Below are 55345 nucleotides of genomic sequence, written 5' to 3'. Positions count from 1 at the left end.
GGAACTCGCGCAGACCTTCGACGCGCAATTCGGGGGCTTCGGCGACGCACCCAAGTTCCCGCACCCGGCCAGCCTCGAGTGGCTGGCCTGGCATGCGGCGCGCCACAAGGATGCCGAGGCCGACCGCATGCTCGAGCGGACGCTCGTGGCGATGGCCGCCGGCGGGATCTTCGACCAGGTCGGCGGCGGCTTTTGCCGCTACTCGGTGGATGCGCGCTGGATGATCCCGCACTTCGAGAAGATGCTCTACGACAACGGGCCTTTGCTGGGCCTGTATGCCGAGCGCGCGGCCGCCGGTGACGACCTCGCGCGGCATGTGGCCGAGCAGACGGTCGCCTGGCTGGAGCGCGAGATGCGCGATCCCTCCGGCGCGTTCTACTCCAGTCTCGATGCCGATTCGGAAGGGGAGGAAGGCCGCTTCTACGTTTGGGATCCGGAGACGGTCGAGGGCCTGCTGGCGGAGGACGAATGGGCGGTCGCCAGTCGGGTCTGGGGACTGAACGGCCCGGCGAACTTCGAGGGTCGCTGGCACCTGCACGAGGTGGTCCCGATCGCGACCGTGGCCGATGCCCTGGGCATCGACGAGCCCGAGGCGAACGCGCGCCTCGGCCGCGCCCGCGAGCGCCTGCTGGCCGCGCGGGAGCAGCGCGTGCGGCCGCATCGCGACGACAAGATCCTGGGCGCCTGGAACGCGCTGATGATTACCGGGCTCGCCCGCGCCGCGCGTGCGATGGAGCGGCCCGACTGGCTGGGACTCGCCCGCGCGGCGATGGATGCGGTGCGCGAACGGCTCTGGCGCGATGGCCGGCTGTTTGCCAGCTACCGCGAAGGGGCGACCGGCGAGCTGCCACGGGCCTATCTGGACGACCACGCCCTGCTGCTGGAGGCCACGCTGGCGCTGCTGGAAGCCGAATGGGACAGCGACCTGCTGGGCTGGGCTACGACCCTGGCGGAGGCCCTGCTGGACGACTTCGAGGATACCGAGCACGGCGGCTTCTTCTACACCGCGCGCGATCACGAGGCGCTGATCCAGCGGCCCAAGGTCTACGCCGACGACGCGATGGCCGCCGGCAATGGCATCGCCGCGCAGGCCATGCAGAAACTCGGCTTCCTGCTGGCCGAGCCGCGCTACCTGGAGGCCGCCGAACGCACGCTGGCCAACGCCGGGCCGATGATCGAGCAGGCCCCGCTGGGCCATATGAGCCTGCTGATTGCGCTGGATATGCACCAGCAGCCGCCGCCGCTCGTCGTGCTGCGCGGCGCGGCGGACGAGCTGCCGGCCTGGCAGCAGCGCCTGCGGTCACAGGGCCATCCGGCATGGGGCTTCGCCATCGCGGGCGAGGTCGACGACCTGCCGGCGGCCCTGGCGGAGAAGGCGCCGCCGGAGTCTGGCGTGCGCGCCTATCTCTGCCGCGGCCTGCACTGCGAGGCGCCGGTAACCGACCCCGCGGCGCTGGACAACGCGCTCTCACCGGGTTGAAACGCCTGGTCGCGCACCCACAGTAGAATGGGTCAGCCCCGCAAGCAGGCTCCCACAAAAACATCCAGATCATTGCAAAAGGGAAGGTTCGAATGAGCGAGAAGAAGCTGATGGATTTCGTCGCCGAGGCGCGCCAGAACGTCGAGGAGATCTCCCCCGAGGACCTCTCCGAAAAGATGGAGGCCGGCGAGGACTGGCTGCTGGTGGACGTGCGCGAGCCGTATGAATACGAAAAGATCCATGTGCCGAATTCGCTGCTGATCCCGCGCGGCCTGCTCGAAGGCGCGGCGGATCCGAACACCCCGCATCGCATCGATGCGCTGGTCAACGCCCGCGAGAAGCCGGTGGCCGTGATGTGCGCCACGGGCGGACGTGCCGCGATGTCGGTGCAGCGCCTGCGCGAGATGGGCTTTGGCCAGGTCGTGAACGTGGCCGGCGGCATAAAGGGCTGGGAGGCCGAGGACCTGCCGGTGGAATCCGGCGCCTATACCGGTCAGCTGCCGTAGAAAACCCTCCCTGCTGACACCCGTGGCGTGTTCACGGGAACGTCACGCGGGTTACACGAGGCCGTCAAATCGCGGGCGTAGTCTCCGGGACAGTTCAACCGGAGGTGGCGCCCATGTCCGCACCGCAGATCATCCCGCCCGTAAAGGCGGCTCACGCCGAGACGGGCTTTCGCGTTCATCTGGCCGCCGGACCGGGCGATCTGGAGGCCGCTCAGCGCCTGCGCTACTCCGTGTTCGCGGAGGAGATGGGCGCGCGGATCCCCGACGCCGAACGCGAACTGGGTGCCGATTATCTGGACCCCCACTGCCATCACCTCCTGGTACGCGAGCCCCGCACCGGGGAGCTGGTCGCCTGCACACGCATCCTGACCGAGGAGAGCGCGGCCATTGCCGGTGGCTTCTACTCACTGGCCGAGTTCGAGCTGGGTCCGTTGATGAATCTGCCCGGCAAGACGCTGGAGATCGGGCGCACCTGTGTGCGCGCGGATCAGCGCCAGGGTGCGGCGATCAACGCGCTGTGGTCCGGTCTCGCCCGCTTTATGACCGCGAGGCAGTATCAGTATCTGATGGGCTGCGCCAGTCTGCCGCTGACCGAACAGACCCCGGCTCAGCTCTCGTGGCTGCGCCTGTTCCACCGCGGCCCGTCGCGCCTCCGAGTCACGCCGCGCCGCCCGCTGCCCAATTCCCTGAGCATCTGGCACGGCACGCCGTCGCGTGCCGGTCTGCCGCCCCTGCTCAAGGCCTACCTGCGCCTGGGCGCCCGTATCTGTGGCGAGGCCTGTCACGATCCCGACTTCAACGTCGCCGACCTGCTGGTCCTGCTGGATGTCAGGGACCTTCCGGATCGCTACCATCGGCATTTCCTGGGCGCGACCGCGCCCGCAAGCCGAGGGTTGCACCATGACGGGAAGCCTGCGGGCATCGGGTAGGCTGATGCGCATTCTCCTGCACCTGCTGAAAGGCGTCTGGCTGACCTGGCGCATGTCGCGCCGGGGTGATGACTTCGAGACGCGCAGCCGCATCCGCCGCGACTGGTACGATCGCGCGCTGTGGCTGGCGGGTGTGCGCTTTCGCCTGACCGGTACACGGCCTCAACAGGCCTCGCTGGTGGTCGCCAACCACGTCTCCTGGCTGGACATTCCGCTGATCGGCGCGGCCGTGGACCCGTGCTTTCTGTCCAAGGACGAAATCGCCCGCTGGCCGGTGATCGGCTGGCTGGCACGCCAGCACGACACGCGTTTCATCCGCCGTGGCGCGGGCGAGGCAAACGCCCACATCGAGGCCATGCGCGAGGGCCTCGACGAGGGCCGGCACTTCGTCGTGTTCCCGGAAGGGACGACCAGCCGCGGGCAGGGCGTGCGCCGCTTTCATCCGCGCCTGTTTGCCGCGGTGGCCGAGAACGGCCATCCGGTGCAGCCGGTGGCGCTGGACTACGAGCGCCCCGAGGGCGGCCCGGTCCCCGTCGCCTATACCGACGACGACCGCCTGCTGGTGAATGCCTGGCAGCTGCTGTGCCGCCGCGAGACCCGCGTGCAGGTGCATTTCCTCGCGCCGCTGCAAACCGCCGAAGAGGATCGCCGTTCGCTGGCCGAGGCCTCGCGGGACGCGATCGTCGAGCGACTGGGGCTGCCCGCCGAGCCCCTGGACCCGCCCGCCACGAAGCGACGAAAGGCGCGCTGACCATGGAGGCCGCGACGATGCCAGCCCCGTTTCCCCTTGCATCGCGTGGCCCGAATCCAGGTCGTTTGAACGTGGCCCTCGTGACCGAGACCTGGCCACCCGAGGTCAATGGTGTGGCGCATACCCTCGAACGGCTGACCGAGGGGCTGCGGGAACGGGGCCATCGGGTCCAGGTGATTCGCCCGCGGCAGGCGCTGGATCAGCCCGTCGCGGGTCCCCGGCATGTTTCGAGCCCCGAGGATGTCACGCTGCCCGGTTTGGCGATCCCCGGCTACCGGGGGCTGCGGATGGGTTTGCCCTCCACGCGCCGCTTGCGCCGCCTGTGGCGGCACTCACCCCCGGATGTCGCGTACATCGCCACCGAAGGACCCCTCGGGCATGCCGCGCTGGCGGTGGCCCGGCAGCTGGGTATCCCGGTGGCCTCGGGTTTTCACACGCGCTTCGATGGCTATGCCCGCCACTACGGGCTGGGACTGCTGACGCTCCCGGTGCGGCGTCTACTGCGCCGGTTTCACAACCGCTGTGGCGCCACTCTGGCACCCACCCGTGCGCTGGCCGAGGAACTGCGGGATCAGGGGTTTCAACGAGTAGGTGTCCTGGCGCGGGGGGTGGATACCCGGCGTTTCACCCCCGCGCGTCGTTCCCGGACCCTGAGGGGGCAGTGGGGTGCGAGTGGCCCGGTGCCGGTCGTGATTCATGTCGGACGCCTGGCCGCGGAGAAGAATCTGGATCTGGTGATCGCCGCCTTCCGCGCGATCCAGACGATTCGTTCCGATGCGCGGCTCGTGCTGGTGGGGGATGGCCCTCAGCGCGAGCGTCTGGCGCGTACGCATCCGGATGTCATTCTCGCCGGGCAGCAGACCGGACAGGCCCTCGCGCAGCACTACGCCAGTGGGGACCTGTTCCTGTTCCCGTCGACCTCGGAGACCTTCGGCAATGTGGTGATCGAGGCCATGGCCAGCGGCCTTCCGGTGCTCGCTTTCGATACGGCCGCCGCTCACGAGCACCTGGCCGATGGCGTATCGGGTGTCCGCGTTTCGCTGACCGGCAGTCGCCGGGTCGACGAGCAGGCCTTCGTGCGCGCGGCACGCGAGCTCGCCGGCCATCCCGAGCAGTGGCCGCTGCTCGGCGCGCGTGCGCGGGAGCATGCGTCCACGCTGGACTGGTCCGAAGTGATCGGCGGCTTCGAGTCGGTCCTGGTGCAACTGGTGCAGACGGAGGCCCGTGATGCGCATGCCTCGGCGCATGGATGAGGCGGAGCTGGCGATCTGCCAGCTGTGCAATCAGGTCAATCGTCAGTGGGCGATCAGCCGCTTCTTCGGACTGATCAGCCGGCTGGGGGACGGGGTGTTCTGGTACGGGCTGATGCTCCTGCTGCCGCTGTTCCACGGTCCGCAGGCCGCCTGGGTCAGCCTGCAGATGGCCGTGGTGGGGCTGGCGTCGTTACCGCTGTACAAGTGGCTCAAGCGTCGCACCAGCCGACCGCGACCGTGCAATCGAGGCCGTCCGTTCACCCGCACGGTGGACCCGCTGGACAAGTTCAGCTTTCCCTCCGGCCACACCATGCATGCGGTGGGATTCACGGTCGTGCTGGTGGCATGGTTCCCCGTCTGGGCCTGGCTGGTGGTGCCGTTCGCCGCCCTGGTCGCCGCTTCGCGCCTGGTGCTGGCGCTGCACTATCCCAGCGACGTCGCGATGGGGGCGCTGATCGGGGCCAGCATGGCCGGAGCGGTGCTGGCACTGGCCGGTCTGGTTTGAATGGGCCCGATGGTGCGGTTGCGACCTGTCGTCCAGGAAGTGTTCCGTCGTGCCGGCCGCCGCCAGTGCACGCGAGGTCCCGGATAACCGCCATGCGGTTTCCGGGACGGCGGGGGATGGGGGTCAGCCGCGTGAGGAGAGGGCCTCGTCGTTGTAGGCGGCGTCGATGGTGACGATGGTCTTTTCGACCAGGCGGAAGCCCTCGACCGGGGCGTCGTCGGCCATGTATTTCAGGCGTACCGGGCCGATGGCCTTGACCGCCTCGGCGCGCTCCAGGGTGGCATCCGGACGATCGGCGCCGGCACCGTCCATCAACGCCACCAGCACCTCGGCGGCGATTGGGTTGCGGTGCGAGCCTTCGCGTGCCTTGTCCAGCGTGGCGGCTGGGTCGCCGTCCAGGAAGACCCCGTCCATATTTTCGTCCAGGTACTGCAGCAGTTCGGATAGCGTCATGTTGCGTCTCCCGCAGGTTTCGTTATTGGCTCGGGTGGTCCAGCGCTACGCTTGCTTGTAGCTCGCGCGGGCGGCGGCCAGGGCCTGGCCCGGCTTCACTGCGCCCATGTCGGCCAGTACCGCCTCCAGCGCGGACAGGCACAGCGACACGTTGCGCTCGTTGGCGCCATGGCCCATCAGGCCGATGCGCCAGACCTTGCCGGCATAGGGGCCGAGCCCGGCGCCGATCTCGAGGTTGTAGCGCTCCAGCAGCTCCGCACGCACGGCGGCCTCGTCCACGCCTTCGGGGACGTGTACGGCGTTGAGTTGCGGCAGTCGGTGGGCCTCGTCGACCAGGAACGTCAGGCCCATGGCCTCGAGGCCCGCGCGCAGGGCTGCGTGGTGGCGGGCGTGGCGGGTCCAGCTGTTCTCCAGGCCTTCCTCGGCGAGGATGACCAGCGACTCGTGCAGCGCATACAGGGCGTTGATCGGTGCGGTGTGGTGGTAGGCGCGCTTGCCGCCGCCGCCCCAGTAGCCCATCACCAGGTTCAGGTCGAGGAACCAGCTCTGCACCTTGTGGCTGCGCGCCTGGATACGCTCCACCGCACGCTGGCTGAAGCTGACCGGCGAAAGACCCGGGGTGCAGGACAGGCATTTCTGCGAGCCGGAGTAGATCGCATCCACGCCCCAGTCGTCGACCTTCAGCGGGCTGCCGCCCAGGCTGGTGACCGCGTCCACGATGGTCAGGCAGTCGTGTTCGCGGGCCATCCGGCACAGGGTCTCGACGTCGGAGCAGGCGCCGGTGGAGGTCTCGGCATGCACGAAGGCGAGGATCTTCGCGTCCGGGTTGCCCTTCAGTGCGTCCTCGACCTTGCCCGGGGAGACCGGGGCGCCCCAGTCATCCTCGACCACCACCGCCGTGCCGCCGCAGCGCTCGACGTTCTCCTTCATGCGCGTGCCGAACACGCCGTTGATGCAGACGATCACCTTGTCGCCCGGCTCCACCAGGTTGGCAAAGCAGGTCTCCATGCCGGCAGAGCCGGGAGCGGAGACCGGCAGGGTCAGCGCGTTCTCGGTCTGGAACGCGTACTGCAGCAGGCCTTTCATCTCCTCCATCATGCCGACGAACACCGGATCCAGGTGACCGATGATCGGGCGGCTCATCGCGCTCAGCACGCGCGGATTCACGTCGGAGGGGCCGGGGCCCATCAGGGTGCGCTGCGGGGGGAGGAAGGATTTTGCCTGCATGGATGCGTCTACCGGATTGGAAAAGGGGGAATCTAGTGTGCCGTACCGGTCCGGGCAAGCGCCCCTACGCACCGGCGGGAGTTGCCGGGCAATGGCGTTCGAGCAGCGTCAGCCAGTGCTCGACCGGGGTGTCGGTCCCGGACTGGAGATGCGTCTGGCAACCGACGTTGGCCGTCACGATGCGCGCGGGCGTGGCGGCCTCCAGGTTGTCCAGCTTGCGGGTACGCAGCCGGGCGGCCATCGCCGGCTGGGTGATCGAATAGGTCCCCGCCGAACCGCAGCACAGGTGTGGCTCCGCTGTGGGTACCAGTTCGAAGCCGGCCGTCTGCAGCAGCGGCTCTACGCGCCCGGCCAGGCGCTGGCCATGCTGCAGGGTGCAGGGGGCGTGCCAGGCGATCGGGTCGTGGCCTTGCGGCGCGCGGATGCCCAGCTTCTGTACGGCAGCGGGGGTGAACAGTTCCACCGGATCGCGTACGCGCTCGGCAACGGTGCGTGCGCGTTCCGCGTAGTCGGGGTCGCCGGCCAGCAGGTGGCCGTAGTCGCGCAGCATCACACCGCAGCCGCTGGCGGTGCTGACCACCGCGTCCACGCCCTGGTCGAGTACGCCTTTCCAGGCGTCGAGGTTGGCGCGCACCCGTTGCCGGGCGCGCTCCTCGAACGCCAGGTGATGTTCGACCGCGCCGCAGCAACGCGTTTCAGCGACTTCCACGACGTCGATGCCGAGGCGCCCCAGCAGGTTCTTCAGCGAGGCGTTGGTGCGTGCGTCAATCGCGTCATGTACGCAGCCAGCCAGCAGCAGGATGCGCCCGTGGGGGAAACCTTCCAGGGTTGGCGAAGGGGTCGGTTGTGTCGTTTCGTGGGCTTCCTGTCGCGCGGGTACCCGACGGCGCAGGGTCGCCGGCAGGACGGGGCGGACCAGGCGCCCCAGCCCCAGGGCCATTCGGAACGGCCAGCGTGCGGGCAGGGCGCGGGCCAGCAGGCTGCGCAGGCCCCGGTCACGCCAGTTTCGGTCGAGGTCGTGCTCGATCACCTCCCGGCCATAGGCGACCAGGTGGTTGTAATCCACGCCGGAGGGGCAGGTGGTCATGCAGTTGAGACAGGTCAGGCAGCGGTCCAGGTGGGTGCGCGCGGTCGGGTTGGCCTCGCCGGATTCGAGGATTTCCTTGATCTGGTAGATGCGGCCGCGCGGGCCGTCGACCTCGTCGCCTAGTTCCTGGTAGGTCGGGCAGGTCGCGTTGCAGAAGCCGCAGTGCACGCAGGCGCGCAGCGCATCCTCCGCAATGCGCGCGGCCGGGTCATCGGCGAAGCGTTTGTGCAGCCGGGTCTCCATGGCTCAGGTCGTGCGCGGCCGGCGGGAGCGCGGGTTCGGCAGCAGGGGGGCGAAGAAGACGCCATCCGGGTCCAGGGACTCGCGCAGGCGGCCTTCCAGGGCCTCCAGTGCCTTCCCGCGCGGGTGCAGGCGGGGCACGCCCGGGGCGTCGCCGAGCCACAGGCGGGCGTGCCCGCCGGCGTCGGTCACGACGCGGCGCACGGTCTCAGCGTGCTCCGTCGTGCGCAGCCAGCGCTCCGCGCCACCCCAGTTCATCAGCCATTCGCCGGAAAGCGCGAGCGGTTCCGTCGCCGGCGGCAGGCTGATCCGCCACAGCCGGGCCTCGGCGGCCAGCTCGTCCGTGAACAGGGGCAGGCTGCGGTCCCTCAGCGCGTCCCAGAAGCCCCGGGCCGGGTCGCCCGGTTCGGCGTCGATGCGCTGGATGGCCTCGTCGACCGCCTCCTCGCCGCCACCGAGCCGAATATGGGTGACGCCGTCGTGCCAGGCGATCCCCGAGAACGGCCACCCGGTGCGCCCCCAGGCGCTGCAGCGCGCGACGAACGACTCCGCATCATCCTCGCGTTGCAGGTAGCGCTCGCAGGGCGGTCTTGGCAGCAGCTTGAAGCTGGTCTCCAGGATCAGCCCGAGACCGCCCTGGCTGCCGCACATCAGACGGGAGACATCGAAGCCGGCGACGTTCTTCATGACCTGGCCGCCGAACTGCAGGATCTCGCCACGTCCGTTCACAACCCGGGTGCCCAGCACCGCATCGCGTAGCGCGGCGGCCCACGGGCGCCGCGGTCCCGACATCCCCAGCGCGATCATGCCGCCGACGGTGGCTTCGGGATTACCCAGCGCGGGCTCGAAGGGGAGCATCATGCCGACCTCGGCCAGCGCCTGGTCCAGCGTGACCACGGGCGTTCCGCTGCGCACGGTGACGACCAGCTCGCTCGGCTCCAGGGTCGCGATACCCCGGTGCTCGCGGGTCTCCAGCTGGAGTACACCGGAGGGGAGGCCGTCGGGGAAGCTCTGATCACCATGCTGGCGCCCGCCGCGCACGGCGATTCGGGTCCCCGCAACGCTGGCCTCGCGAATCGCCTCCGCGAGCGGCGCGGCATGGTCCTTGTTATCTCTCACCGGGTGGCAGGCTCACCGGCTTCCAGTGCCTGGCGGACCCGTTCGAAGCGTTCCCGGACATCGCTGGCAAGGGCCTCGACGCCCGGTTTGTCCACCAGGGCCATCACCGCTACCGGGTCCATGAAGCCGACGGTGCAGGTCCCGTCCTGGTTGTCCTGCACCAGGACGTTGCAGGGTAGTAGCAGCCCGATGTTGGGATCGGCCTCGATGGCATGACGCGCGAGATGCGGGTTGCAGGCGCCGAGGATGCGATAGGGGCGATGATCGAGATCCAGCTTCTTCTTGAAGGCGGCGGCTACATCGATCTCGCTGAGGATGCCGAAGCCCTCCTCGCCCAGTGCCGCCGTCGTGCGCTCGATGGCCGTATCCATCGGGACGCTCAGAATCACGTTAAAGCCGTACTTGGGTTGTTCCATGGTGCCGTCTTCCTGTCGCGTGGGTCGTCAGGCGCTGAGCGCCGGTGCCGTCGCGGTCGGCCCGGCGGGCGGTTCGCGACGGCGCTGGTTCCAGGCCACCAGCAGCGCCGGCAGCAGGCCCGGGAGGTACCACCAGTAGGGGCTCGGGCGGTCCGTATCCACGAGCACGCTGGTGATCGTCCAGCCTCCTTCCAAGCCTACTCGGCCGGCCGGGCTGCCAAAAGCAACCGTCTGGATGCGCGCTTTTTCCGTGTCCGTATCGAAGGTGACATCGAGTCCGGCATCGGACAGGCGCTCGCGCGGCTCCAGGCCCGGGTCGCCCAGCGGGAACATCACGGTGCGGGTGATCTCGCGGCCCTCCAGGTCGATGCCGGTGGCCTCGACCCGCAGCGATTCGCGATCCGGGACGGTCTCCACGACCTCGAACAGCTGTTCGGCCGGCACACGCTCGTAGGGCTCCGCCACGCGGTCCATCAGTACGGTCGGGGCCAGCAGCACGAACGCACTGACCAGCAGCAGTGCCGATTCCCAGCGCCGGCTGCGGGCCAGGAACCAGCCCTGGGTCGCCGCAGTGAACAGGAGGATGCCCGCCAGCGAGCCGAGGAAGACCAGCAGCAGCTGGAACACGTTATCCACGCCGATCAGCAGCAGCTGGCTGTTGAAGATGAAGAAGAACGGCAGCGCGATGGTGCGCAGGCTGTAGGCGAAGGCCTGTATGCCGGTGCGGATCGGGTCTGCCTTGGCGACGGCCGCCCCGGCGAACGAGGCCAGCCCCACGGGCGGCGTCACGTCCGCCATGATGCCGAAATAGAACACGAACAGATGCGCGGCGATCAGCGGGATCAGGATGTCGTTCTGCGCGCCCAGCTCCACGATCACCGGGGCCATCAGGGTCGCGACCACGATGTAGTTAGCGGTGGTCGGCAGCCCCAGGCCCAGCACCAGGCTGATCAGCGCGGTCAGCAAAAGCACCATCAGCAGGTTGCCGCCGGACAGGGTGTCGACCAGGTCGGTCAGCACCAGTCCGACCCCGGTCATCGCGACGGTGCCGACGATGATCCCGGCCGCCGCGGTCGCCACCCCGATGCCGATCATGTTGCGCGCGCCGGTCTCGAAGCCCTGGAACAGCTCCCACACCCCGACCCAGGTCGCCTGGGCGAGCCGGCCCTGGCGCCGGAACAGCGCCACCAGCGGCCGCTGGGTCAGCACGATGAAGATCATGAACGCCACGGCCCAGAAGGCGGAAAGCCCCGGCGACAGGCGCTCCACGACCAGGGCCCAGACGAGCACCACCAGCGGCAGCACGTAGTGCAGGCCGCCCAGCACTGTGGGCAGCACGCGCGGCAGGGGACGCTCGGTATCCAGCGGCTCCGCCTCCGGCTCGTGGGCGGCAATCCACAGCAGCACGATATAGGCGGTAAACAGCAAAGCGGCGATGATCCAGGCGGCGGCGTCGCCGGCCAGGTCCTTGATCCAGCCGAGCCCCCAGTACACCGCGGCGGCGAGGATGATCAGGCTGGAGACGGTAATCCCGAAGCTGATCAGGCGGCCGCGCCAGGTGGTGACGGTAGCGCGCTTGAGGCCCTCCATGCCGTTCTTGCAGGCCTCCAGGTGCACGATGTAGATCAGCGCGATATAGGCGATCAGGGCCGGCAGGATCGCGTGCTTGAGGACCTCGACATAGGGAATCCCGACGTACTCGACCATCAGGAACGCGGCCGCACCCATCACCGGCGGCATCAGCTGCCCGTTCACCGAGCTGGCGACCTCCACGGCCCCGGCCTTGTGCGGGCTGAAGCCGACCCGCTTCATCAGGGGCACGGTGAAGGTCCCGGTGGTGACGACATTGGCGATGGACGAGCCCGAGACCACGCCGGTCATCCCGGACGCCATCACCGCCGCCTTGGCCGGGCCACCGCGCATGTGCCCCAGCAGCGAGAACGCCACGCGAATGAAGTAGTCGCCGGCGCCGGCCCGTTCCAGTAGCGCGCCGAACAGCACGAACAGGAACACGAAGCTGGTCGAGACGCCGAGCGCGATCCCGAACACGCCTTCGTTGGACAGCCACTGCTGGGCCATCGCGCGCGGATAGCTGGCGCCGCGATGGGCAATGATGTCCGGCATGATCGGGCCGGCGAAGGTGTAGAACAAAAAGATCGCGGCAATGATCGTCAGCGCCGGGCCCAGTACCCGCCGGGTGGCCTCCAGCAGCAGGATCAGGCCGATCCCGGCGACGATCAGGTCGACGTCCGAGGGCGCCCCGGGACGGTCAGCCAGCTCGGCGTGGAACAGGTACAGATACAGCGCACTGAAGGCCGCGATTGCAGCGAACATCCAGTCGGTCAGCGGTATGTGGTGGATGGGGTCATGGCCGCGCAGCAGCGGCAATGCGACCACCAGAAGGGTCAGCCCGATGATCACGTAGACCTCGGCCAGGCGCTCCAGGCCCAGCAATTGCCAGATCCCGAACACCATCAGGACCAGCCCGCCCAGGGCATAGGTCACGCCAATGGCGCGTGGCCAGGACACGTGGCGTGTGCCCGGCCGGATCGCGGGAAACAGCAGATAGGCCAGGAAGACTGCAAAGGCCAGATGGATCGAGCGCGCCTCGGTGTCCGAGACGACAAAGAAATCCAGCCAGTCGCCCAGGGGCGAGGCGATCCAGATCTGGAACAGAGACCAGGCCACCGCCGTCAGCCAGATCAGGCTGCGCGTGCCGCGCCCCGGATGACGTGCGCCGGATTCCAGCTCCTGAGCAGTCTCGGCCGCGTTGTCGGCCGGTTCCGTGGCCCCCCCGGTGGTCCCCCTGGTATCGCTCATTCGATCAGCCCCGCTTCACGGAAATAGCGTTGGGCCCCCGGATGCAGGGGGGCCGACAGTCCTTCGTCCACCATCGTCTCGCGCTCCAGCGGGCCAAAGGCCGGATGCAGGCCGCGAAAGGTCTCGAAGTTCTCGAACACCGCGCGGGTGATCTCGTAGACCGCGCGTTCCGAGGTGCGGGTCGAGGTCACCAGCGTGGCGCCGACACCGTAGGTATGGATGTCGTCGTCCTGGCCCGGGTAGGTGCCGGCGGGGATCAGCGCGCGCAGGTAATAAGGGGTGTCCTCGACCAGTTGGTCGACGGTTGAACCCTCGATCGACACCAGTCGGGCGTTGCAGGTCGCGATGGGTTCCTGAATCGCGGCCGAGGGGTGGCCGACGGAAAATACAAAGGCGTCGATGCGGTTGTCGCAAAGCGCCTGGGCCTGCTCGCGCGAGGGCAGCTCACTCACCCGGCGAAAGGTGTCCTGGTCCCAGCCCAGCGCCCCCATCAGTTCTTCCATCAGGATGCGCTGGCCCGAGCCTGGGTTGCCGATGTTGACGCGCTTGCCGGGCAGGTCATCCAGCCCCTCGATGTCTGCGTCGGGGCGCACCACCAGGGTGAGGGGTTCGGCATGCAGGCTGAACGCCGCCCGGAGATGGGGAGCGGGCCCGAATTCCTCGAAACGCCCGGAGCCCCGATAGGCGTGGTACTGCAGGTCCGACTGCGCGACGCCGAAGTCCATGTCGCCCGAGCGGATCATGTTGAGATTGAAGACCGAGCCGCCGGTGCTCTCCGCTGTGCAGCGCATCCCGTGCTCGTCGCGACGGGTGTTGAACAGGCGGCACAGGTGCTGGCCCGCCGGGTAATACACGCCGGTGACCCCGCCTGTGCCGATATTGATGAAGCGCGATTCGGCCTGCGCGTTGGTGGCCAGTAGCAGGCTGACCAGGGTGAGCACTGGCAGCAGGCGTTGCAGCCATCGCCGGTCGGCCCTCGGCACACTGGATCGATTCATACGCCCTCCGGGGTCATGCCGGGAACGAATCGCGGCAGTGCCGAGGATTCTAGGGAGACGCCGATCAAATAGCACGTTCGCGTTCAGGTCGACTGTGCCTGCGGGCCGGGGGCGATGGGGATCGCCTCGCCTTCGGTCATCCGCGGTCCTGTGCAGGCCCCTCTTCAATCAGGGTAAAGGACACGCCCGACAGGCGTGCCCTTGATGGCGCGGCGACGGGCCGTTGGGCGTTCGCCTAGGCCGGAAAACGGGGCCCCTGGCGTCGGTTCCGGCGAAGCATCAGCCCGAGCAGGCCGAGCCCCAGTCCCATCAGCAGCATCGTCTTCGGTTCGGGGACGGTGCCGACCTCGCCCGAACGGTAATAGACGCTGATATGCGAGATGTTGCGTGTGGCCACACCCGGATAGCTGAAGGGCGGTTGGGTGAAGGGTGAGCTGTAATCGCCATTGATCCCGGTCATCAGGAAGCCGACCAGGTTGGTGCCGCTGCCATGACTGAACACGAACAGCAGGTCTCCATAGTCCCATTCGGAATCGAGGTTCCATTGCCCGCTGTGGCGATTGCCATCAAAGCTGGCGAGGGTCGAGCTGTTCGACCCGGGGGAGGTCCAGCGGCCGTCGAATAGCCAGTCGCTGATTCCGAAGAATCCGGTGTCGCCCGCGGTATTCACAAGCCAGCTGGAGGGATCGCCGGTGGTGGAGTCGGTGGCTGCGCCATCCAGTGGCGACAAAATCTGACAGCCGAGATTGTTGGTGACCTTGTCACCGACGTTGCCGGACAGGGCAGTGCAATCGAGCAGTGCGGCCTGGGTGGCCCCGGAGAGCGACAGGGTCAACAGGAACACCGTTCCGGCCAGGAACGAGAGCAATGGCTTGCATGACATCGAGCTTACCTCCATGGGACGAAAGTCCCTCCATGGTTTCTCATGAATGCGGCTGGGGCGCGGATCGCCTGAAAGTGCCATCACTCACAAGGCGGGAATGCAGCACGCTTCGTGCCATGTTCGACGAGATGGGGGATTCGGGCGATGAAACAATCGCTTGTGAGATTTGATGTGGAGAGGCGGTCGTGGGTTACGGCCGAGATGTAAAAGAACCGGACATGTTCGGTCGAGGCGAGCGAATCACTGTGGATCAGGAGGCATGAACGAAATGATGGCGCCACATGGGCGCCATCATGCCAAGTCGAGCAGGACGTGATCAGGCCGCCATCGTGTCCCTGCGTGCTTTGCGGCGGACGGCGATACCCAGCAAGCCCAGACCCAGACCCAGTAGCAACAGTGTGTGGGGCTCCGGTACCTGCCCGTTCGGACGGTAGTAGATGCTCACGTGGGAGATGTCTTTGGGGCTTGCACCCGGGAAGTCAAACGGCGGGTCAATGAATGGCGAGAGGTAGCTGCCGTTATAGCCAGTCATCAGGAACCCGGTCAGATTGGTGCCGCGGCCATCCTTGAACAGGAACAGCAGGTCGCCGTAGACAAAGCTCGGATCCAGTGTCCAGGTCCCGCCCTGGGAGGTTCCGTCCAGCGTGACCAGGTTGAGGGTCGGATCGGCCGGATCAAACTCCAGCGGATCGCCGTTGCTGTTCGGCGGATCTTCCCAGCGGCCATCGAACTGCCAGTCACTGATGCCGAAAAAGCCCGTGCCACCGGCCGTGTTGACGATCCAGTTGGAGGGGTCGCCTCCCACAGGGTCGTTTGCATGCCCATCCAGGGGTTCGAGGATCTGGCAGCCGATGTTGGCGGTGACGCGGTTTTCAACGCCGCCATCCAGGCTGGCGCAGCTGATCAACGAAGCCTGTGCGGCGCCGGAAAGGCCCAGGCCCAGCAACAGGGCGGCACTCGCGAAATAGGGTGTAATACGTTTGGGGTTCATTCGATGCACCTTCCCTGGGAATAGCCCCCTGGGTGGCTTGCGCGGATCCGGCCCATCCGGTCCTTGTGCACTCAGGGCTATGCAGAAACGGTGCCATTCCCATATGCGCGCTAATTCATTCGAAAAAACAGACCGATAGGAGGATGCGCCTTTTGCCGGATGGCAGCGGGACTGGACGGGCGTAAAAAAGTGTGACACCGACGACTACGCCGTTCGGGTGAGTGGCGCCCGGCGGGTACATTCTCAGTGCCGCGAGAGGGGTTTACCCGGCCAGGATTGGGTGTAAAGAAACGGGACACCAGGCCGTGCGCGCCGGAGGCCATGGCTACCCTGTCGAGCTTGCCCGGCAGCGCGCAATAGGCCGTATGTAGCTGAAAATACGGAAGGCTTTGGATTCTTGCGTTGTGCGCTACCTGGACGGTGGTCTGGCCATGGCGTGGCGGCCACCTGAAAAAAAGCCCCGCATCCCCTATCATTACGCGTCTTTGTTTCCCCCTTCCCAGGCCTGCGCCGGTGAGTCGGCGCGCCGGGAAACCGAATCCACGAAAGTAATGAAACGGGAGATCCGAATGTTTTCGATCGACATGAGTATCCACGGCTACGACGACGAACTCTGGGGCGCCATCAGCAAGGAGGCGCAGCGCCAGGAAGAGCATATCGAGCTGATCGCCTCCGAGAACTACACCAGCCCGCGCGTGATGGAGGCCCAGGGCTCCGTGCTGACCAACAAGTACGCCGAGGGCTATCCGGGCAAGCGCTACTACGGTGGCTGCGAGTATGTGGATATCGTCGAGCAGCTCGCGATCGATCGCCTCAAGCAGCTCTACGGCGCCGACTACGCGAACGTGCAGCCGCATTCCGGCTCGCAGGCCAACGCGGCCGTGTACATGGCCCTGCTGCAGCCGCATGACACCGTGCTGGGCATGAGCCTGGACGCCGGCGGTCACCTGACCCACGGCGCCAAGCCGAACTTCTCCGGCAAGATCTACAACGCGGTGCAGTACGGCATCACCGACGAGGGTCTGATCGACTACGACGAGGTCCAGCGCCTGGCCACCGAGCACCAGCCGAAGATGATCGTCGCCGGCTTCTCCGCCTATTCGCGCGTGGTCGACTGGAAGCGCTTCCGCGAGATCGCCGATTCCGTGGGCGCCTACCTGATGGTGGACATGGCCCACGTCTCCGGCCTGATCGCCGCCGGCGAATACCCGAACCCGATCGACCACGCCCACGTGGTCACCTCTACCACGCACAAGTCCCTGCGCGGGCCGCGTGGCGGCTTCATCATCACCAAGGGCCAGCCGGAGCTGAACAAGAAGTTCCAGTCGCTGATCTTCCCGGGTACCCAGGGCGGCCCGCTGATGCACGTGATCGCCGGCAAGGCGGTGGCCTTCAAGGAGGCCCTGGAGCCGGAATTCAAGACCTATCAGAAGCAGGTGATCGCCAACGCCCGCGCAATGGCCGAGGTCCTGGTCGAGCGTGGCTACGACATCGTCTCCGGCGGGACCGACAATCACCTGTTCCTGCTGAGCCTGGTGTCCAAGGGCATGACCGGCAAGGCCGCGGACGCCGCGCTGGGTCGCGCCAACATCACGGTCAACAAGAACGCCGTGCCCAACGATCCGGAATCCCCATTCGTGACCTCCGGCATCCGCATCGGCACCGCCGCTCTGACCACGCGTGGCTTCACCGAAGCGGAGTCGCGCGAGCTGGCCGGCTGGATCGCCGACGTGCTGGACGACCACGAGAACGAGCAGGTGATCGACGCGACCCGCGACAAGGTCGTCGAGATCTGCCGCCGCTTCCCGGTCTACGGCGCCCCCGAATAACGCGGCGTAGCGGCGGCCCGCCATGCGCTGCCCGGCCTGTGGCGCTCAGGACACCCGCGTGGTCGACTCGCGGGTGGCCGGTCCGGAGCAGGAGCAGATCCGGCGCCGGCGCGAGTGCCGCGAGTGCCGGGCGCGCTTTACCACCTTCGAGCGGGCGGAGTTCAGCCTGCCGCGGGTGGTCAAGCGCTCCGGCGAGCGCGTTGCCTTCGACGAAGACAAGTTGCGCAGTGGTCTGCGCCGGGCGTTGCACAAGCGCCCGGTGAAGACCGAGGATGTCGAGCGCGTGATCGACGACATCAAGCGCCAGCTCGCGTCCCTGGCGGCCCCCGAGGTCAAGTCCGACCGTATTGGCGAAATGGTCCTGGCAGCCTTGCATGCCCTGGACCATGTGGCCTATATCCGTTTTGCCTCCATCTATCTGAGCTTTGCCAGTGTGCAGTCCTTCCGCGAGGCCATCGAGCGGCTCGAGGATGACCTGACGCCGGAGATGCGCCGTTCACAGCTGCGTCTGATCGATGAGGGACTCGCCGACACGGATGCCGCCGCGCCGGGGGATTCGCAGGAGGGCAGTTGATGGCACAGCCGGGACACGAACAGGCGGTGGAGGATCGGCGTCACATGGCGCGGGCGCTGGAGCTGGCCGACTATGGCCGCTTCAGTGCCGATCCCAATCCTCGGGTGGGCTGTGTGCTGGTGCGCGATGGCGAGGTCGTCGGAGAGGGGCTGCACTGGTGTGCCGGCGAGCCGCACGCCGAGGTGAACGCCCTGCACGCGGCCGGCGAAGCCGCGCGCGGGGCCACTGTCTACGTGACGCTCGAGCCGTGCAGTCACCACGGTCGCACTCCTCCCTGTACCGAGGCGCTGATCCAGGCCGGCGTGGCCCGGGCCGTGATTGCGATGCAGGACCCGAACCCGCGGGTCTGTGGTGGCGGCATGGAGGCGCTGCGCGCGGCCGGGATCGAGGTCGAGACCGGCGTACTCGAGGCCGAGGCCCGGGCACTGAACCCGGGCTTTGTCCAGCGCATGGAGCAAGGACGTCCCTGGGTCCGGATCAAGCTCGCGGCGAGCCTGGACGGGCGCACGGCGATGGCCTCGGGCGAGTCCCGCTGGATTACCGGCGAGGCCGCGCGTCGCGACGTACAGCTGTGGCGGGCGCGCGCCGGGGCGATCCTGACCGGCAGCGGTACCGTGGTGGCCGACGACCCGCGCCTGACCGTGCGCATGAAACCGCATCAGCTGGCTGCCCAGGCCGGTTTTCCCGATGACCCGCACTACTCGGATCTGCCCACCCGGCAGCCGCTCAGGGTGATCCTGGATGCCCGGCTGCGCACGCCCCCCGGCGCCCAGATCCTGAAGAGCGGCCCTGTGTGGGTCCTGACCGGGCCGGATGCCGCGCGTTCGCCGGTCGCGGATACGTTGCGCGGGCATGGCGCGGATGTGCGGCCGATCGCGCTGGCCAGCGACTCGCCCGAGGGCGGACTGGACCTCGGCGAGGTGCTGGTGGAGCTGGCACGCGCCGAGGTCAACGAACTGCATGTCGAGTCCGGCCCCGGTCTGGCCGGCGCCCTGGCCCGCGGGGGCTGGGTGGACGAGTGGCTGTTGTACCAGGCGCCGTTGCTGCTGGGCTCGAGTGCCCGTCCGCTGGTGGAGTGGCCGCTGGCGCGCATGGACGAACGCGCGGAGCTGGAGATCCTCGAGAGCCGCTGGGTCGGTGACAGCCTGCGCCTGCGGGCCCGTCCGCGCTCCTGATGGTCCGATCGTCCTGCGCCTTGTCGGGTGCTAAATCCATACGTCCTCCATCGTGTGGTGCGAACGCCTTCGCGTTTCCCTAAGATGGGCGGCTCGCGGCGTCCCTTCCCGGGGCGGCCTGAAACCGATACAAGGCCCATGTTCACCGGAATCATCGAGACCCTTGGCAGCCTGGATCGCCTGACGCCCAGCGGCGGCGACGTGCGCCTGCATGTGAATGCACCTGGGATGGACCTGTCGGACACGCGCCTGGGCGACTCCATCGCGGTCAACGGCGTGTGTCTGACCGTGACCGACCTGACGGCCGCGGGCTTCGCCGCCGACGTATCGCGCGAGTCCCTGAACGTGACCACGCTGGGCGGGCTGGGGCCCGGCGACCGGGTCAACCTGGAGCGGGCACTGGCCCTGGGCGACCGCCTCGGCGGCCACATGGTCTCGGGCCATGTCGATGGCGTGGGCGAGGTGGTCGCGATGGAGCCGGACGCACGCTCGACCCTCGTGCGCTTTCGTGCCCCCGCCGCGCTGGCACGCTATATCGCGGCGAAAGGCTCGATCACCATCGATGGCACCAGCCTGACCGTGAACCGCGTCGACGGGGCCGAGTTCGAGGTCAACATCATCCCCCACACCTGGTCGCTGACCCGCTTCTCTGTCTACGCGGTGGGCACGCCGGTGAACCTGGAGGTGGACCTGATCGCGCGCTACCTCGAGCGCCTGATGCTGGGCGAGCGCGCGGCCGAGCCGGGCACGGATGCCGGCGATCTGTCCGAGGCCTGGCTGGCCGAACAGGGCTTCCCCAATCATTCCGGGCCGCGCGACTGAGCGCACGGCCCCCGACCGAAGGCACGCATGGAATTTTCCAATACCGAAACCATCCTCGAGGAACTGCAGGCCGGGCGCATGGTGGTCATCGTCGACGACGAGGACCGCGAGAACGAGGGCGATCTGCTGATGCTCGCCTCGCATGTGCGCCCCGAGGACATCAACTTCATGGCCAAGTACGGCCGCGGGCTGATCTGCCTGACGCTGACCCGCGAGCGCTGCAAGCAGCTCGCGCTGCCGCTGATGGTGACCGACACCAACGATGTGCACGGCACCAACTTCACGCTGTCCATCGAGGCCGCCGAGGGCGTGACTACGGGTATTTCCGCCTATGACCGCGCGCACACCATCCGCACGGCCGTGGCGCCCAACGCGCAGCCGGGTGACATCGTCCAGCCGGGACATGTCTTTCCGCTGATGGCGCAGCCGGGCGGGGTGATCGTGCGCGCCGGCCATACCGAGGCCGGTTGCGACCTCGCGCGCCTGGCCGGGGCCGAGCCGGCCGCGGTGATCGTGGAGATCCTCAACGAGGACGGTACGATGGCGCGGCGCCCGGACCTCGAGCGCTTCTGTGCCGAACACGACCTGAAGATGGGCACGATCGAGGACCTGATCCGCTACCGCATCGAGAACGAGAAGACCGTTCAGCGCGTCTCGGAGCGCCCGTTCCCGACCGCGCACGGCGAATTCCGCCTGCTGTCATTCCAGGACGAGGTCGACCACCAGCTACACTTTGCGCTGGTGCGCGGCGAGCCGAAGCCGGAGCAGGGCACCCTGGTGCGCGTGCACCTGGAAAACACGCTGCATGACACCCTGGGCTATGCCGGCCCGGATCGTGGCTGGCCGCTGGACGACGCTCTGCGCCGCATCGACGAGGCGGGCGAGGGCGTCGTGGTGGTGCTGCGCAAGCACGAGAGCGCCGAGGCCCTGGCGCAGCGCCTGGAACAGCTCGGGCAGCCGCCGCAGGAGGAGCGTGGCGGGCGCGAGAATTCGGCCGAGTGGCGCATGTACGGCATCGGCGCGCAGATCCTGGCGGACTGCGGCGTGGGCCGCATGAAGCTGATGTCCGCGCCCAAGCGCTTCCATGGCCTGGGCGGTTTCGGGCTCGAGGTCGTCGACTACATTCACGAATAGCCCGGGCCACGAATATCCCGGGGCCGCGAATAGCGCAGGGCGCTCCTCCTCGTGCTCGTCCGCGCTATATCACCCCGTCCAGGCGCAGGTAGCCGATCAGGAACAGCACGGCGAGGACCCCGGACAGTACGTACAGCCAATTGGACAGCGTCGGGTTGTTGGGGCGGCTGAAGAAGGCCGCCCACAGCGCGAGCAGGATCAGGACGAAGAAGAAGAACAGGAATCGCATGGCTCAGGCTCCTTCCGGTACCGCGTAGGGCAGGTCGACGACCTCCGCCCGAGGTCCATCCGGTGCCCCCCAGTGCAGCTCGCCTTCGGCGGCCGCCACCTGCACCACCGCCAGGGCCGAGTAGAGGCCGTCCGGGTGCAGTTCCGCGGCCACGATCTCGCCGTCCGACTGCTCCGGGTTGCCTCCGGCGCGAAATACCGGTGAGCCCGGCTGCGGCAGCTCCGAGGCGGGGATTGCCAGGCGGAACATGCGCCGCTTCAGCTTGCCGAGGTAGTGCATCCGGGCCACCACCTCCTGTCCCGGGTAGCAGCCCTTCTCGAAGTTGATCGCCCCCAGCGCGTGCAGGTTAAGCATCTGCGGCACGAACATCTCGCTGGTCGCCTCGACCACGGTCGGCATCCCGGCGAGGATGTCGAGCAGGGCCCACTCGCGCGGCCCCACCGGGCCCGAGCGCACGTTCAGCTTGTCCCAGGCGGTGCGCATCGGTTCGAGCTCGCCGAACAGCTCGTAACGCGGGTGCACCCCGGGCACGCGCACGATGGTCACGCCGTCTTTTTCGACCACGTCGTCCACGTTCGCGGGGCGGGCGCCCAGTGCGTTGTTCAGTTCGGTTTCGGCGTCAGGGCCGGAAAACCCGAAGTGGATGCGCGAGTCGTCGGCGCGCTCGATCACCACATGGGCCCGCAGCACGAACATCCGCAACCGCTTGGCGATGGCCTCGATGCGGTCAGCCGGCATCTCCAGGAGGTAGCTGTCCGCGGTGCGCAGCACGCGAAACACCGCGTAGGCGCGCCCTTTGGGGCTGGAGTAGCTGGAAATCTGGCTGTGGCTGGCATCGACCTGGGTGATGTCGTTGCCGAACTGGCCCTGCAGGAACTCGGTCGCGTCCTCGCCGCGGACCTCCAGCAGGCCCCGGTGGGACAGGTCGCAGATCACCTCGCCATTGATGGCCATGCGGCGTTCGCGTTCGGGGTTTCCGTAGTGCAGGAGGTCGTCGTCCTCGAACTCGGCCCCGGCGTCGATCAGGTGATTCTTCCAGTCTTCGCGCATCGAAAACTCTCCCGTGGCAGCGCGTCGTGTGTCCGTTCGGCTGGTGGCCTTGGGGACCCACGGCGGCGGATTGAGGTGGTAAGCTCAACACAGGTCGGGCGACCGGCTGAACCAAGCGGGTCGATAGTAGACGAACCTCTTGCAGGGTGTCAGCCCGACATTTTTCATCATCCGGTTTTGGGGGTGGCATGAGTTCTCCGGCACGGCCCGTTTTCCTGGATCTGCGCAAGATCCGCCTACCGCTGAATGCCGTAGTTTCCATCCTGCACCGTATTACCGGGATTCTCCTGATTCTCGCCATCCCCGTGCTGTTGTGGCTGCTGGATCGCTCGCTGGCGAGCCCGGAGGGCTTTGCGCAGGTGGCCGCGATCATCCGGCACCCGGTCGGGCTGGCGCTGCTGCTGATCGGCCTGTGGTGGCTGCTGCATCACCTGTTCGCGGGGATTCGTTATCTGCTGATGGAGTTCGGCATCGGGGAGGACCGGGCCGGCTCGCTGCGCACCGCGCGTGATGCCCTGTACGCCGCAATCTTCGCCACGCTCGCCGTCTGGCTGGGGCTGATCCTGTGAGGCTGCTGTCGGGGCAGGGCGCCTGGCTGCTGCAGCGGATCACCGCGGTCTACGTGGGGCTGTTCGTGATCGCAGCCCTGGGCTATTTCCTGATCGCCCCGCCGGCCGATCACGCGGCCTGGGTGGCGGTGATCGCGCACCCGGTGGTGGCGCTGGGCAGTGCACTGTTTGTCGTGCTCCTGCTGCTGCATGCGTGGATCGGGCTGCGCGATGTCGTACTCGACTACGTGAAGCCGCTGGCGCTGCGCCTGACCGTGCTGACCCTCGGCGCGGGCGCGCTCATTCTTCTGGGCCTGTGGGCCCTCTACCTCCTGATTCGAACGGGGCTTGCATGAATCTGACCCGGCGCAAATTCGACGCGCTGATCATCGGCGCCGGTGGCGCGGGCCTGCGCGCCGCGCTGCAGCTGTCCAACGGCGATGCCAAGGTCGCGGTGGTCTCCAAGGTGTTTCCCACGCGTTCGCACACGGTCGCCGCGCAGGGCGGGGTAAACGCCGCGCTGGCCAACGTGCTGCCGGACTCCTGGCACTGGCACATGTTCGACACCGTGAAGGGCTCGGACTACCTGGGCGACCAGGATGCGATCGAGTACATGTGCCGCGCGGCGCCCAAGGTGGTCTACGAGCTGGACCACTTCGGCGTGCCGTTCTCGCGTCTGGACAACGGCAACATCTACCAGCGCGCCTTCGGCGGGCAGAGCCAGAACTTCGGTCAGGACCAGGCGGCGCGTACCTGTGCGGCGGCCGACCGTACCGGGCACGCGATCCTGCACTCGCTGTACCAGCAGAACCTGCGCGCACGCACGCACTTTTTTGACGAGTACTTCGCGGTGGACCTGCTGCGCGACGAGCAGGGCTTCGTGCTCGGTGTGCTGGCCTTCGAGATCCTGACCGGCGAGCCGATCGTGATCGAGGCCAAGACCACGCTGATCGCCACCGGCGGGGCGGGGCAGCTGTTCCGCACCACCACCAACGCGCTGATCAACACCGGCGACGGCATGGCGATGGCGCTGCGCGCCGGGGTGCCGCTGGAGGACATGGAGTTCGTGCAGTTCCATCCGACCGGGATCGCCGGGCGCGGGATGCTGATTACCGAGGGCGCGCGCGGCGAGGGCGGGTTCCTGATCAACTCCGAGGGTGAGCGCTTCATGGAGCGCTATGCCCCGCGGGCGAAGGACCTGGCCTCGCGCGACGTGGTCAGCCGTTCCATCGCCACCGAGGTGCGCGAGGGCCGGGGCTGCGGGCGCAATGCCGACCATGTGCTGCTGGATCTGCGCCACCTGGGCGCGGACACGATCATGCAGCGTCTGCCGGGCATCCGCGAGACCAGCATGACCTTCCTCGGGGTGGACCCGATCGAGGCCCCGATCCCGGTGTTCCCCACCTGCCACTACAGCATGGGCGGGATCCCGACCAACCGCTTCGGCCAGGTGGTGGCGCCGGTCAAGGACACCCCGGAGGACCCGGTTCCGGGGTTGTACGCGGCCGGCGAGGCCGCCTGTGTCTCGGTGCACGGGGCCAACCGCCTGGGCGGCAACTCGCTGCTGGATATCCTCGTATTCGGGCGTGCGGCGGCCAATCACATCCTCGAGTACCTGGGCGAGAACCGCTATCACCGGCCGCTGGACGAGACGGCGGTGGAGCAGGCGATGGCGCGGCTCACGCGCTGGGACCGCAAGGACCCGGGCGACGGCTCCGCCGAGCAGGTCGAACCGCTCAAGCGCGAACTGCGCAAGGTGATGGAGGACCACTGCTCGGTGTTCCGCAGCGACGAGGTGATGCGCGAGGGGGTGGAGAAGGTCCGCGCGCTGCGCGAGCGCTTGAACCACGCGGTGATCGCGGACCACTCGGCCACCTTCAACACCGCGCGGGTGGAGGCGATGGAGCTGGAGAACCTGATGGACTGCGCGATCGCGACCATCCGCTCCGCGCTGGGACGCGAGGAGAGCCGCGGGGCGCATTCGCGCATTGACTTCCCCGAGCGCGACGACCAGCACTGGCTCAAGCACAGCCTGTACTCGCTGGCCGACGACAGCCTCGACTACAAGCCGGTGCGCACCCAGCCGAACACCGTGGCCTCGTTCCCGCCGAAGGAGCGGGTGTATTGACGGCCGGTGCTGCTTGCAGGGAAGCCTCGCAGGATGCGATGAGGGCCGTAGGATGCGATGAGCTTAGCGAATCGCATCAACAGGCGCCTGATCGGACCACGTTCGGTGCATTTCGCAGGGATTGACACATCCCGCGCACCACGGACCGTATGAGATCAGGAGGCGGCGATTTCAGGGGGCTGGATCGCAATAGACAACCTGTAGCAACGCTGACAGGAGAGACGATTGGAATTCTCGATCTACCGCTTCAACCCGGAGACGGACACGCTGCCGAAGATGCAGCGCTTCACCCTGCCCGACGACCAGATCGAGCCGGGGATGATGTTGCTGGATGCCCTGCTGTTGCTGAAGGAGCAGGATGACTCGCTGGGCTTTCGCCGCTCCTGCCAGCACGGGGTCTGCGGCTCCGACGGCATGAACATTAACGGCATGAACGGCCTGGCCTGCATCACGCCACTGGCGGATCTGGAGGGGCCGGTCACGCTGCGTCCGTTCCCGGGGATGCCGGTGATCCGCGACCTGATCGTGGACATGGGCAACTTCTGGGAGCAGTACCGAAGAGCCGAGCCCTGGCTGGTCAACGACAGCCCGGAGCCCGAAGTCGAGCGCAAGCAGAGCCCGGAGGATCGTGACCAGCTGGACGGCCTGTACGAGTGCATCCTGTGCGGCTGCTGTTCCGCCGCCTGCCCGTCGTACTGGTGGAACCCGGACAAGTTCCTCGGCCCGGCCGCACTGCTGCAGGCCGCGCGCTTCATCCAGGACAGCCGCGACGAGGCCACCGATCACCGCCTGGCTGAGCTGGACGATGCCTGGAAGCTCTACCGCTGCCACACCATCATGAACTGCACGCAGGTCTGCCCGAAGGGCCTGAACCCGAGCCGGGCGATCGGCGATATCCGCCGCACCATGCTCAAGAAGTCGCTGTGATGGAACCCGACAGCCGCACCCGCTGGCGTTGCCGCCGCGGCATGCTGGAGAACGACTGGCTGCTCGGGCAGTTTCTTGCGCAGGGATATGCGCAACTGGACCAGGAGGGTCGCGATGCCTTCGAGCGCCTGCTCGACTACCCCGACAATGTGCTACTGGATGTGGTCATGGGTCGCCAGACCACGGTGGATGACGGGATAGCGCGGCTTGTCCCGGCGATCCGCGCCGCCGCTGCGGCTGAGACTGCACCCTGACCCCGTCCTGCCGCGGCTCGCGCAGGCCGGGCAAATCCTGCTGGTCCTCGCCGTCTCCGGTTTTGTGCTGGTCTACAGCCCGTTGTGGATGCTGCTGCCCGTCTGGGGCCTGGCGGCCGTCGGCTGGTGGTGGCAGCGTCGCGATGCGGCACCGGACTGGGCCTGGCTGGGGCAGACGCCGGAGGGGGATACCTGGGTCGCGACCCGCGAGGGCCTTCGCCAGGAACAGGTAACCTGGGTGGAGTTGTTGCCCGACAGCCGGGTCCTGGCCGGGATGGTCCTGCTGGTGCTGCGCGAACGGGACGGGGGGCGCCTGTGGCGGCTCTGGCTGCATGCCGCGCGCTTGGATCCTGATGACCTGCGCCGGCTGCGGGTCCGCCTGCGCTGGCCGCCAGTCGCAACACCGGAATCCGGTTGGCGCGTGCGGCTTCGGGCCGGGTGGGCATGGGGCGTTGCTATACTGGCGCGAATGCGATCATGCGGAGGACCGACCATGGCGGGACCCGACAAGGCACAGGTGATGGTGGACGTCTCCCACCTGCTGAACGACGACCCGGATCATGTGTACAGTGAGGACGAACTGGACGCGATCGAGGAGCTTGATCCGGAACTGGCCCTGCGCCTGGACCGGGCACAGACCTTCGCCGAGCGCGAGGCGTCCGATGTCCCGGCGGACGGGCCGATCGACGAAGATGCGGTGCGCGCGGCGATCGAGGAGGCACGGCGCATCCTGATGCAGGACGGCGGCGATATCGAGTTCGTGGAGCTCGACGGGCGCACCGTACGGGTGCGCTTGAAGGGGGCCTGTGTAGGCTGCCCGCGTTCGACGCTGGATCTGAAGAACGTGGTCGAGCGCCTGGTGCGCTCGCGCGCGCCGGGGGTTGCCAGCGTCGCGAATACCTTTTGACTCGACGGGCGTTCGCTCGTCGAGCGCCGGCAGGGAGTGCATGATGCAGCGGGCGTTCCGGATCCAGACTGAACTGCGGGAGATCCCGCGCCTGGCCGAGCAGGTGGAGGCCTTCTGCGAGGAGGCCGGCGTCTCGATGTCCTCGGTCTACCCGATTAATCTGGTGCTGGACGAGTGGCTGACCAATCTAATCACCTACGCCTTCGATGATGGCGCGGAGCACACCATCGAGGTGGAGCTGCGCAAGGCGGATGACGGGCTGACGATTACGGTCACCGACGACGGCCAGGCCTTCAATCCGCTGACCGATGCCCCCGAGGCCCAGCTCGACGGTGATATCGAGTCGCGTCAGGTCGGCGGGCTGGGGATTCATTTCATGAAGACGCTGATGGACGAGATCGACTACCGATCCGCCGATGGCGTCAATCGTCTGACCCTGCGCAAGCAACCGGTCTGATTCCGGTCGCGTCCGCGCGGTGTAGCGCGTGTGGGCGGGGCCGCTATTCAACGCAAACGAAAAGGCAAGGCGCACCGATGCAAGTCAACGAAGAGACGATCGACGGCGTGCTGGTCGTCAGTCCGACCGGCCGTCTGGACAGCAATACCTCGCCCGAATTCGAGGCCCATCTGTTCCAGCGGATGGAAGATCACCCGTCGCTGGTCATCCGCTTTGGCGACGTCGACTACATCTCCAGCGCGGGCCTTCGCGTGATGCTGATGACCGCGAAGAAGGTCAAGCAGAACGGTGGGAGACTGGTGCTGTGCGAGATCGGGGATCCGATTCGCGAGGTGTTCGAGATCAGCGGGTTCCTGACCATCCTCGAGGTGTGTGACGATCCCCTGGGGGCCGTGGAACAGGTCAACGCCTGATGGGAAAACCCGGCCCGCTCGCGGGCCGGGTGGCAGATCGGATCATTAATCCGCCGGGGGCATGTACTCGTGCCGGATGTGATCGGGCTGCGCGGGCAGCTGGATCCCGGCCTCTTCGAGGGCTTCGGTCAGTTCCTCGCATTCGTCCAGTTCATCGGCGCGCTTTTTCAGCGTGGCCAGGGCATCGGAGGCCTCCGCCTCCGGCATCGTGATCAGCAGTTCGCCGTTCTCGGCCTTTTCCAGGTGCATAACGTCCTCCTTGCGGGTTCCGTGTGTATACGAGCGGGCTCGCGTCAGTCCTCGATCGATGGCTGCTTGGGCGCGTGCTCGTCGAAGGCATGTGGCGGCTGGCGGAATTCGTTCCCCAGCTCGTAGACGCCCTGCTGCAGTACGGAGCCGAGCGCGCGCGCCCCGTTGCTGATCTCGCCCTCAAGCTCGGTGATGTTCTCCGCGATGCTCTCGGCGGTCTTCTTGTCGATCTTCAGGGTTAGGGTCCCGTCCTTCAGTGTGGCCTCCATGTCGTGCTCCTTGTCGTCTGGCTTCGTGGGTCGCGTCCGCATTGCCCGCAGGGGCTGGAGCGCGTCTGAATCGCATTCCGTTGATCTGGGTCAATACCTTCCCGCGCCGGTGCCCGAATAATGGCCCCGCAGCCTCCGGGAACTCTCCGGGCGGCCTCTAATCACAAGCTTGTGCCGATTCACGCCAGGAGAATTGCAATGACCAGAACGCTTACAAAGATGACATCACGCGCCGGTGCCCGGTTCCTGCCGATTTTCGCGATGCTGTTCGCGGGTTTGCTGCTCGCCGGTGCCGCCCAGGCCGGCAGCCATGGCGGCGAGCAGCCGGACATGGTCAAGGTCACGCCCAGCCCGATGTCCTTCCCGGACACGGTCGAGGCCTTCGAGGCCCAGGTGAAAGACGCCGGCTGGAGCGTGCTGAACAAGAACTACATGTCCGGTGTGCTCTCGCAGCGTGGTTTCACACTGGATCCGGTAGTCATCATCGACGTCTGCAGCGGGGAGTACAGCGCCCGCATTCTCGAGGAAGACGCGTTTCGGCCGGTCTCGGCCTTCATGCCCTGCCGCGTCAGCATCTACCAGGACAGCCAGGGGGATGTCTTTATCTCGCGGATGAACGTCCCGGCCTTCCTGCCGATGATGCCGGACGAGATTGCGGAAGTGATGGAACTCTCCAGCAACGAGATCGAGGCCATCATCGAGCAGACTGTAGCGGAATAATCCGCCTCCAACTCGACCCGCGGACCCGGAATTCGGGGGCGCGGTTGATGAAGCAGCGAATGGGGCACGTCCGGGACGTGCCCCATTCGCTTTTGTGGGCATAATGCGCGAGCGGCATATCGCTTACCGATTATGTCGCCTGTCCGGAGTGCGGCATGGATCGACCATTGGGAGCGGCATGCGAGTGAGCAGGGTGGGGCCGGACGAAAGCTGGCGCAGGTCACGCGGTACGGCGTGGACGGGCGGTTGCGCGTGAATGAACGCGTACACAGCCCCCTGCGCCCTGCAGCCTGGATTGCCGGTACCTACACGGTGCTGGGTCTGCTGTGGATTGCATTGTCTGATGCGGTGGTGGCCTGGTGGTCGGGTGGGCAGGTCGGCGATGCGCTGACAGTAGCGAACCTCGGGAAGGGCTTCGGGTTCGTGATCGTCTCGGGTATGGCCCTGTTGCTGGCCATCCGCTGGGTCCTGGCGCGCCCTCCGGAGGGGGGGGCAGTCACCAGCCCGCTGCGCCCCGGGGGTTTCGGCTACGGGCCCTGGCTATTGCTCGTGCTGGTCGTGATTGTCTCGATCATCGGGGCCACCCTGGTGACCTACCATGTGCAGTACGCCTCGGCCCAGCGGCAGGCGCAAGAGGAACTGCACCGCTCTGCCTTCCTGAAAGCCGGGCTGCTGGATCGCTGGCTGGCCGAGCGCGAAGGCGATGCGATGGTACTCGCCGAGGCGCGGGACTTCTCCGTCTTTGCACGAACCGCGGTCGAGATGCAGTCGGCGCTGGCGTTGGAACAGGTCCGTCACCGCCTGGAACTGATGCACGAGCGCTACGACTATGACGCCATCACGCTGATTGACCGCGACTGGCGCCCGATTGTCGAGGTGGGGCACAACTCGCTGGACCATGCCGCGGTGGACAAGGCGGTGACGGAGGCCCTGGTCAGCGGCGAGGTGAGCACCCCCCATCTGCATGCGAATGCCCGGGGCGAGGCCCGTATCAGCTGGGCGGTCCCCGTCGAGGACCGCGTGGACCCGGAGGGCGAGGCGGTTGCCGTAGTCGTGTTGTCCTCCGGTATCGAGACGCTGCGGGCGCTCCTGACCGTGGGCGAGGAAGCGGGCACCGTGGACCCGCATGTAGTGGCTCGGGAGGACGCACGCTGGGCTACGATCGCGCGGATCGAGGCAGGGGGCGGACGAATTATCGACCCGCCCGAGGCCTTTGCGCGCTTGCGCAGCGAGCTGCTCGATCAGGAACGAGACGGTGTGCGCGTGGCGTTGTTCGATGACGCCGATGGTGGTTTTCTGGCGGGCGTACAGCCACTGTCGGCGCCGGGATGGGACCTGATCCTCAAGCGAGATGTCGCACCCCTGGCGATCGTTCCGCGCCAGCAGGCGATCTGGATGGGGGCGGCCACACTCTTTGTATGGCTGGTCGTGCTGGCAGGGGGCGGTCTGCTTTGGCGTCAGCAATGGCTGCGCCATCACTTGCAGCTGATGCATTCGCATGCCGAGCAGGACCGTCTGCTGCGGTTGTACTTCGACATGCCGTTTCTGGGCATGGCGATCTCGTATCCGGGCGGCAGGGGCTGGGAGCGGGTCAACCCGTTCCTGGCACAGATGCTGGGCTACTCGCCAGAGGAACTGGTGCGGACCGACTGGGATCGGCTGGCGGTGCCCGAGGATCGCGGCTGTGAAGCGCCGCTGGACGCGGCCATGCAGGCCGGCGAGCGGGATAGTTACAGCATCCAGAAGCGACTGCTGCGCCGGGATGGGCGCGTTCTGGTCACCGACATCGATGTGAAGTGCACGCGTACCGCCGACGGCGCCGTGGATCGCGTGGTCGCAACCATCGAGGATATCACCGAGCGGCGCGAGGAGGAGGAGCGCCGACGGCTGGCCTCGGTGGTATTCGAGAACACCCGCGAGGGCGTGGTGATTACCGACGCCACCGCCCATATCCTGTCGGTCAATGGCGCATTCACCGAGTTGATGGGATATACCCAGGACGAGGTAGTGGGGCGCACGCCCAAGATGTTCCAGTCGGGTCGCCACGACCAGGCCTTCTACGCCAACATGCGGCGTCAGATCGAGACCGAAGGGCACTGGCAGGGCGAGATCTGGAACCGGCGCAAGACCGGCGAGATCTTCCCCGAGCTGCAAAGCATCACGGCAGTGCGCGATGACCAGGGTCGCCTGACACACTATGTCTCCGTGTTCGCGGATATCTCCCGTCTCAAGGCCTCGGAGGCCGAGCTCGACTTTCTTGCGCACCACGACCCCCTGACGGAGCTGCCCAACCGCCGGTTGCTGCGTGCTCGACTGGCACAGGCGATCGGGCTGATGCGGCGGCGTAATGGTCTGCTGGCGGTACTGATTATCGACGTTGACCGTTTTAAGGACATCAACGACTCAAGAGGGCATGCCGCGGGTGATCGCCTGCTGAAGATTGTCGCCGATCGTCTCCAGGCGGGGCGGCGGGGGACCGACACGGTCGCCCGCCTGGCCAGCGACGAGTTTGCCGTGCTGGCGGACAACCTGGCCCATGTGGATGATGCGGCACTGGTCGCTGAAGACATCCTTCGCGAAGTGGGGCGTCCGGCGGATATCGGTGATGGTGTCGAGATCGAGATCGCGGCGACGATTGGTATCGCGGTGTTCCCGGACCACGGGGCGGATGCCGAGACCCTGTTGCAGCAGGCCGGTACGGCGCTGTCGCGTGCCAAGGAAGACGGGCGCGGCGGCTATCGCTACTACTCGGATGCCTTTACTGAAGCGGCCCGCGAGCGCATCGACCTGAATGCGCGGCTGCGGCGCGCGATCGAGCAGGACAGCCTTGAGGTTCACTACCAGCCGCAGTATCGCGTCAGTGATGGTGTGCTGATCGGGGCCGAGGCCCTGCTGCGCTGGACCGATCCCGAACTGGGGCCCGTATCGCCCGGACGCTTCATTCCGGTGGCGGAGCAGACTGGCCTGATCGTGGAGCTGGGCGACTGGGTGCTGCGGCGCGTGCTGGCGCAGGGGCAGGCCTGGCGCGATGCCGGCTATCCGGCTGTACGCCTGGCGGTGAATGTCTCCGCACTCCAGTTTCAGCGGGTGGCGATCGACCAGCAGGTGGCCGATCTGCTGGAGGGGCATGGCTATCCGGCCAAGTATCTGGAGCTGGAGATTACGGAATCGGCACTGATGTTCGACCCCGAACGCGCCCGGCGTATCCTCCAGCGGCTGCGCGAGCGGGGCGTGAGCTTCGCGGTGGACGATTTCGGGACTGGGTATTCGTCCATGGCCCAGCTCAAGCGCTTCCCGGTCGATACGCTGAAGGTCGACAAGAGCTTCGTGGATGGCCTGGCGGCGGGTGCGCACGATGCTGATGACCGCTCGATTGCGCGGGCGATCGTGGCGCTGGGACACGGGCTGGGCCTGAGCGTGCTGGCAGAGGGGGTGGAGACGCGCGAGCAGCTCGGCGCGCTGCGCGAGCTGGGCTGCGATCACTACCAGGGCTATCTGGCCAGCCGCCCGCTACCCGCCGAGCGCTTTGCCACGTTGCTGGCCGAAGGGTTGGTGGCGGAAGAGTATTAGTCCGGGCGGGCTGGGTCGGTCAGGAATTCGCTGAAGTCGTCCAGCTCCTCGCGAATGGCCGCTGTCGCGCGGGCTTCCATCTCCCGGTAGCGCGCCAGTACCCGCTCGCCGAACTCCGTTACTTGTGCGCCGCCACCACCTGAGCCTCCCTTGGCCGTCTCGACCATGGGCTCACGGAAGCTCTGGTTCATCGTCTCGACCAGATCCCAGGCACGCCGGTACGACATGCCGACACTGCGTGCCGCGGCCGAGATGGAGCCCTTCTCGCGGATGGCCTCCAGCAGCATGGCTTTGCCCGGACCCATGGCCGTGACTTCGCCGAGCAGCACGCGCAGGCGCGGGGTTTGCGAGTGATCGGAGTGGTGTGTCGTCATGCCTTGGGTGCCCCGGGTGGAACGGATATGGTGCCCGGAATGGGGATCGCCGCCAAGGCACAAACGGTAGTAGGCCAGCCCCCTGGCCGATCGGCCCTTTCCGGCGCCCAATCGGCCAGAGGGCTGGCCTCCTACAGGAAGATCAAAGCAGGGCCGGGGCGGTGGGCCCCGGCCCGTGACTCAGGCCTTGCCCTGGAGCTGCGGGATCACGGCCTCGTTTTCGAGGGTGGAGGTATCCGAGGTGATCTCTTCGCCCTTGGCGATGGAGCGCAGCAGGCGGCGCATGATCTTGCCGGAGCGGGTCTTCGGCAGGCCGTCGGCAAAGCGGATGTCGTCCGGCTTGGCGATCGGCCCGATCTGGTCGGCCACCCAGTCGCGCAGTTCCTTGACCAGCTTTTCCGCGCTGTCGCCCGTGGGACGGTCGCCGTGCATGATCACGAAGGCCACGATGGACTCGCCCTTCACGTCGTGCGGACGCCCGACCACGGCGGCCTCGGCCACGGCCTTGTGCGCGACCAGTGCGGATTCGACCTCCATGGTTCCGAGGCGATGTCCGGAGACGTTCAGCACGTCGTCGATGCGGCCCATGATCCAGAAGTTGCCTTCGGAATCGCGGCGGGCGGAGTCGCCGGCCAGGTAGTACTTGCCGCCAAATTTGGGCCAGTAGGTGTCCTTGTAGCGCTGATCGTCGCCCCAAACGGTGCGCAGCATCGAGGGCCACGGCTTCTTGATTACGAGGTAGCCACCCTGGTCGGCCGGCAGGCTGTTGCCATTCTCGTCGACGACATCGGCGTCGACGCCGGGCAGGGCCTGGGTGCAGGATCCGGGCACCAGGGTGGTGGAGCCGGGGATCGGCGCGATCATGTTGGCGCCGGTCTCGGTCTGCCACCAGGTGTCGACCACCGGGCAGCGTTCGCCGCCGACCACGCGGTAGTACCACATCCAGGCCTCCGGGTTGATCGGCTCGCCGACCGTACCCAGCAGACGCAGCTTCGAAAGGTCGTGCTGGGCAGGGAAATCGTCGCCGGCCTTCATCAGCGCGCGGATCGCCGTTGGGGCGGTGTAGAACACGGTCACGCCGTGGTCCTGGCACATCTTCCACCAGCGCCCGGCGTCGGGCACGGTCGGCACGCCCTCGTAGACGACCTGCGTCGCGCCGACCGCCAGCGGGCCGTAGGCGACGTAGGTATGGCCGGTGATCCAGCCGACATCGGCGGTGCACCAGTAGACGTCGTCGCCCTGCAGGTCGAACACCCACTGGTTGGTGATGATCGCGCCCAGCAGGTAGCCGGCACTGGAGTGCTGGATGCCCTTCGGCTTGCCGGTGGAGCCGGAGGTATAGAGCAGGAACAGGGGGTGCTCGGACTCGACCCACTCCGGCTCGCAGTCCACCGACTCGCCGTCCACGGCGTCGTCCCACCAGACGTCGCGCTCGTCCTGCATGGTCACGTCGTTGCCGGCCCGCTTGCAGACGATGACCTTCTCGACGTCGGCCGGATTGGAGTCCAGCGCCTTGTCGACGTTGGCCTTGAGTGCCACGGTCTTGCCACCGCGCACGCCACCATCCGCCGTGATGACCAGCTTTGCGCCGGAGTCGACGATGCGGTCACGCAGGGCATCGGCGGAGAAGCCCCCGAAGACCACCGAGTGGATCGCGCCGATGCGGGCGCAGGCCTGCATGGCGATCACGGCCTCGGCGTTCATCGGCATGTAGATGATCACCCGGTCGCCCTTTTCCACATCCATGGTCTTGAGCGCGTTGGCGAGCTTCCCGACCTCGTTGTAGAGGTCGCGGTAGGTCAGGTTGCGGGTCTCGCCGTTCTCCGCCTCGAAGATGATTGCGGTCTTGTCGCCGCGGACCTCCAGATGGCGGTCGATGCAGTTGTAGGACACGTTCATGCGCCCGTCGGCGAACCAGCGGTAGTGGGGGGCGTTCGAGCTGTCCAGGCCTTCGGTGAACTCGGTCTGCCAGTCGATCTTCTCGCGCGCGAGGTCGCACCAGAAGCCCTCGTAGTCGGCATCGGCCTTCTTGTACAGGGCCTCGAGATCCTCGGGCTTCAGACGGGCGTTCTTCGTGAACTCCGCCGGCGGCGCGAAGTGACGGGTCTCGTGCAGCGTGGACTCGATGGTGTCGCTCATCAGGGCCTCCGTGATTCAGTTCGGGAATCGTGATCAATTCGTGGCATTTTGGGGGCTGAGGATAGCATGCCGACCGCCGGGATCCGTGCTTTCAGAACCAGCCGGGACGGAACAGTACGCGCGCCAGCGGGACCTGCGCGTCCGGGGAAAGCTGGCTGACCAGGGCGGCGAACAGCTCGCCCGCGGCCAGCGCGTCGAACAGTGCATCGTGCGCACGGTACTGCGGCAGATTGTAGCGTGTGCGCAGGGTGTGCAGGCGCATGCCATCTGCCGGGATGGGGCGTCCTGCACGGCGCAGCTGGCGCTCGGCCAGGCGCAGGGTGTCTACCACCGGGAGTGGGGGACGCACGCCGTACAGACGTTGGCACGCCTCCTCCAGAAAGCCGAGCTCCAGTGCGGCGTGATGGGCGACCAGGATGCGTCCCTGCAGCGCCTCGAACAACGCGTCCAGGGCGTTGTCGACGGTGCCCCCTCCGGCGGCCTCGCGGTCGGTGATGCGGTGGATGACCGCGCTTTGTTCCGGCACCGGGCAATCCGCGCGCACTAGCCGCTGATCGGCGGTCGCCAGGTCGATCCGTACACCGTCCATCGCGACCCAGCCGATGCTCAGGATCGCATCGTGCTCCGGGTCGAGCCCCGTGGTTTCGAGATCCACCGCGAGAAAGCGACAGCCCGCCACCACGTGCCGGGCGGAGGGCAGGGGTGACTCCAGGCAGGCCCGCAGGGCCCCTGCCGGGGCGTGTCGCGCTGCTCGCTGGCGGTCCCGGCAAAAACGCCAGTGCCCGATGGGGCGCATCCATGGGGTGTCCTCCGGCCGTGGGCAGGGCATCAGGAGGCCTCAAGCCGGGGAGGAATTCGACACACAGGGCTAGTCACCCGTGTACCCGCTCGGCCTGAGCCAGGGCGGCCTTCTGCGCATGGGCCACCAGACGAAATGCGTTTTTCAGGTGGCTGCGCTCCAGCCCGGACAGCTCGTTCGGGGGCAGGGCGTTGTCGGGGGCGGACCCGCGCCGGATCTGCTCGGCCTGCAGGCGCGCGCGCAGCGTGGCGATGAACTGCCAGGCGTCGATCAGGTCGGCGCCTGTGCCCTCCGACAAAACACCCGCGTGGCGAGCGGCCCGCAGTCGCTCGACCGTGCCACGGGCGTCCGACCCGGCGCGCAGGGCAAACACCCGGGCCAGAGCGACGATCGGCATCAGGCCGCGCATCTTCAGGTCCAGGGTGTCGGCGTGTTCGCCCCCGCGCTCGAGTACGAACTGGCGAAAGAATCCGAGCGGCGGGCGCAGCTCCCGTGCCTGGTCGGCGAGCGTGCTCAATACCGCTTCGCTGCGATAGCCCTGTTCCAGGACCGCGTGGCGCATGGGCTCGAACAGGCGGGTCGGGCCATGGATCACGCGCAGATCGAGGTAATGGGTGGCGAGCATCGCATCGCGCGGTGAGGGGTGGCTCAACACCCGTCGAATCTCGCGCTCCCAGTCGCTGGTCGAACGGCGCCAGTGGGGCTGGCTTGGGTCGACATCGCCCGGACAACGGCGGATGCCGCAGGCTGCCAGGCCTTCGCCGACCTCGTTGGCCAGGCGCTGGAACCAGGCGTCGGCATCGGGGGGTGCCGCATCGTCGCAAACCAGCGCCGTGTCCTGATCGGTATGCACCGTCTGTTCGTGCCGCCCCTGACTGCCGCTGGCCAGCCAGGCGTAGGCGGTTGGCGCGGGGCCGAGCTTCTCTTCCGCCTGTTCGATCAGGCACTGCGTGAGGGTGTCGATCACCGTGGTGATGGTCTGGCCGATCTGGGTCGCATCGGCCCCGGCCTCGACCAGTTGCACCTGAAGGCTGGGCAGGGCGCGCATCACGTCACGCAGGCCGTCGAGGCCGTCGGCGCGGCGCAGATCGCGTACCAGGTAGACCGCGCTGGTGCCCTGATGTCGGATCAGGTCGGTGCTGGAGAGGATCCCGACCAGCGGGCCGTTCTCGCCATCGGTGACCGGCAGGTGGTGGATGTCCCGCCGCGCCATGCGCAGGAGAGCATCGAAGGCCGGGGTGTCGCGGCTGACCGAGGCGACCGGCCGGGCCATGCATTCGGCCACGCGGCATCCGGGGTCGGTGCCGGCGGCCAGGGCATGGCGCAGGTCGGTGTCGGTCAGGATGCCCACGGGGATGTCTTCCATTCCGGGCTCGTGCAGCAGCAGGGCGGAGATGTCCGCCTCGGTCATGCGCTGGGCCGCCTCGCGCAGGGTGAGGCTGGTGGGCGACATGATGGGTCGTGGCGTCATCAGGGCACGCACGGGGGTGGTCAGCAGGCTGCGCTCGCCCGCCGGCGAGGTCGCGGCTGGCGCCCGCAGGCGGTCGGTGCCGAGATCGACAAACTCGCGGAAGGCCTCGTCCCGGCCGGCGAGATCGCGGGCACGACCGGCCTCGAGCTGGTAGATCAGGGCATCCTCGGTGATGCGGCCGTGCAGGTGGTCGGTGTGGGCGGTGTTGAGCAGGTCGCCCTCGCCCAGACGGTCCTGGAGCTGGTCCTGGGCGTCGTACAGTTCGGCGGCCCCGGTGCGCACGATCCACAGCTCGCCGGGGGGCGCATCTTCGGGCGGGAACGGGCTGTCTTCACGCAGGTAGCGCAGCGTCAGGCGCCGAACGAGGCTGGTACGGGTTTCGGACGGCAGTCGTGCGAGCTCCGGGCAGCGTTCGAGGAACTCGCGAATCTCTTCCAGTTCACCGTTCATGTGCGTTCCGGACAGCCGTCATCGCGGGATGGGTGGTGCTCAGGGCAAGCCTGCAACGGCCGATGCAGCCGCTGGAGGCTTGTCCCGAAGGAAAAAAGGCCGACCCGGCATCTGCCGGGCCGACCTCAGGGAGATGGTGGTCCCCCTTTCTTGCATGAATGTTAAGCATTCCATTCATGGTGGGCCGACAGGCCCGGTCATGCCAGTGGCATGACCGGGCACGACATCAGCTCGGGTTGTCGGTGCGCGGGACACGCACGCTTTCCACCAGCTCCTGGATATGCTGCGGCGGCTCCTTGGTCAGCTTCATCACGATGTAGGCCGCGACGAAGTTGAACACCGCACCAATGGCGCCGAAGCCGGTCGGGTTCACGCCGAACAGCCAGTACTCCTCGGTATCCGGGAGCATGGCGGTGCCGGAGAAGAAGAACCACCCCTTGTAGGTAAAGATGTACAGCAGGGTGGTCACCAGACCGACCAGCATGCCGGCGATCGCGCCTTCCTTGTTCATCTTCTTCATGAAGATGCCCATCATCAGGGTCGGGAACAGCGAGGCCGCGGCCAGACCGAAGGCTAGTGCTACCACCTCGGCCGCAAAGCCCGGTGGATTCAACCCCAGATATCCGGCGAACAAGATTGCGCCTGCCATGGCGATACGTCCCGCCATCAGCTCGTTTTTCTCGCTGATTCGAGGCATGAATACGCCCTTCAGCAAGTCATGCGAGATGGCCGACGAGATGGCCAGCAACAGCCCGGCCGCGGTCGACAGGGCCGCCGCGATACCACCGGCCGCCACCAGCGCGATCACCCAGCCCGGAAGACCGGCGATCTCGGGGTTGGCCAGCACCATGATGTCGCGGTCGAGGGTCACGATCTCGGAGCCTTCCCAGCCGTATTCCTCTTCCGCCATCGCGGCGAACTCTTCGTTGTCCTCGTTGTAGTACTGGATGCGGCCGTCTTCGTTCTTGTCCTCGAACGCGAGCAGACCGGTCTGTTCCCAGCGCTCCATCCAGGCCGGCTTGTCCTCGTAGGCCAGGTGGCCTTCTTCGGTGCCGATCTCGCCCGGATGCACGGTGTTGACGAGGTTCCAGATCGCCATCGCACCGACCGCCGGGGCGGTGGTGTAGAGGATGCCGATGAAGACCAGCGCCCAGCCGGCGGACTTACGCGCATCGCGCACACGCGGCACGGTAAAGAACCGGATGATCACGTGCGGCAGACCGGCGGTACCGATCATCAGCGCCATCGTCAGCAGGAACATGTTGAGCATGCTCATGCCGCCCTCGGTGGCCGAGTACATGGTGAAGCCAAGATCCACCATCGTCTGGTCCAGGGCCTCCAGCAGGTAGGTGTCCTGACCCTGAAGGGTGGAACCCAGGCCGATCTGCGGGAACACCTGGCCGGTGAGCGTCAGCGAGATGAAGACCGCGGGCACCGTGTAGGCGAAGATCATGATCACGTACTGTGCGATCTGGGTGTAGGTAATCCCCTTCATCCCGCCGAGCACCGCGTAGATGAACACCACCGCCATGCCCGATACCAGGCCAATGGCCAGCGGCACTTCAAGGATGTTGGAGAACGCGATCCCCACACCACGCATCTGCCCGATCACGTAGGTGATGGACATCGCGAGCAGCGAGATGACTGCCACCACACGCGCGACCTTCGAGTAGAACCGGTCACCGATGAATTCCGGCACCGTGAACTTGCCGAACTTGCGCAGGTACGGGGCCAGCAGCAGGGCCATCAGCACGTAGCCGCCGGTCCAGCCCATCAGGTAGGCGCCCCCGGTAAAGCCGAGGAACGCGATCAGGCCGGCCATGGAGATGAACGACGCGGCGGACATCCAGTCCGCAGCGGTGGCCATCCCGTTGGCGATGGGATTGACACCGCGGCCGGCGACATAGAACTCGCTGGTCGAACCGGCGCGCGCCCAGATGGCGATGCCGATGTACAGGGCGAAGGTCGCCCCGACCACGAGCAGGCTTAGAGTCTGTTGATCCATGACAGGCTTACTCCTCGTGGACGTTGTACTTGCGATCCAGGACGTTCATGCGCCAGGCATAAACGAAGATCAGGATGATGAAGGTGTAGATCGCGCCCTGCTGGGCGAACCAGAAGCCCAGCGGATACCCGCCGATCGAGAACGCGTTCAGCGGTGCGGCCAGAATGATCCCCAGCCCGAAGGACACGAGAAACCAGACGGCAAGGCAGATTGCCAACAGGCGCAGATGCTCGCGCCAGTAGGCCTGCCGGCTCAGGTCTTCTTGTGACATGACGTAGCTCCTCTCATAGGTTTTATTGTTCGCTGTGACTCGTCTATGCGATTCGTCACAGCTGGTACTGCACTTCAAGCTGGCCTTGCAGCTTGCGAGCCTGCCGGAAGGACTCCTTGAGGATGCGTCCCTCAAGAGTGCCCAGTTCCTCCGGCCGGATTCGGTTGTCGTCGTCGCGTCCTTCTCGCAGCGCCTTTTGCTGGGCCCGCAGGCGCAGCATCTGCAGATAGCGCAGGGCGGCGTGATAGTCGCGCGCGTCGGATTCGCGCATCACCTCCGCGGTGACGGCCTGGTCGAGACGCTCGTGGGTGCGGGTGGCCGGCAGTTCGGCGGCCAGCGCGATCACGCGCGCCGCGTCCACGAACGGGGTCAGCCCCTGCTTCTTGATGTCGATGCCGTCCGCACCGCTCTTGATCTCGCCGAACAGCCCCAGCGGCGGGCGGAAGGCCTGCTGGTTGGCGGCCATCTGGCGGCGAAAGCGGCTGTTGTAGGCGGTCTTTTGCAGCAGCTGGGTGCGCAGGGCCTCTACCGGGCCGTGGTCGCCATCCACCGCGCGCAGGTCGAAGAAGATGGTGCTCTTGAGCAGGTGATCGGGCGTGCCCTGCTCGATCCAGCGGGTAAAGCGCCGATCCCACTCCGGGCCGCTCAGGCAGCACTCCGGATTGCCCGCCATGATGTTGCCGGGGCACAGCATGAAGCCGCACTCGGCGAGTGCCTCGTTCACGGCCCGGGCGTAGGGCAGCAGGCGCTCGCGGACCGCATCGGCATCGCCGGCCTCGGCATCGAACAGGATGCCGTTGTCCTGGTCGGTGACCAGGGCCTGTTCCTCGCGCGCCTGGGAGCCGAAGGCCAGCCAGGTGAAGTCGATCCCTTCGATCGCCTCGTATTGGGGGCGCAGCAGGGCCAGCACGCGGCGCGTGGCGTGCTCGTTCAGGCGCGTGATCAGGCGCAGCACCTGATCCGCCTCGGCCCCCTGGCCGACGACCGCTTCGATCAGGCGCGGGACCTGGCGCAGCCGTTCGGCAATGGCCGCCACGCTGTCGGCGCGGCGAATCTCGCGCACCAGGCCGTCCAGGGTCAGGGGCTGACTGGTGAGCAGGTCGCGTTCGCCGAGCACGCCGACCAGGCGGCCGTCGCGTACCACGCACAGATGCGTCATCCCGTGTTCGGTCATCGCCTCGATGCCCTCGAAGCCCGGCGCGCTTTCCTCCAGGGCGACCGGTTCGGGCGTCATCACCGCGTCCAGCGGGGTGTCGAGGTCGACATCCTTCAGGGCGACCCGTGCCAGCAGGTCCCGCAGGGTGAAGATGCCCACCGGTCGTTGTTCGGCGTCCACCGCGACCACGGAGCCCACGCGCTCGTCGCGCATGGTGGTCAGCACCTCGCGCAGGTGTGTGTCGGGACGGCAGGTCACCGGGACGCGGGCAATGCGCAGCGCGAGCGGGGTATTCAATTGCCCGGCTGCGCCGCCGTCACGGCTGGACAGGGTGTCGAGGCCCTGTTGCAGGCGGTCCAGCAGGTTGGCCAGCCGTCGCGTGCAGAAGTCATTGAAGACGCGGGAGCGCGTGCGCAGCCGGTCGAAGTCCTCCAGGTCCAGCTCCAGGCATACCGTGTCCTCGGCCGCTCGGTGTACCGTATGAACGGCCCGGCGACCGAGCAGGGCGCCGATCGGAAAACACTCGCCGGGGATCAGTTCCCACGCCTTGCCCGAGAGTTGCTCGTCTTCGCTGGGGGTCTCGCCACGGATGCGCCCCTGGCGGATGATGTGAAAGCGGCGCGCCGGTCCGGCATCGGGATCCGTGATGCGGGCCCCGCGCGCGTAGAAGCGACTCTCCAGACGCGGTACGAGGAACTCCAGCGCGTCGGGTTCGAGCTGATCGAACGGGGCGTGGGCGCTGAGGAACTCGCGGGTGCTGTCGAGCGCGTCGGTCATGGCGGTGGCGCATTCCCCTGGGTGAACGGGATCACAGAATGGCCTTCAACCTGCAAAAAGCACGCCATAAGTGGACAGTATTGGGAATCAGTCGTTTGGATGTACGACTTTCTTGCGGGTGTTACGCAAGGTAACGCTGGTGTTTCGATGCGTGACATGAACGCTTTTTGCGAAGACAAAGGAGCCCGCGATGCCTGTATCGCAAGGTTGCATCCTCGAGCAGATTGACCAGTTTGCAGACCTCGTGCCCGAGGAGAAGGCCCTGTTGTTGCAACTGGAGAAGGACCCGAAGCGTTACGCCGCCCAGACCTGCCTGTGTGCGGCTGGCGAGGAGGCCGAGCGTTTCTACACGTTGCGTTCTGGTTGGGCCTGTGCGGTACGCGACCTGGCCGATGGGCGGCGTCAGGTCCTGGACATCTTCCTGCCGGGGCAAATCCTGGGCTTGCGCGAGATGGGGTTCAACGAGGCGCGCTCGGACTTCGTCGCGCTGACGGACATCGAGGCCTGCCCGTTTCCCCGCCGTCAGTTGACCGAGGTGTTCGAGCAGGCCCCGCGTCTGGCTTCACTGTTCTTTCTGATCCTGGCGCGCGAACAGTCGATGCTGGTGGAGCGCATCATCAACATCGGCCGCCGGCCCGCGGCCGAGCGCCTCGCGCATTTTCTCCTCGAGATGAAAGTGCGCCTGCAGCGTCCGTCCGAGGAGGTACGGCTCCCGATGAATCAGAGCGTGCTCGGGGATGCGCTGGGCATGTCCGCGGTGCATGTGAGTCGATCGTTCAGCCAGCTGCGCAAGCGGGACCTCATTAGCACGGAAGACGGAGCCATCCGAATCAAGGATATGGACGGACTGGTCCGCTTCTCCGGATTCAACCAGGCCTATCTGGACTGCGAAGCCAACTGGGTGAAAAGCGCAAGCCTCGGTTGCGCGGAGGAAGCCTCATAAAGCAATCGCCCGGCTCAAGGCCGGGCGATTGCAGTGCCAGAAAGACGTCTATAGCGGGGCGCCTATAGCGGGGGGCGTCGTCCCGTGATGAAGAAGATGACCGCCAGGATCAGGCCCACCACGAAAAGAATCCATGCAATATTGGTCGCTGCGCCCGCGATCCCGCTCAGGCCCAGCACGCCGGCTACGATTCCGACGATCAAGAACATCAGTGCCCATCCCAGCATCGTCCACTCCTTTTTTGGCTGTAATCGCGCCTGAAGTGTAGGGCATGGTCCGCGCTTTTGCGCGGTCCAGCGCCCGCAGGGTGTCTCGGTTCTCATTTTTCCCGTTTCCGGGGAGCTTTTTGCTTCAGGTTAATGCCATCGTTATCCGGTCTGTTCAGGCTTTACCGCCCGCGTGATGCAGACGCATTCAACAAAGGAAAACTGTATGAACAAAGATCAGATGCTGGGGCGTAGTGAACGATTCAAGGCGCGGCTGAAACAGGAATGGGGCCGCCTGACCGATGACGAGGTGGTTGAGGCCGAGGGCAATATGGACGAGCTGGCCGCGCGGGTTCGCGAGAAATACGGTGATAGCCAGGAAAAGATTGCCGCTAAGATCAACGAACTGATGGACGAGGTGCGTAATGAAGAAGACTCCTGAGACCCCGGCTGTTCGTTGGGTGGCGATGGGGCTGGCTGCGGCAGGCCTGCTGTTTTTGTCGGCCTGTTCCGATTCGGATACGGCGGATGATGCCGGTGAAACGTTCGAAGAAACGGTAGAAGACGCCGTGGATGCCGTTGAAGAATCGGGCGATGAGGCACGCGGCTGGATCGAAGATCAGCGTGAGGGCGAAGACGAAATCCAGCGTGAGGAAGAAGAAAACGAGGAGCAATACGAAGACGAGTACTATGACGAGCACCGGGACGGAAACCCTATTCGTTTCGATTAGTCCGTAGTCGTTTGAACCAGAAGGCTGGGGCGCGGGTGGCCACGAGCGGGTGGTCATCCGCGCCCCAGCCTTTTTGTTTTTATGGGTCGTTTTAGATTGATCCCTGACTTTCGCCTTAACCTGAGTCAAAGTGGGTGTGCGCTTTGTCAATGATTGATGGCCGGGGCATGTAGATATCGGTGTAATTATGAATCGGTTCAACCATTGCGCCTTCCATGTAGCCTGGATTGAATCAAGAATCATCTCCGTTCCTTTGCCGTCCTCAAGCACGATTAGCAAATGAGAAGGAGATGAAGATGAAACGTTATCTGGCTGCCGGGGTTGCAGTATCGGCGCTCGTCCTGTTTGGTTCCCAGAGTGCGCTTGGACAGCAGGACCGTGACCGTACGACGCAGGAGCGCGACCGCACCACAGGCCTGTATATGGGTCTGGGTACGGGGTTCAGTTCATTGAAGAATGACAGCGACGAGGTCGCGGATTTTATTGGGTCCGGGACGTCGGACTACAGCATCGACGATGACGACAATGTCTGGCGCGGCTTTGTCGGTTACAACTTCAATCGCTATCTCGCGGTCGAGGGCTTCTATACCGATCTGGGCGAGGTGCACCTGCGGGGCGACCAGGACGGTGCCCATTCGAGCGTCCGCTCGACGGCCTACGGTGCCAGTGTGCTCGGGAAGTTGCCGATTGGCCCCTATGTAGAGGCCTTCGCGAAGGTCGGCGCGGCCAAGTGGGATGCGGACGTGCGCGGCAACCTGGGAGACGAGGGCCGTACGCTGCGCAGTCAGGACGGTTTCGATCCGGTCTATGGTGTCGGCATGCAGGTCAATCTGAACGCGTTCATGATTCGCGCGGAATACGAGCGCTATGACTTCGACAGCGACTACAAGATGGACGCCTTTACCGCGTCGCTGGGCTGGCGCTTCTAGGGGAGTGAAGGACGCTAAAAAAGCCTGACGGGTATCGGCGAGCAAGCCGATCCGGCTAGCCGGATCGTTTCGCCATGGCCCTGGGCAAAACAGGCACGCCGCCCCGGCGCTTTGCACAGGGGCGGCGTTTTGCCGTTTGCGACCAGCTGCCTGTCAAGCGGCCTTGGCCTTGGCCAGGCCCTGCTGGCGACCCGGGCGGGCCTCCTTGAGGGTCACCAGTTCCTCGGCGCTGGTGGGGTGCAGCGGAATGGTCAGGTCCAGGTCGCGTTTGGTGGCGCCCATGCGCACGGCCACGGCAAAGCCCTGCAGCATCTCGTCTACATGGGCACCAATCATGTGGATGCCGACGACTTTTTCATTCTCTTCGGCGCAGACCAGCTTCATCGCGACGGGCGGCACCTCGCCCTTGGCGAAGGCGCGGTCCAGGCCGCCGAACTGGGTCTCGTAGATGCGCACTGAATCACCGAAGCGCTCCACGGCCTGCGGCTCGGTCAGCCCGACCATGCCGGCGGTCGGGTGGGTAAAGGTGACCGTCGGGATCTGGTCGTAGTCCACGGGCACAGGGTTCGTCTCCGGGGCATACCAGTGATCTGCCAGTCGGCGACCGGCCGCGATGGCAACCGGGGTCAGCGGACCCTTGCCTATGATGTCGCCCAGGGCATAGATGCCGTCGACGCTGGTCGCCTGCCACTCATCCACCGGGACGGTGCCATCGCGGGCCAGTTTGACACCGGCGTCTTCCAGCCCCATGTCAGCGGTGGCCGGCTTGCGGCCAACGGCCCATAGCACTTTCTCGTACGGGCCCAGTTCCTGGCCGCCCTCGAGCTGGACGGTCACGGCGCCGGGTTTGCCGCCCAGGCCGGCGACCTTCACGCCCAGGTGGCGGTCGATGCCCTGGTACTCCATGTGTTGATCAAGCGCCTGCGAGACCATCGGGTCGAACATCTCCAGCACGCGGTCCTCCATCGCAACCACGTCGGTCTTCACGCCCATGGAGCGCAGCATGCCGGCCATCTCCAGGCCGATGTAACCGGCGCCGATCACGGCGATGGATTCCGGCAGTTCGGTCCACTCGAAGAAGTCGTCGGAGGTCGCGCCCAGTTCGGCCCCTTCCAGCGGCGGCACGATCGGGGCACCGCCCATCGCCAGCACGATCCGCTCGGCGGTGTATTCGGTGCCGCTGTCGCTGATCACCTTGTTCCTGTCGGTCAGGCGAGCGCGTTCCGGGATGTGGGTCACGCCCAGCTTCTCCAGGTGCCCGGCCCAGAACTGGTTCAGGTCTTTCAGCATGGCCTGGCGCTGGTTCGCCAGATCGGTGTAGCGGATGCCCTTGATCTCGACATCGACACCGAACTCGTGCGCCTGACGGGCCTGCGCAGCATGCTCGGCGGCATACCAGGTGAGCTTTTTCGGCACGCAGCCTTCGTTCACACAGGTACCGCCGAGCGGTTTCGGGTCGAACACGGCGACGCGCGCGCCGTGCGGGGCGGCGCGTTCCGCCACGGCCAAGCCGCCGCTGCCGCCGCCAATCACGATGATGTCGTAGTGTTCCATGTCGGTTCCTCGAAGGGTTCGGTGAAAATGGTACATAACGACCGCGTTCCGCGCGGTCGCCAGGGTCTGCCATCCGTGTCCGGACGTCCGCCTGTGCGGGCATCCGGACACGGATGGCCACCCATGTTCCGGGTGACCACCCGGGGCGGGACAGAACCCGCCCCGAGGGGCAGAGACGACTTATGCCGCCTTCTTCTCGCGGGAGATCCACTCCTGGAGATCTTCCGAGCCGCCGATGCGGTGGCCGCCCACGAACACCTGCGGGACGGTCATCGCACCGGTGGCGGCGCGCAGGCTGCGCAGGCTGGCGTCGCGGCCCAGCACGATCTCTTCATAGTCGAGACCGGCGTTCTCAAGCATCTCCTTGGCGCTGGCGCAGTACGGGCAGCCCGGCTTGGTGAAGACGACCACGTCTTCGGGGCAGGCCGCATCCGGGGCGACGTGGGCGAGCATGGTATCGGCGTCGGAGACCACGAAGGGGTCGCCCGGCTCGTCCGGCTCGATGAACTGCTTCTCGATCACACCGTCACGCACCAGCATGGAGTAGCGCCAGGAGCGGTGGCCGAAGCCGAGGTCGCTCTTGTCGACCAGCATGCCCATCTGCTCGGTGAACTCGCCGTTGCCGTCGGCGATGAAGGTCACGCGGTCGGCCTGCTGGTCAGCCTGCCAGGCCTCCATCACGAAGCCGTCATTGACCGAGATGCAGACGATCTCGTCGATGCCGTGCTTCTTGAGCACCGGCGCCAGCTCGTTGTAGCGCGGCACGTGGGCCGAGGAGCAGGTCGGGGTGAACGCGCCCGGCAGGGCGAAAACGACCACGTTGCGACCCTTGAACAGGTCTTCCGAGCGTACGTCGTTCCAGTCGTTGTCTTTGCGGCAGCGGAAGGTGACTTCCGGGACGCGCTGGCCTTCGCGATTTTCGAGTTCCATAAATACTCTCCTTATTAAATGGCGCTTGCTTGTCAGTCAGGGATGAAGATTTCTTTTCGGCCGGGGTAGTTCCCGGCTACGGGACCTAAGGTAAGGCCTGGCCATCGATTGATCCAGTTTTGTGTTTCTATTGTGTCATTAGTTTTCGACTATTGTGTATGCTTGACGTCACCCGGCCAAACCCGGAAGCTTGCCACCCCGATTCGAGTTCGCCTCGATTCGAGGACCGCGTTATGGTGGTCCGTATCAGTCCCCTCGCGACGACAGGTTGTGAATCCCGCCAGGCCCGGAAGGGAGCAACGGTAGCAGCTGCGTCGGGCGCCGGGGTGTGGCGGGTGCGGGCCACCACCCTTTTCCCTGCGGCCCCGACTCCTGCGGTGATGGCCCCGCACGCGGGCTCGCGAAAGACTGCACTGACGGGGGAGGCATGAGTCACCAGGTTCTGGCCCGCAAGTGGCGTCCCGGTCGTTTCGAGGACCTGGTCGGGCAACCGCATGTGGTGCGTGCTCTGGCCAATGCCCTGAGCGGGGATCGTCTGCACCATGCCTACCTGTTCGCCGGGACGCGCGGCGTGGGCAAGACCACGATCGCCCGTATCCTCGCGCGCTGCCTGAACTGCGAGACGGGCGTCACCCCGACCCCCTGCGGTGAGTGTCGCTCCTGCGTGGAGATCGCCGAGGGCCGGCATCTCGACCTGATCGAGGTCGATGCCGCGTCCCGCACCCGCGTGGACGACACCCGCGAGCTGCTGGATAACGTCTCCTATGCCCCGACGGCGGGGCGCTTCAAGGTGTACCTGATCGACGAGGTGCACATGCTCTCCGAGAAGAGCTTCAACGCCCTGTTGAAGACGCTGGAAGAGCCGCCGGATCATGTGAAGTTCCTGCTCGCCACGACTGATCCGCAGAAGCTGCCGGTCACCGTGCTGTCGCGCTGCCTGCAGTTCAATCTCAAGCCGATGCCGCCGGCGCTGATCGCCGAGCACCTGACGCGCATCCTCGAGGCCGAAGGCTTGCAGGCCGAACCGGGCGCGCTGCTGCGCCTGGGCGAGGCGGCCGAGGGTTCCATGCGCGACGCGCTGAGCCTGACTGACCAGGCCATCGCCTACGGCGGCGATCGCCTGACCGAGTCCGATGCCTGCGACATGCTGGGCCTGCTGCCGCGAACCCGCCTGACCGGCCTGCTGGACGCGGCGTTTTCCGGTGATGGTCCGGGCTTGATGCAGGGTCTGCAGGAGCTTACGGGGCTGGGGCCTGACTGGTCCCGCCTGCTGGACGAGCTGGCGGCCCTGGTGCATCGCGTGGCCGTGGAGCAGCTGGTTCGCAGTGCCGCCGGCGCGGACGGTGACGATGCCGCCGAACGCTGGGCGCGCGAGACCGCAGCTCGGGTGGATCCGGAAACCCTGCAGCTGACCTACCAGATCCTGATCCATGGAGCCCGCGATCTGCCCTGGGCGCCGGATGCGCAGATGGGCGTGGAGATGACCCTGTTGCGTCTGCTGGCCTTTCGGCCGGAAGGGCCCGGCGAAGGGGCCGTGCCCGTCGAGCGCCAGGGCGGGGCCCCGGCCGCACCGCAAGCTGGCCCGAGTGCGGGTTCGGCCCCGGCCCGGCCCGACACCACGGCGCGGTCGGCTCCGCCCCCCATCCCGGAGCCGCCGCGCGAGCGGGTTCAGGAGCGGGTGCGCGAGCCGGATCCCGGCCCGGATACCGGGCCGGCCGAGTCTGCGCCGCCACCCCGGGATGCCAAGCCTGTCATGCCCCCGGAGCCGGATTCCGGGCCCTTTGACTGGCATCGCTTTGCCGAAGGTCTGCCGACCGGCACGGTGCGCGAACTCGCGCTGCATGGCGAATTGCAGCAACTGGATGACGAAAGCGTCGTGATCGCCGTAGCCCCGGGTACGCTCTATACCGATCGAACCCGTACGCGCCTGAAGGAGGCCCTGGAGAAACGCCTCGGGCACTCGGTGCGGCTGGAGATTGTCGACCAGACACAGCCCTCGCAGGCCACGCCCGCTGCACGGCTTGCGGCAGACGCAGCGGAACGTCAGGCTAGCGCCGAAACGGCGATGCGCGAGGATCCGGTGGTACAGGCCCTGGGCGAGGCCTTCGGGGCCGAGCTGGGCGCGGTACGCATTCGCGAGGACCGTGCGGGTGACGAGCCGTCCGCGTCGCAATCGATTGAACGATAACCCCTGCGCAAGGCGCAGGGCAGGAGAGCGAAATCATGATGAAAGGTGGCATGGGTGGCCTGATGAAGCAGGCCCAGAAGATGCAGGAAGACATGCAGAAGATGCAGGCGGAGCTGGCCGAAATGGAGATCGAGGGCCAGGCAGGCGGCGGTCTTGTGAGTGTGCTCATGACCGGCAAGTACGCGGTGCGCCGGGTCAAGATCGACCCCAGCCTGCTGGAGGACGACCGCGACATGATCGAGGACCTGGTGGCCGCGGCCATCAATGACGCCGTGCAGAAGGTCGAGTCCACCACCCAGGAGCGCATGGGCAGCCTGACCGAAGGTATGGGCCTGCCGGCCGGGATGAAGCTGCCGTTCTGATCGCGTCTCCCTGGGTCGGAACCGGCGCTGCGCGCGATGGACGCTGAACTCGACGAACTGGTGCAGGCGCTGCGCTGCCTGCCGGGTGTCGGTGCCAAGTCCGCGCGGCGTATGGCGCTGCACCTGCTGGAGCGCGACCGCGACGGTGCGCGCCGGTTGGCACGGGCCGTCGATCAGGCGGTCGAGCGCGTCGGGCACTGCCAAGTGTGCCGCACGCTGACTACCGCAGAGGTATGTCCTCGCTGCGCGGATCCCGAGCGCGACCCGGGCGTGATCTGCGTGGTCGAGAGCCCGGGCGATGTGATGGCCATCGAGTCGGCGACCGACTTTGCCGGCCGTTTCCACGTGTTGCTCGGGCGGTTGTCGCCGCTGGATGGCATTGGTCCCGAAGAGCTGGGGCTGGATCAGCTGGAGACGCGCTTGCAGGAAGAGGGCGTACGCGAGCTGATCCTGGCGACCAATACCTCGGTCGAGGGCGAGGTCACTGCGCACTACCTCGCTGAAATGGCGGCGCGCCACGGCATTCGCGCTACGCGCATCGCGCAGGGCGTGCCGACCGGGGGCGAGCTCGAGTACATCGATGCGGGGACCCTGGCGCATGCCTTGTCGGGGCGCCGCGATTACTGATCGGGATCAGGTTTTCGGGATGCATTGAATGCATTACCGTTTCCTGATATAAACCCGCGCGTCGTTTAGGAGAACAAGATGGCTGACTGCATCTTTTGCAAGATCGTCGCGGGGGAGATCCCGGCGAAGGTCGTGTTCGAGGACGACCAGGTCCTGGCCTTTGAAGACCTGAATCCTCAGGCCCCGACGCATGTGCTGGTGATCCCGAAACAGCACATCGCCACCCTGAACGAACTGACCGCCGAGACGGCCCCGGTGATTGGGCACATGGCGCACGTGGCGGCACAGATTGCACGCGATCGCGGATTTGCGGAAAACGGTTATCGAACCGTGATGAACTGCAACCAAGACGGCGGGCAAACGGTCTACCATGTACACATGCACGTACTGGGCGGTCGCGCGCTGAGCTGGCCCCCGGGCTGATCGAGACAACACAACACGGACGATGCGGCGTGACGCGACGGAATCATCACGGTGAAGCCAGGCAAGCAGCGCGGGGCAACAGCCCGCAGCTGGCGCCTGCGCGTGTGCCGGTCGCGCTGGCACTGGCCGTCTTGTTCGGAGTGGCCGCCACCAGTGTGGCTCATGCCGACGATCGCTATTCCCTGACGTATACCCCCACCAGCACCGAGTCGACGCTTGGTGGGCCGGATCGCGTCGATGAAGAAGCCGAGTACGAATCCGAGAGCGGGACCGTGGTGGACCCGGTGGGCATGGAGCCGATCGGTGGCTCTGCCCGCTCCGCGCCCAACGTCCTGCCGATGACCGATCCGGAACCCGCCTCGGCGAGTCGCGACTGGCGCTATCAACTGACGCTGCGCACCGAGACCACTGGTGGCCTTCCGGGTGACGAGACCGGCATGGGCGTCCTCTCCAGCCGCCTGTTCGAGGTGGAAGGGGCTTACCACCAGCAGCTGGGCGCGGGTTTTGGTTATGGCTTGAACCTGGGGGTTGGTATGGAGACTCGTCCGGGCTGGTCGGACCTGGGCCCGGAGACTGAATCCACGGCCTATTTCACCGACCTCAGCTTCGGCCCCACCTTTGCGTCCGGGTCTGGCCGCTTTGACAGCCAGTTCCGTGTCGGCGTGCGCCAGTCACTGACGAGTGGAGACGATGCCCTCGGCTTCGGCTACGGGGGCCGTCATCGCGAGTTGGGTCGCAGCGCGGGGTATCTCAGCCTCGACAGTCGCCTGCGCCTGCAGAATCAGTCCGAGTTGTCGCTGAGCCTGTATTACGACGACTACTCGCTGAACACCTCAAGCGACTGGATGTCCGATCGCCTCGATTTCGAGAGTACCCGCGACTCTTCGTCGTCGGTGGTCGGCGTGGAGATGGGGCTGACGTTCTAGTCGCCTTCCCCTAGCGTTTCTCCAGCGTCCCCAGTAGGGCGGTCCAGGCCTCGAGCCGTGCCACGGGCAGGGTGCCTTGATCGACGGCCTCCCTTGCCGCGCAGCCGGGTTCGGACTGGTGCCGACAATTGCGAAATCGGCAATTGTCGGCAAGCGCTTCGATATCCGGAAACCCGCGCACCAGCGCATCGATGGATTCCAGTTCCGGCGTAAAGTCGCGCACGCCCGGCGAGTCGATCCAGGCGCCACCCCCTGTCAATGAATACCACTGTGCCGTGACCGTCGTGTGGCGGCCCTCGCCGGACACCGCGAGATCTCCCGTTTCCGGAAGCTTGATATCACCGCTGCCGTGGCGCTCCAGCAGCGCGGCGATCAGCGAGGATTTGCCCACCCCGGACTGTCCGATCAGGATGTTGGTATGCCCCCGGGCGGCCTCGGCGAGGGCGGATAGCCCGTACCCACTGCGGGCGCTGACATGCAGGGGGTCAAGGTCCAGGTGAGCGTAAGGGGCCAGCCAGTCCCCCGTGTTGGCGGGTCCCGCGTCCTGCTTGTTCACCAGGATCCGTGGCTGTGCGGGGAGGTTGTATACCGCAACCAGGAAACGGTCGATCAAGTACCGCGCCGGCATCGGGGAGGGCGCGATCACGATCCAGACGGTGTCGATGTTGGCCGCGATGACCTTGCGCCGGCCAAAGCCGTCCTGGCGCACCAAGGTATTGTCCCGGGCCAGGCGCCGCTGAACCTGCTCGCCGGTCGCATCCATCTCCACGCGATCACCGCAGGCGAGATCCTTCACCCGGCGGTGCAGCCGAATGCGGCGCGGCACCGCGTTCGCCGGCGCTGCGATGTCGGCCATCTGGTTGTGGCGGGCGTGAACCCGGCCGACCCGGCTCAAGAGGTCGGACCAGCCGGTGCCGTGCTGGTCACGCTGTTAGTCAAAGAGCGCATCGATGCGGGCGGCGCAGATCAAGTCGTTCTCCGTCAGGCCACCCACCGCGTGCGTCGAGAATTGCACCGAGCAACGGTTGTAGCCGACCGCCATGTCCGGGTGGTGATCCTCGACATGGGCGATCCAGGCCACCGCGTTCACGAACGCCATCGTCTCGTGAAAGTTCTTGAATTTGAAGCCGCGCTGGATGCTGCGGCCCGCCTCGTCGATGCCCCAGTGGCTGTCCAGCTGGCCGAGGCCGCGCTCGGCGTCCGCGCGCGACATCGGCTCGGTGAACCCTTCACAGGCTTGGCAGTGCTTGGTCTTCAGGTCACTCATCGAACTGGTAGTACTCCGCGTTCAGGTAGGCCACCACCGCCTCGATCTCGTCGTCGAACCAGTTGGTGCCCAGTTGTGCGTTGCAGTTGTTCACCTGCCGGACCAGGTGGTCATAGTCGCCAACGATCCGGTTGTCGCGCGTGTACAGGTCCGTACCGTCGCCACCGACCATGTCGGCATGACAGCTGATGCAGTTGTCCTGATGCAGGTTCTTGCCCTTCTGGATGTCGTCGGCCTGGGCGGTGCCCAGCGAAAAACCGAGGCCCAGGGCCGCAAGGCTTGAGATGATCAGTCGCATGATTCCCTCCTTTGTGGGGAATGGATCCGGCGGGGCCGTATGGCCCCCGAGACCTTGGCCGCGTTGCAGGTGAGCAAAACGGACAACGTCATCCTGGACCATGATGATAGACTTTGAGCGCACAGGAAAGGAGCGGGCATGGCAGCGAGCGCCGAAAACCTGATCTGGATCGATCTCGAGATGACCGGCCTGGATCCCCAGAACGACCGAATCATCGAGGTGGCCACCATCGTCACCGACAAGGAACTCAACATCCTGGCGGAGGGCCCGGTCCTCGCGATCTACCAGCCCGCCGACGTGCTGGATGCGATGGACGAATGGAATCGGCGCACGCACGGGGCCTCCGGCCTGATCGAGCGCATCCGCCACAGCAGTACGGACGCGGCCGCCGCCGAACGCGAGACGATCGACTTCCTGTCCGACTATGTGCCGAAAGGGGCCTCGCCGATGTGCGGGAACTCGATCTGTCAGGATCGGCGTTTCATGGCGCGCCTGATGCCGGAGCTGGAGGCCTATTTCCACTACCGTAACCTGGACGTCTCCACGCTCAAGGAGCTGGCCCGACGCTGGGCCCCCGACGTGCTCTCGAAGCTGCAGAAGAACGCCTCGCACCAGGCGTTGCAGGACATCCGCGACTCCATCGACGAACTTCGCGTCTACCGCGAACACTTCATCCAGCTGCCGCCCGCCGCCGCCCACGACTGATCGCGCTTCGTCGCGCCCTGCGCCGTTCAGGCTGGGCCTGGTTCGTCTTTCAGTGTTTACGGTGGTTTCGGTCCGCCGCCCGCCAAGCGCTCACTCGCGAGCGCGCCGCGCCCGTTGTTAATCAAAAACGGGCTTCTTTGCTCGTGCAAAGAAGTAACCAAGAAACACGCCCGGGATTCGCCCGGGAACCTTGCTCCGGACGCGCCAGGCCGGCGGCGCTGAAACTCGCTGCGCTCAGACAGTCAGCGCCCCGTGTCTATTATGAATCGTCCGGCCTGTCACGCCCTCCACAAGGGGCTCATATCGGGAGGGTAGGTCAAAACAGAAGGCGCTCCAGCGCCTGCCAAAAGTCCCGCGCTGTAGGGTGCGGTTGAGCGCAGCGAAACGCACCGTTCCGACGTTGGGGCAACCCTGATGCGATTCGCTGCGCTCATCACATCCTACGATGGGGTCTGGCGCCCGCTGGCGGGCGCGGCACGCCAGGGCCGCAGGCCGCGCGTGCCCAGGATGTCGGGACACCTTGCCTCCATCCATTGGCACGAACGTCAGGCCAGCCGTTGTCTTGACCTTATCCCCCCGTATGAAGCCCCTTGCGGAAGGGTCCTCGGGCCGGACGATTCAAAATAGAAACGGGGGCGCTGACTGTCTGAGAGAAGCCGGAATGTAGTGGTCAAGTGATTTCGGACACCTCGATCGGTGTTTCGGCTGTCCATTTTCGCTCGTAGGCGTTGGGCGACAGGTAGCCCAGGGTCGAGTGCCTTCGGCGCTCGTTGTAGAAGCCGACGATGTAGTCGGTGATGTCCCGGGTGGCCTCGCCGTGATTGGCATAGTCCCGTCGCCAGACGCGCTCCATCTTCAGGTTTAGGAAGAAGCGTTCGGCCACCGCATTGTCCCAGCAGTT

Annotated in this window: 58 protein-coding genes and 1 other RNA gene (1 of these 59 cut by a window edge); 32 read left to right on the top strand and 27 right to left on the bottom strand. The window is 66.5% G+C overall.

Annotated features, from left to right (window positions below; all coding sequences use genetic code 11):
* From F791_RS0108065 to F791_RS0108040, 6 genes are all read left to right on the top strand, one after another.
* Window positions 1-1480: the 3' portion of a thioredoxin domain-containing protein gene (locus F791_RS0108065; RefSeq protein WP_019592434.1), read on the top strand. 554 nt of this gene lie to the left of the window's left edge; 1480 of the gene's 2034 nt are visible here — the last part of the coding sequence; the start codon falls outside the window, past its left edge; it ends in the stop codon at window positions 1478-1480.
* 92 nt (window positions 1481-1572) lie between these two features.
* Window positions 1573-1986 carry a rhodanese-like domain-containing protein gene (locus tag F791_RS0108060; RefSeq protein WP_018175465.1) on the top strand — a complete coding sequence of 138 codons (414 nt, stop codon included), beginning with the start codon at window positions 1573-1575 and terminating at the stop codon, window positions 1984-1986.
* A 113-nt stretch (window positions 1987-2099) separates the two neighbouring features.
* Window positions 2100-2915, top strand: coding sequence for a GNAT family N-acetyltransferase (locus F791_RS0108055; RefSeq protein WP_018175466.1), 816 nt, complete (start codon window positions 2100-2102; stop codon window positions 2913-2915).
* 4 nt (window positions 2916-2919) lie between these two features.
* A complete protein-coding gene (locus tag F791_RS0108050) occupies window positions 2920-3666 on the top strand; it encodes a 1-acyl-sn-glycerol-3-phosphate acyltransferase (RefSeq protein WP_018138445.1) in 747 nt (248 codons plus the stop codon).
* A gap of 65 nt (window positions 3667-3731) precedes the next feature.
* Window positions 3732-4919 carry a glycosyltransferase family 1 protein gene (locus F791_RS0108045; protein ID WP_019592433.1) on the top strand — a complete coding sequence of 396 codons (1188 nt, stop codon included), beginning with the start codon at window positions 3732-3734 and terminating at the stop codon, window positions 4917-4919.
* Window positions 4894-5424, top strand: a complete 531-nt coding sequence (locus F791_RS0108040; protein ID WP_019592432.1) for a phosphatase PAP2 family protein — start codon at window positions 4894-4896, stop codon at window positions 5422-5424. Before F791_RS0108045 ends, F791_RS0108040 begins: the two co-directional genes overlap by 26 nt.
* Before the next feature lie 123 nt (window positions 5425-5547).
* Here the strand turns inward: F791_RS0108040 and F791_RS0108035 are convergent, their stop codons facing one another.
* The 9 genes from F791_RS0108035 to F791_RS0107995 form a co-directional block, all read right to left on the bottom strand.
* Window positions 5548-5877 (bottom strand): hypothetical protein, encoded by a 330-nt coding sequence (locus F791_RS0108035; RefSeq protein ID WP_018138448.1) that lies wholly within the window; start codon window positions 5875-5877, stop codon window positions 5548-5550.
* A gap of 45 nt (window positions 5878-5922) precedes the next feature.
* Window positions 5923-7104: an alanine--glyoxylate aminotransferase family protein gene (locus tag F791_RS0108030; protein ID WP_018175470.1), complete on the bottom strand. Its 1182-nt coding sequence runs from the start codon at window positions 7102-7104 to the stop codon at window positions 5923-5925.
* Window positions 7105-7168: 64 nt separating this feature from the next.
* Window positions 7169-8434: a glycolate oxidase subunit GlcF gene (gene glcF, locus F791_RS0108025; RefSeq protein WP_018994064.1), complete on the bottom strand. Its 1266-nt coding sequence runs from the start codon at window positions 8432-8434 to the stop codon at window positions 7169-7171.
* Window positions 8435-8437: 3 nt separating this feature from the next.
* Window positions 8438-9550 (bottom strand): glycolate oxidase subunit GlcE, encoded by a 1113-nt coding sequence (gene glcE / locus F791_RS0108020; protein ID WP_019592430.1) that lies wholly within the window; start codon window positions 9548-9550, stop codon window positions 8438-8440.
* Window positions 9547-9966, bottom strand: coding sequence for a DUF302 domain-containing protein (locus tag F791_RS0108015; protein ID WP_019592429.1), 420 nt, complete (start codon window positions 9964-9966; stop codon window positions 9547-9549). Before F791_RS0108015 ends, glcE begins: the two co-directional genes overlap by 4 nt.
* Before the next feature lie 27 nt (window positions 9967-9993).
* Window positions 9994-12786, bottom strand: a complete 2793-nt coding sequence (locus F791_RS0108010; protein WP_018994787.1) for a TRAP transporter permease — start codon at window positions 12784-12786, stop codon at window positions 9994-9996.
* Complete coding sequence (locus F791_RS0108005) at window positions 12783-13784, bottom strand: TAXI family TRAP transporter solute-binding subunit (protein ID WP_018994061.1); 1002 nt, start codon at window positions 13782-13784, stop codon at window positions 12783-12785. The genes F791_RS0108010 and F791_RS0108005 overlap by 4 nt, the downstream gene beginning before the upstream one ends.
* Before the next feature lie 235 nt (window positions 13785-14019).
* A complete protein-coding gene (locus F791_RS0108000) occupies window positions 14020-14652 on the bottom strand; it encodes a PEP-CTERM sorting domain-containing protein (RefSeq protein WP_018994789.1) in 633 nt (210 codons plus the stop codon).
* 331 nt (window positions 14653-14983) lie between these two features.
* Window positions 14984-15658, bottom strand: a complete 675-nt coding sequence (locus F791_RS0107995; RefSeq protein WP_018994790.1) for a PEP-CTERM sorting domain-containing protein — start codon at window positions 15656-15658, stop codon at window positions 14984-14986.
* 569 nt (window positions 15659-16227) lie between these two features.
* On the opposite strand from F791_RS0107995, the gene glyA reads away from it, so the two are divergent.
* The 5 genes from glyA to ribBA all read left to right on the top strand — a co-directional run bounded on the left by glyA (window position 16228) and on the right by ribBA (window position 21192).
* Window positions 16228-17487, top strand: a complete 1260-nt coding sequence (glyA, locus tag F791_RS0107990; RefSeq protein WP_018138457.1) for a serine hydroxymethyltransferase — start codon at window positions 16228-16230, stop codon at window positions 17485-17487.
* Window positions 17488-17509: 22 nt separating this feature from the next.
* On the top strand, window positions 17510-18061 hold the full coding sequence (nrdR, locus tag F791_RS0107985; protein WP_018138458.1) for a transcriptional regulator NrdR: 552 nt from the start codon (window positions 17510-17512) through the stop codon (window positions 18059-18061).
* On the top strand, window positions 18061-19236 hold the full coding sequence (gene ribD / locus F791_RS0107980; RefSeq protein WP_018138459.1) for a bifunctional diaminohydroxyphosphoribosylaminopyrimidine deaminase/5-amino-6-(5-phosphoribosylamino)uracil reductase RibD: 1176 nt from the start codon (window positions 18061-18063) through the stop codon (window positions 19234-19236). The genes nrdR and ribD overlap by 1 nt, the downstream gene beginning before the upstream one ends.
* Before the next feature lie 138 nt (window positions 19237-19374).
* Complete coding sequence (locus tag F791_RS0107975; RefSeq protein WP_018994791.1) at window positions 19375-20058, top strand: riboflavin synthase; 684 nt, start codon at window positions 19375-19377, stop codon at window positions 20056-20058.
* 27 nt (window positions 20059-20085) lie between these two features.
* Window positions 20086-21192 (top strand): bifunctional 3,4-dihydroxy-2-butanone-4-phosphate synthase/GTP cyclohydrolase II, encoded by a 1107-nt coding sequence (gene ribBA, locus F791_RS0107970; protein ID WP_018138461.1) that lies wholly within the window; start codon window positions 20086-20088, stop codon window positions 21190-21192.
* Window positions 21193-21256: 64 nt separating this feature from the next.
* Here the strand turns inward: ribBA and F791_RS13775 are convergent, their stop codons facing one another.
* On the bottom strand, window positions 21257-21421 hold the full coding sequence (locus tag F791_RS13775; RefSeq protein ID WP_018138462.1) for a hypothetical protein: 165 nt from the start codon (window positions 21419-21421) through the stop codon (window positions 21257-21259).
* 3 nt (window positions 21422-21424) lie between these two features.
* Entirely contained in the window at window positions 21425-22471 is a 1047-nt protein-coding gene (locus tag F791_RS0107960) for a folate-binding protein YgfZ (RefSeq protein ID WP_018138463.1), read from the bottom strand.
* A gap of 188 nt (window positions 22472-22659) precedes the next feature.
* Between F791_RS0107960 and sdhC the strand changes: the two genes are divergently transcribed.
* The 8 genes from sdhC to F791_RS0107920 all read left to right on the top strand — a co-directional run bounded on the left by sdhC (window position 22660) and on the right by F791_RS0107920 (window position 28105).
* Window positions 22660-23040 carry a succinate dehydrogenase, cytochrome b556 subunit gene (gene sdhC / locus F791_RS0107955; RefSeq protein WP_018138464.1) on the top strand — a complete coding sequence of 127 codons (381 nt, stop codon included), beginning with the start codon at window positions 22660-22662 and terminating at the stop codon, window positions 23038-23040.
* The gene (gene sdhD, locus F791_RS0107950) at window positions 23037-23375 is read left to right on the top strand and encodes a succinate dehydrogenase, hydrophobic membrane anchor protein (RefSeq protein ID WP_018138465.1); all 339 of its coding nucleotides are present in this window, start codon (window positions 23037-23039) and stop codon (window positions 23373-23375) included. The genes sdhC and sdhD overlap by 4 nt, the downstream gene beginning before the upstream one ends.
* Window positions 23372-25147, top strand: coding sequence for a succinate dehydrogenase flavoprotein subunit (gene sdhA / locus F791_RS0107945; RefSeq protein ID WP_018138466.1), 1776 nt, complete (start codon window positions 23372-23374; stop codon window positions 25145-25147). Before sdhD ends, sdhA begins: the two co-directional genes overlap by 4 nt.
* Before the next feature lie 225 nt (window positions 25148-25372).
* A complete protein-coding gene (locus F791_RS0107940) occupies window positions 25373-26074 on the top strand; it encodes a succinate dehydrogenase iron-sulfur subunit (protein WP_018138467.1) in 702 nt (233 codons plus the stop codon).
* Entirely contained in the window at window positions 26074-26328 is a 255-nt protein-coding gene (locus F791_RS0107935; protein ID WP_018175480.1) for a succinate dehydrogenase assembly factor 2, read from the top strand. The genes F791_RS0107940 and F791_RS0107935 overlap by 1 nt, the downstream gene beginning before the upstream one ends.
* A complete protein-coding gene (locus F791_RS0107930) occupies window positions 26282-27235 on the top strand; it encodes a NifU family protein (protein WP_018862921.1) in 954 nt (317 codons plus the stop codon). The genes F791_RS0107935 and F791_RS0107930 overlap by 47 nt, the downstream gene beginning before the upstream one ends.
* 43 nt (window positions 27236-27278) lie before the next feature.
* Window positions 27279-27692 carry an ATP-binding protein gene (locus F791_RS0107925; protein WP_018138470.1) on the top strand — a complete coding sequence of 138 codons (414 nt, stop codon included), beginning with the start codon at window positions 27279-27281 and terminating at the stop codon, window positions 27690-27692.
* A gap of 77 nt (window positions 27693-27769) precedes the next feature.
* Window positions 27770-28105, top strand: a complete 336-nt coding sequence (locus tag F791_RS0107920) for an STAS domain-containing protein (protein ID WP_018138471.1) — start codon at window positions 27770-27772, stop codon at window positions 28103-28105.
* Window positions 28106-28150: 45 nt separating this feature from the next.
* On the opposite strand, the gene F791_RS0107915 is transcribed toward F791_RS0107920, so the two are convergent.
* Window positions 28151-28354, bottom strand: a complete 204-nt coding sequence (locus tag F791_RS0107915) for a hypothetical protein (RefSeq protein WP_018138472.1) — start codon at window positions 28352-28354, stop codon at window positions 28151-28153.
* 44 nt (window positions 28355-28398) lie between these two features.
* Window positions 28399-28623 carry a hypothetical protein gene (locus F791_RS0107910; RefSeq protein ID WP_018138473.1) on the bottom strand — a complete coding sequence of 75 codons (225 nt, stop codon included), beginning with the start codon at window positions 28621-28623 and terminating at the stop codon, window positions 28399-28401.
* Between the two features lie 219 nt (window positions 28624-28842).
* Here F791_RS0107910 and F791_RS0107905 point away from each other — a divergent pair, with 219 nt between their 5' ends.
* Together F791_RS0107905 and F791_RS0107900 are read left to right on the top strand one after the other, a co-directional pair.
* Complete coding sequence (locus F791_RS0107905) at window positions 28843-29343, top strand: DUF302 domain-containing protein (RefSeq protein ID WP_018138474.1); 501 nt, start codon at window positions 28843-28845, stop codon at window positions 29341-29343.
* 234 nt (window positions 29344-29577) lie between these two features.
* Window positions 29578-32913, top strand: a complete 3336-nt coding sequence (locus F791_RS0107900) for a GGDEF domain-containing phosphodiesterase (RefSeq protein WP_018138475.1) — start codon at window positions 29578-29580, stop codon at window positions 32911-32913.
* Here the strand turns inward: F791_RS0107900 and F791_RS0107895 are convergent.
* The 7 genes from F791_RS0107895 to F791_RS0107865 form a co-directional block, all read right to left on the bottom strand.
* Window positions 32910-33287 carry a winged helix-turn-helix domain-containing protein gene (locus tag F791_RS0107895; protein ID WP_018138476.1) on the bottom strand — a complete coding sequence of 126 codons (378 nt, stop codon included), beginning with the start codon at window positions 33285-33287 and terminating at the stop codon, window positions 32910-32912. The genes F791_RS0107900 and F791_RS0107895 overlap by 4 nt on opposite strands.
* Before the next feature lie 180 nt (window positions 33288-33467).
* A complete protein-coding gene (gene acs / locus F791_RS0107890; protein ID WP_018138477.1) occupies window positions 33468-35426 on the bottom strand; it encodes an acetate--CoA ligase in 1959 nt (652 codons plus the stop codon).
* A gap of 91 nt (window positions 35427-35517) precedes the next feature.
* Window positions 35518-36108: an exonuclease domain-containing protein gene (locus tag F791_RS0107885; RefSeq protein ID WP_018138478.1), complete on the bottom strand. Its 591-nt coding sequence runs from the start codon at window positions 36106-36108 to the stop codon at window positions 35518-35520.
* A 190-nt stretch (window positions 36109-36298) separates the two neighbouring features.
* On the bottom strand, window positions 36299-38146 hold the full coding sequence (locus F791_RS0107880; protein ID WP_018138479.1) for a putative nucleotidyltransferase substrate binding domain-containing protein: 1848 nt from the start codon (window positions 38144-38146) through the stop codon (window positions 36299-36301).
* A 226-nt stretch (window positions 38147-38372) separates the two neighbouring features.
* Entirely contained in the window at window positions 38373-40151 is a 1779-nt protein-coding gene (locus F791_RS0107875; RefSeq protein ID WP_018138480.1) for a sodium:solute symporter family protein, read from the bottom strand.
* A gap of 7 nt (window positions 40152-40158) precedes the next feature.
* Window positions 40159-40422 (bottom strand): DUF4212 domain-containing protein, encoded by a 264-nt coding sequence (locus F791_RS0107870; RefSeq protein ID WP_018138481.1) that lies wholly within the window; start codon window positions 40420-40422, stop codon window positions 40159-40161.
* A 55-nt stretch (window positions 40423-40477) separates the two neighbouring features.
* Window positions 40478-42355: a DUF294 nucleotidyltransferase-like domain-containing protein gene (locus tag F791_RS0107865; RefSeq protein ID WP_018138482.1), complete on the bottom strand. Its 1878-nt coding sequence runs from the start codon at window positions 42353-42355 to the stop codon at window positions 40478-40480.
* Between the two features lie 190 nt (window positions 42356-42545).
* On the opposite strand from F791_RS0107865, the gene F791_RS0107860 reads away from it, so the two are divergent.
* The gene (locus F791_RS0107860) at window positions 42546-43298 is read left to right on the top strand and encodes a Crp/Fnr family transcriptional regulator (RefSeq protein ID WP_018138483.1); all 753 of its coding nucleotides are present in this window, start codon (window positions 42546-42548) and stop codon (window positions 43296-43298) included.
* Window positions 43299-43360: 62 nt separating this feature from the next.
* On the opposite strand, the gene F791_RS13495 is transcribed toward F791_RS0107860, so the two are convergent.
* The gene (locus F791_RS13495) at window positions 43361-43525 is read right to left on the bottom strand and encodes a DUF1328 domain-containing protein (RefSeq protein ID WP_012983227.1); all 165 of its coding nucleotides are present in this window, start codon (window positions 43523-43525) and stop codon (window positions 43361-43363) included.
* A gap of 205 nt (window positions 43526-43730) precedes the next feature.
* On the opposite strand from F791_RS13495, the gene F791_RS0107850 reads away from it, so the two are divergent.
* The 3 genes from F791_RS0107850 to F791_RS0107840 all read left to right on the top strand — a co-directional run bounded on the left by F791_RS0107850 (window position 43731) and on the right by F791_RS0107840 (window position 45164).
* Window positions 43731-43946, top strand: coding sequence for a CsbD family protein (locus F791_RS0107850; RefSeq protein ID WP_018138484.1), 216 nt, complete (start codon window positions 43731-43733; stop codon window positions 43944-43946).
* Between the two features lie 25 nt (window positions 43947-43971).
* Window positions 43972-44235 carry a hypothetical protein gene (locus tag F791_RS0107845; protein ID WP_018138485.1) on the top strand — a complete coding sequence of 88 codons (264 nt, stop codon included), beginning with the start codon at window positions 43972-43974 and terminating at the stop codon, window positions 44233-44235.
* A 296-nt stretch (window positions 44236-44531) separates the two neighbouring features.
* Window positions 44532-45164 carry a porin family protein gene (locus F791_RS0107840; protein ID WP_018994343.1) on the top strand — a complete coding sequence of 211 codons (633 nt, stop codon included), beginning with the start codon at window positions 44532-44534 and terminating at the stop codon, window positions 45162-45164.
* A gap of 153 nt (window positions 45165-45317) precedes the next feature.
* Here F791_RS0107840 and gorA read toward each other — a convergent pair whose 3' ends face one another.
* Window positions 45318-46718, bottom strand: coding sequence for a glutathione-disulfide reductase (gene gorA, locus F791_RS0107835; RefSeq protein WP_019592428.1), 1401 nt, complete (start codon window positions 46716-46718; stop codon window positions 45318-45320).
* A 180-nt stretch (window positions 46719-46898) separates the two neighbouring features.
* On the bottom strand, window positions 46899-47648 hold the full coding sequence (locus F791_RS0107830) for a glutathione peroxidase (RefSeq protein ID WP_019592427.1): 750 nt from the start codon (window positions 47646-47648) through the stop codon (window positions 46899-46901).
* A 244-nt stretch (window positions 47649-47892) separates the two neighbouring features.
* Between F791_RS0107830 and ffs the strand changes: the two genes are divergently transcribed.
* The 6 genes from ffs to F791_RS0107805 all read left to right on the top strand — a co-directional run bounded on the left by ffs (window position 47893) and on the right by F791_RS0107805 (window position 52174).
* Window positions 47893-47989: signal recognition particle sRNA small type (ffs, locus tag F791_RS13490), an RNA gene on the top strand.
* A gap of 86 nt (window positions 47990-48075) precedes the next feature.
* Window positions 48076-49836 carry a DNA polymerase III subunit gamma/tau gene (dnaX, locus tag F791_RS0107825; protein ID WP_019592426.1) on the top strand — a complete coding sequence of 587 codons (1761 nt, stop codon included), beginning with the start codon at window positions 48076-48078 and terminating at the stop codon, window positions 49834-49836.
* A gap of 35 nt (window positions 49837-49871) precedes the next feature.
* Complete coding sequence (locus F791_RS0107820) at window positions 49872-50198, top strand: YbaB/EbfC family nucleoid-associated protein (protein ID WP_018138490.1); 327 nt, start codon at window positions 49872-49874, stop codon at window positions 50196-50198.
* Window positions 50199-50234: 36 nt separating this feature from the next.
* Window positions 50235-50825, top strand: a complete 591-nt coding sequence (gene recR / locus F791_RS0107815; RefSeq protein ID WP_018138491.1) for a recombination mediator RecR — start codon at window positions 50235-50237, stop codon at window positions 50823-50825.
* A 78-nt stretch (window positions 50826-50903) separates the two neighbouring features.
* Window positions 50904-51248 carry a histidine triad nucleotide-binding protein gene (locus F791_RS0107810; protein WP_012983218.1) on the top strand — a complete coding sequence of 115 codons (345 nt, stop codon included), beginning with the start codon at window positions 50904-50906 and terminating at the stop codon, window positions 51246-51248.
* 104 nt (window positions 51249-51352) lie between these two features.
* On the top strand, window positions 51353-52174 hold the full coding sequence (locus F791_RS0107805) for a hypothetical protein (RefSeq protein ID WP_018175488.1): 822 nt from the start codon (window positions 51353-51355) through the stop codon (window positions 52172-52174).
* A gap of 10 nt (window positions 52175-52184) precedes the next feature.
* Here F791_RS0107805 and rsgA read toward each other — a convergent pair whose 3' ends face one another.
* The 3 genes from rsgA to F791_RS0107790 form a co-directional block, all read right to left on the bottom strand.
* Window positions 52185-53030, bottom strand: coding sequence for a ribosome small subunit-dependent GTPase A (rsgA, locus tag F791_RS0107800; RefSeq protein ID WP_018994797.1), 846 nt, complete (start codon window positions 53028-53030; stop codon window positions 52185-52187).
* 75 nt (window positions 53031-53105) lie between these two features.
* Window positions 53106-53441 (bottom strand): 4a-hydroxytetrahydrobiopterin dehydratase, encoded by a 336-nt coding sequence (locus tag F791_RS0107795; RefSeq protein ID WP_018138494.1) that lies wholly within the window; start codon window positions 53439-53441, stop codon window positions 53106-53108.
* A complete protein-coding gene (locus tag F791_RS0107790) occupies window positions 53434-53739 on the bottom strand; it encodes a cytochrome c (RefSeq protein ID WP_018138495.1) in 306 nt (101 codons plus the stop codon). Before F791_RS0107790 ends, F791_RS0107795 begins: the two co-directional genes overlap by 8 nt.
* A 138-nt stretch (window positions 53740-53877) precedes the next feature.
* Between F791_RS0107790 and orn the strand changes: the two genes are divergently transcribed.
* Window positions 53878-54444, top strand: a complete 567-nt coding sequence (orn, locus tag F791_RS0107785) for an oligoribonuclease (protein ID WP_018138496.1) — start codon at window positions 53878-53880, stop codon at window positions 54442-54444.
* 670 nt (window positions 54445-55114) lie between these two features.
* Here orn and F791_RS13195 read toward each other — a convergent pair.
* The coding region (locus F791_RS13195; RefSeq protein WP_019592425.1) for an IS3 family transposase at window positions 55115-55345 on the bottom strand (231 nt) is incomplete at its 5' end.

The sequence above is a fragment of the Thioalkalivibrio sp. ALRh genome (assembly GCF_000381425.1).
Lineage (GTDB): Bacteria > Pseudomonadota > Gammaproteobacteria > Ectothiorhodospirales > Ectothiorhodospiraceae > Thioalkalivibrio.
This window is presented reverse-complemented; position numbering and strand designations above follow the sequence as displayed.

Excerpts from the sequence above, each read along its gene's own strand:
- F791_RS0108060 (WP_018175465.1), top strand. The coding sequence starts at position 1,573 with ATGAGCGAGAAGAAGCTGATGGATTTCGTCGCCGAGGCGCGCCAGAAC.
- F791_RS0108055 (WP_018175466.1), top strand. The coding sequence starts at position 2,100 with ATGTCCGCACCGCAGATCATCCCGCCCGTAAAGGCGGCTCACGCCGAG.
- F791_RS0108050 (WP_018138445.1), top strand. The coding sequence starts at position 2,920 with ATGCGCATTCTCCTGCACCTGCTGAAAGGCGTCTGGCTGACCTGGCGC.
- F791_RS0108040 (WP_019592432.1), top strand. The coding sequence starts at position 4,894 with ATGCGCATGCCTCGGCGCATGGATGAGGCGGAGCTGGCGATCTGCCAG.
- F791_RS0108035 (WP_018138448.1), bottom strand. The coding sequence starts at position 5,877 with ATGACGCTATCCGAACTGCTGCAGTACCTGGACGAAAATATGGACGGG.
- F791_RS0108030 (WP_018175470.1), bottom strand. The coding sequence starts at position 7,104 with ATGCAGGCAAAATCCTTCCTCCCCCCGCAGCGCACCCTGATGGGCCCC.
- glcF (WP_018994064.1), bottom strand. The coding sequence starts at position 8,434 with ATGGAGACCCGGCTGCACAAACGCTTCGCCGATGACCCGGCCGCGCGC.
- F791_RS0108015 (WP_019592429.1), bottom strand. The coding sequence starts at position 9,966 with ATGGAACAACCCAAGTACGGCTTTAACGTGATTCTGAGCGTCCCGATG.
- F791_RS0108010 (WP_018994787.1), bottom strand. The coding sequence starts at position 12,786 with ATGAGCGATACCAGGGGGACCACCGGGGGGGCCACGGAACCGGCCGAC.
- F791_RS0108005 (WP_018994061.1), bottom strand. The coding sequence starts at position 13,784 with ATGAATCGATCCAGTGTGCCGAGGGCCGACCGGCGATGGCTGCAACGC.
- F791_RS0107995 (WP_018994790.1), bottom strand. The coding sequence starts at position 15,658 with ATGAACCCCAAACGTATTACACCCTATTTCGCGAGTGCCGCCCTGTTG.
- glyA (WP_018138457.1), top strand. The coding sequence starts at position 16,228 with ATGTTTTCGATCGACATGAGTATCCACGGCTACGACGACGAACTCTGG.
- nrdR (WP_018138458.1), top strand. The coding sequence starts at position 17,510 with ATGCGCTGCCCGGCCTGTGGCGCTCAGGACACCCGCGTGGTCGACTCG.
- ribD (WP_018138459.1), top strand. The coding sequence starts at position 18,061 with ATGGCACAGCCGGGACACGAACAGGCGGTGGAGGATCGGCGTCACATG.
- F791_RS0107975 (WP_018994791.1), top strand. The coding sequence starts at position 19,375 with ATGTTCACCGGAATCATCGAGACCCTTGGCAGCCTGGATCGCCTGACG.
- ribBA (WP_018138461.1), top strand. The coding sequence starts at position 20,086 with ATGGAATTTTCCAATACCGAAACCATCCTCGAGGAACTGCAGGCCGGG.
- F791_RS13775 (WP_018138462.1), bottom strand. The coding sequence starts at position 21,421 with ATGCGATTCCTGTTCTTCTTCTTCGTCCTGATCCTGCTCGCGCTGTGG.
- F791_RS0107960 (WP_018138463.1), bottom strand. The coding sequence starts at position 22,471 with ATGCGCGAAGACTGGAAGAATCACCTGATCGACGCCGGGGCCGAGTTC.
- sdhC (WP_018138464.1), top strand. The coding sequence starts at position 22,660 with ATGAGTTCTCCGGCACGGCCCGTTTTCCTGGATCTGCGCAAGATCCGC.
- sdhA (WP_018138466.1), top strand. The coding sequence starts at position 23,372 with ATGAATCTGACCCGGCGCAAATTCGACGCGCTGATCATCGGCGCCGGT.
- F791_RS0107935 (WP_018175480.1), top strand. The coding sequence starts at position 26,074 with ATGGAACCCGACAGCCGCACCCGCTGGCGTTGCCGCCGCGGCATGCTG.
- F791_RS0107925 (WP_018138470.1), top strand. The coding sequence starts at position 27,279 with ATGCAGCGGGCGTTCCGGATCCAGACTGAACTGCGGGAGATCCCGCGC.
- F791_RS0107920 (WP_018138471.1), top strand. The coding sequence starts at position 27,770 with ATGCAAGTCAACGAAGAGACGATCGACGGCGTGCTGGTCGTCAGTCCG.
- F791_RS0107915 (WP_018138472.1), bottom strand. The coding sequence starts at position 28,354 with ATGCACCTGGAAAAGGCCGAGAACGGCGAACTGCTGATCACGATGCCG.
- F791_RS0107910 (WP_018138473.1), bottom strand. The coding sequence starts at position 28,623 with ATGGAGGCCACACTGAAGGACGGGACCCTAACCCTGAAGATCGACAAG.
- F791_RS0107905 (WP_018138474.1), top strand. The coding sequence starts at position 28,843 with ATGACATCACGCGCCGGTGCCCGGTTCCTGCCGATTTTCGCGATGCTG.
- F791_RS0107895 (WP_018138476.1), bottom strand. The coding sequence starts at position 33,287 with ATGACGACACACCACTCCGATCACTCGCAAACCCCGCGCCTGCGCGTG.
- acs (WP_018138477.1), bottom strand. The coding sequence starts at position 35,426 with ATGAGCGACACCATCGAGTCCACGCTGCACGAGACCCGTCACTTCGCG.
- F791_RS0107880 (WP_018138479.1), bottom strand. The coding sequence starts at position 38,146 with ATGAACGGTGAACTGGAAGAGATTCGCGAGTTCCTCGAACGCTGCCCG.
- F791_RS0107875 (WP_018138480.1), bottom strand. The coding sequence starts at position 40,151 with ATGGATCAACAGACTCTAAGCCTGCTCGTGGTCGGGGCGACCTTCGCC.
- F791_RS0107870 (WP_018138481.1), bottom strand. The coding sequence starts at position 40,422 with ATGTCACAAGAAGACCTGAGCCGGCAGGCCTACTGGCGCGAGCATCTG.
- F791_RS0107865 (WP_018138482.1), bottom strand. The coding sequence starts at position 42,355 with ATGACCGACGCGCTCGACAGCACCCGCGAGTTCCTCAGCGCCCACGCC.
- F791_RS0107860 (WP_018138483.1), top strand. The coding sequence starts at position 42,546 with ATGCCTGTATCGCAAGGTTGCATCCTCGAGCAGATTGACCAGTTTGCA.
- F791_RS13495 (WP_012983227.1), bottom strand. The coding sequence starts at position 43,525 with ATGCTGGGATGGGCACTGATGTTCTTGATCGTCGGAATCGTAGCCGGC.
- F791_RS0107850 (WP_018138484.1), top strand. The coding sequence starts at position 43,731 with ATGAACAAAGATCAGATGCTGGGGCGTAGTGAACGATTCAAGGCGCGG.
- F791_RS0107845 (WP_018138485.1), top strand. The coding sequence starts at position 43,972 with ATGGGGCTGGCTGCGGCAGGCCTGCTGTTTTTGTCGGCCTGTTCCGAT.
- F791_RS0107840 (WP_018994343.1), top strand. The coding sequence starts at position 44,532 with ATGAAACGTTATCTGGCTGCCGGGGTTGCAGTATCGGCGCTCGTCCTG.
- gorA (WP_019592428.1), bottom strand. The coding sequence starts at position 46,718 with ATGGAACACTACGACATCATCGTGATTGGCGGCGGCAGCGGCGGCTTG.
- F791_RS0107830 (WP_019592427.1), bottom strand. The coding sequence starts at position 47,648 with ATGGAACTCGAAAATCGCGAAGGCCAGCGCGTCCCGGAAGTCACCTTC.
- dnaX (WP_019592426.1), top strand. The coding sequence starts at position 48,076 with ATGAGTCACCAGGTTCTGGCCCGCAAGTGGCGTCCCGGTCGTTTCGAG.
- F791_RS0107820 (WP_018138490.1), top strand. The coding sequence starts at position 49,872 with ATGATGAAAGGTGGCATGGGTGGCCTGATGAAGCAGGCCCAGAAGATG.
- recR (WP_018138491.1), top strand. The coding sequence starts at position 50,235 with ATGGACGCTGAACTCGACGAACTGGTGCAGGCGCTGCGCTGCCTGCCG.
- F791_RS0107810 (WP_012983218.1), top strand. The coding sequence starts at position 50,904 with ATGGCTGACTGCATCTTTTGCAAGATCGTCGCGGGGGAGATCCCGGCG.
- rsgA (WP_018994797.1), bottom strand. The coding sequence starts at position 53,030 with ATGGCCGACATCGCAGCGCCGGCGAACGCGGTGCCGCGCCGCATTCGG.
- F791_RS0107795 (WP_018138494.1), bottom strand. The coding sequence starts at position 53,441 with ATGAGTGACCTGAAGACCAAGCACTGCCAAGCCTGTGAAGGGTTCACC.
- F791_RS0107790 (WP_018138495.1), bottom strand. The coding sequence starts at position 53,739 with ATGCGACTGATCATCTCAAGCCTTGCGGCCCTGGGCCTCGGTTTTTCG.
- orn (WP_018138496.1), top strand. The coding sequence starts at position 53,878 with ATGGCAGCGAGCGCCGAAAACCTGATCTGGATCGATCTCGAGATGACC.